The sequence below is a fragment of the Micromonospora sp. SD12 genome, from assembly GCF_052068495.1.
GTDB classification, from domain to species: domain Bacteria; phylum Actinomycetota; class Actinomycetes; order Mycobacteriales; family Micromonosporaceae; genus Micromonospora; species Micromonospora echinofusca.
In genome coordinates this window covers 1-56,711 of sequence record NZ_JBQHDF010000021.1, presented here as the reverse complement: position 1 = coordinate 56,711, position 56,711 = coordinate 1, and the positions used below count along the sequence as shown (strand labels likewise).

General features: G+C 73.6%; 50 protein-coding genes and 1 rRNA gene (1 of these 51 running past the window's edge). 12 read left to right on the top strand and 39 right to left on the bottom strand.

What is annotated here, in order from left to right:
- From ACTMS2_RS26420 to ACTMS2_RS26390, 7 genes are all read right to left on the bottom strand, one after another.
- A protein-coding gene (locus tag ACTMS2_RS26420; protein ID WP_101412369.1) for a carbohydrate ABC transporter permease crosses the window boundary here: on the bottom strand, window positions 1-839 show its 5' portion. 19 nt of this gene lie to the left of the window's left edge; only the first 839 of its 858 coding nucleotides appear in the window; its start codon is at window positions 837-839; its stop codon lies beyond the left edge, outside the window.
- Entirely contained in the window at window positions 836-1,822 is a 987-nt protein-coding gene (locus tag ACTMS2_RS26415) for a carbohydrate ABC transporter permease (protein ID WP_441177828.1), read from the bottom strand. The genes ACTMS2_RS26420 and ACTMS2_RS26415 overlap by 4 nt, the downstream gene beginning before the upstream one ends.
- A complete protein-coding gene (locus ACTMS2_RS26410; RefSeq protein WP_357724322.1) occupies window positions 1,819-3,108 on the bottom strand; it encodes a sugar ABC transporter substrate-binding protein in 1,290 nt (429 codons plus the stop codon). The genes ACTMS2_RS26415 and ACTMS2_RS26410 overlap by 4 nt, the downstream gene beginning before the upstream one ends.
- Window positions 3,109-3,336: 228 nt before the next feature.
- On the bottom strand, window positions 3,337-3,624 hold the full coding sequence (locus ACTMS2_RS26405; RefSeq protein WP_088998878.1) for a GlsB/YeaQ/YmgE family stress response membrane protein: 288 nt from the start codon (window positions 3,622-3,624) through the stop codon (window positions 3,337-3,339).
- A 271-nt stretch (window positions 3,625-3,895) separates the two neighbouring features.
- Window positions 3,896-4,183 (bottom strand): GlsB/YeaQ/YmgE family stress response membrane protein, encoded by a 288-nt coding sequence (locus tag ACTMS2_RS26400; protein ID WP_088998878.1) that lies wholly within the window; start codon window positions 4,181-4,183, stop codon window positions 3,896-3,898.
- A gap of 336 nt (window positions 4,184-4,519) precedes the next feature.
- On the bottom strand, window positions 4,520-6,397 hold the full coding sequence (gene lepA / locus ACTMS2_RS26395; RefSeq protein WP_441177827.1) for a translation elongation factor 4: 1,878 nt from the start codon (window positions 6,395-6,397) through the stop codon (window positions 4,520-4,522).
- A gap of 169 nt (window positions 6,398-6,566) precedes the next feature.
- Window positions 6,567-7,103 (bottom strand): DUF4240 domain-containing protein, encoded by a 537-nt coding sequence (locus ACTMS2_RS26390; protein WP_441177826.1) that lies wholly within the window; start codon window positions 7,101-7,103, stop codon window positions 6,567-6,569.
- A 195-nt stretch (window positions 7,104-7,298) separates the two neighbouring features.
- On the opposite strand from ACTMS2_RS26390, the gene ACTMS2_RS26385 reads away from it, so the two are divergent.
- Both ACTMS2_RS26385 and rpsT read left to right on the top strand, forming a co-directional pair.
- The gene (locus ACTMS2_RS26385; protein ID WP_441177825.1) at window positions 7,299-8,285 is read left to right on the top strand and encodes a phosphotransferase; all 987 of its coding nucleotides are present in this window, start codon (window positions 7,299-7,301) and stop codon (window positions 8,283-8,285) included.
- A gap of 144 nt (window positions 8,286-8,429) precedes the next feature.
- Window positions 8,430-8,696 (top strand): 30S ribosomal protein S20, encoded by a 267-nt coding sequence (gene rpsT / locus ACTMS2_RS26380; protein ID WP_101412375.1) that lies wholly within the window; start codon window positions 8,430-8,432, stop codon window positions 8,694-8,696.
- 475 nt (window positions 8,697-9,171) lie between these two features.
- Here the strand turns inward: rpsT and ACTMS2_RS26375 are convergent, their stop codons facing one another.
- The 10 genes from ACTMS2_RS26375 to pepN form a co-directional block, all read right to left on the bottom strand.
- On the bottom strand, window positions 9,172-9,687 hold the full coding sequence (locus ACTMS2_RS26375) for a hypothetical protein (protein WP_441177824.1): 516 nt from the start codon (window positions 9,685-9,687) through the stop codon (window positions 9,172-9,174).
- Window positions 9,684-10,664: a DNA polymerase III subunit delta gene (gene holA, locus ACTMS2_RS26370; protein ID WP_441177823.1), complete on the bottom strand. Its 981-nt coding sequence runs from the start codon at window positions 10,662-10,664 to the stop codon at window positions 9,684-9,686. Before holA ends, ACTMS2_RS26375 begins: the two co-directional genes overlap by 4 nt.
- A gap of 123 nt (window positions 10,665-10,787) precedes the next feature.
- Entirely contained in the window at window positions 10,788-13,220 is a 2,433-nt protein-coding gene (locus tag ACTMS2_RS26365; protein ID WP_441177822.1) for a ComEC/Rec2 family competence protein, read from the bottom strand.
- On the bottom strand, window positions 13,217-14,185 hold the full coding sequence (locus ACTMS2_RS26360) for a helix-hairpin-helix domain-containing protein (RefSeq protein ID WP_441177821.1): 969 nt from the start codon (window positions 14,183-14,185) through the stop codon (window positions 13,217-13,219). Before ACTMS2_RS26360 ends, ACTMS2_RS26365 begins: the two co-directional genes overlap by 4 nt.
- A gap of 307 nt (window positions 14,186-14,492) precedes the next feature.
- Window positions 14,493-15,068, bottom strand: coding sequence for a DinB family protein (locus ACTMS2_RS26355; RefSeq protein WP_441177820.1), 576 nt, complete (start codon window positions 15,066-15,068; stop codon window positions 14,493-14,495).
- A 76-nt stretch (window positions 15,069-15,144) separates the two neighbouring features.
- Entirely contained in the window at window positions 15,145-16,005 is an 861-nt protein-coding gene (locus tag ACTMS2_RS26350; protein ID WP_441177819.1) for a DegV family protein, read from the bottom strand.
- 39 nt (window positions 16,006-16,044) lie between these two features.
- Window positions 16,045-16,671 (bottom strand): histidine phosphatase family protein, encoded by a 627-nt coding sequence (locus ACTMS2_RS26345; RefSeq protein ID WP_441177818.1) that lies wholly within the window; start codon window positions 16,669-16,671, stop codon window positions 16,045-16,047.
- Window positions 16,668-17,078, bottom strand: a complete 411-nt coding sequence (gene rsfS / locus ACTMS2_RS26340) for a ribosome silencing factor (RefSeq protein ID WP_441177817.1) — start codon at window positions 17,076-17,078, stop codon at window positions 16,668-16,670. Before rsfS ends, ACTMS2_RS26345 begins: the two co-directional genes overlap by 4 nt.
- Before the next feature lie 110 nt (window positions 17,079-17,188).
- Window positions 17,189-17,785, bottom strand: a complete 597-nt coding sequence (nadD, locus tag ACTMS2_RS26335) for a nicotinate-nucleotide adenylyltransferase (RefSeq protein ID WP_363903589.1) — start codon at window positions 17,783-17,785, stop codon at window positions 17,189-17,191.
- Between the two features lie 71 nt (window positions 17,786-17,856).
- Window positions 17,857-20,373 carry an aminopeptidase N gene (pepN, locus tag ACTMS2_RS26330; RefSeq protein WP_441177816.1) on the bottom strand — a complete coding sequence of 839 codons (2,517 nt, stop codon included), beginning with the start codon at window positions 20,371-20,373 and terminating at the stop codon, window positions 17,857-17,859.
- Between the two features lie 69 nt (window positions 20,374-20,442).
- On the opposite strand from pepN, the gene ACTMS2_RS26325 reads away from it, so the two are divergent.
- Window positions 20,443-20,661 (top strand): DUF397 domain-containing protein, encoded by a 219-nt coding sequence (locus tag ACTMS2_RS26325; RefSeq protein ID WP_088992395.1) that lies wholly within the window; start codon window positions 20,443-20,445, stop codon window positions 20,659-20,661.
- 70 nt (window positions 20,662-20,731) lie between these two features.
- On the opposite strand, the gene ACTMS2_RS26320 is transcribed toward ACTMS2_RS26325, so the two are convergent.
- Complete coding sequence (locus ACTMS2_RS26320; protein WP_441177815.1) at window positions 20,732-22,483, bottom strand: hypothetical protein; 1,752 nt, start codon at window positions 22,481-22,483, stop codon at window positions 20,732-20,734.
- A 489-nt stretch (window positions 22,484-22,972) separates the two neighbouring features.
- Window positions 22,973-23,365, bottom strand: a complete 393-nt coding sequence (locus ACTMS2_RS26315; RefSeq protein WP_441177814.1) for a hypothetical protein — start codon at window positions 23,363-23,365, stop codon at window positions 22,973-22,975.
- Between the two features lie 408 nt (window positions 23,366-23,773).
- Between ACTMS2_RS26315 and ACTMS2_RS26310 the strand changes: the two genes are divergently transcribed.
- Window positions 23,774-25,021, top strand: a complete 1,248-nt coding sequence (locus ACTMS2_RS26310; RefSeq protein WP_441177813.1) for a cytochrome P450 — start codon at window positions 23,774-23,776, stop codon at window positions 25,019-25,021.
- A 114-nt stretch (window positions 25,022-25,135) separates the two neighbouring features.
- On the opposite strand, the gene ACTMS2_RS26305 is transcribed toward ACTMS2_RS26310, so the two are convergent.
- Window positions 25,136-26,308, bottom strand: coding sequence for a zinc-dependent alcohol dehydrogenase (locus tag ACTMS2_RS26305; RefSeq protein ID WP_441177812.1), 1,173 nt, complete (start codon window positions 26,306-26,308; stop codon window positions 25,136-25,138).
- Entirely contained in the window at window positions 26,305-26,940 is a 636-nt protein-coding gene (locus tag ACTMS2_RS26300) for an SRPBCC family protein (protein WP_441177811.1), read from the bottom strand. Before ACTMS2_RS26300 ends, ACTMS2_RS26305 begins: the two co-directional genes overlap by 4 nt.
- Window positions 26,941-27,084: 144 nt before the next feature.
- On the opposite strand from ACTMS2_RS26300, the gene ACTMS2_RS26295 reads away from it, so the two are divergent.
- Together ACTMS2_RS26295 and ACTMS2_RS26290 are read left to right on the top strand one after the other, a co-directional pair.
- Window positions 27,085-27,822, top strand: coding sequence for a class I SAM-dependent DNA methyltransferase (locus ACTMS2_RS26295; RefSeq protein ID WP_441177810.1), 738 nt, complete (start codon window positions 27,085-27,087; stop codon window positions 27,820-27,822).
- Window positions 27,819-28,916, top strand: a complete 1,098-nt coding sequence (locus ACTMS2_RS26290; protein ID WP_441177809.1) for a glycosyltransferase — start codon at window positions 27,819-27,821, stop codon at window positions 28,914-28,916. The genes ACTMS2_RS26295 and ACTMS2_RS26290 overlap by 4 nt, the downstream gene beginning before the upstream one ends.
- A 112-nt stretch (window positions 28,917-29,028) precedes the next feature.
- On the opposite strand, the gene ACTMS2_RS26285 is transcribed toward ACTMS2_RS26290, so the two are convergent.
- From ACTMS2_RS26285 to ACTMS2_RS26275, 3 genes are read right to left on the bottom strand one after another with little or no spacing between them, the layout of a single operon-like run.
- Window positions 29,029-29,712, bottom strand: a complete 684-nt coding sequence (locus ACTMS2_RS26285; RefSeq protein ID WP_441177808.1) for a DUF3618 domain-containing protein — start codon at window positions 29,710-29,712, stop codon at window positions 29,029-29,031.
- Entirely contained in the window at window positions 29,709-30,161 is a 453-nt protein-coding gene (locus ACTMS2_RS26280; RefSeq protein WP_088998863.1) for a phage holin family protein, read from the bottom strand. The genes ACTMS2_RS26285 and ACTMS2_RS26280 overlap by 4 nt, the downstream gene beginning before the upstream one ends.
- A gap of 31 nt (window positions 30,162-30,192) precedes the next feature.
- Window positions 30,193-30,972, bottom strand: a complete 780-nt coding sequence (locus tag ACTMS2_RS26275; RefSeq protein ID WP_441177807.1) for a hypothetical protein — start codon at window positions 30,970-30,972, stop codon at window positions 30,193-30,195.
- 260 nt (window positions 30,973-31,232) lie between these two features.
- Here ACTMS2_RS26275 and ACTMS2_RS26270 point away from each other — a divergent pair, with 260 nt between their 5' ends.
- Together ACTMS2_RS26270 and ACTMS2_RS26265 are read left to right on the top strand one after the other, a co-directional pair.
- The gene (locus ACTMS2_RS26270) at window positions 31,233-31,712 is read left to right on the top strand and encodes a DUF4383 domain-containing protein (protein ID WP_441177806.1); all 480 of its coding nucleotides are present in this window, start codon (window positions 31,233-31,235) and stop codon (window positions 31,710-31,712) included.
- Between the two features lie 77 nt (window positions 31,713-31,789).
- Window positions 31,790-32,449 carry a DUF6766 family protein gene (locus ACTMS2_RS26265; RefSeq protein WP_441177805.1) on the top strand — a complete coding sequence of 220 codons (660 nt, stop codon included), beginning with the start codon at window positions 31,790-31,792 and terminating at the stop codon, window positions 32,447-32,449.
- Between the two features lie 12 nt (window positions 32,450-32,461).
- On the opposite strand, the gene ACTMS2_RS26260 is transcribed toward ACTMS2_RS26265, so the two are convergent.
- The 8 genes from ACTMS2_RS26260 to ACTMS2_RS26225 form a co-directional block, all read right to left on the bottom strand.
- The gene (locus tag ACTMS2_RS26260; RefSeq protein ID WP_088998859.1) at window positions 32,462-32,911 is read right to left on the bottom strand and encodes a GNAT family N-acetyltransferase; all 450 of its coding nucleotides are present in this window, start codon (window positions 32,909-32,911) and stop codon (window positions 32,462-32,464) included.
- Between the two features lie 123 nt (window positions 32,912-33,034).
- Window positions 33,035-34,603 carry a GTPase ObgE gene (gene obgE, locus ACTMS2_RS26255; protein ID WP_441177804.1) on the bottom strand — a complete coding sequence of 523 codons (1,569 nt, stop codon included), beginning with the start codon at window positions 34,601-34,603 and terminating at the stop codon, window positions 33,035-33,037.
- Window positions 34,604-34,694: 91 nt separating this feature from the next.
- Window positions 34,695-34,949: a 50S ribosomal protein L27 gene (gene rpmA / locus ACTMS2_RS26250; RefSeq protein ID WP_013288010.1), complete on the bottom strand. Its 255-nt coding sequence runs from the start codon at window positions 34,947-34,949 to the stop codon at window positions 34,695-34,697.
- An 11-nt stretch (window positions 34,950-34,960) separates the two neighbouring features.
- On the bottom strand, window positions 34,961-35,275 hold the full coding sequence (gene rplU / locus ACTMS2_RS26245; RefSeq protein WP_088975625.1) for a 50S ribosomal protein L21: 315 nt from the start codon (window positions 35,273-35,275) through the stop codon (window positions 34,961-34,963).
- 165 nt (window positions 35,276-35,440) lie between these two features.
- A complete protein-coding gene (locus ACTMS2_RS26240) occupies window positions 35,441-35,953 on the bottom strand; it encodes a hypothetical protein (protein WP_441177803.1) in 513 nt (170 codons plus the stop codon).
- 118 nt (window positions 35,954-36,071) lie between these two features.
- On the bottom strand, window positions 36,072-39,245 hold the full coding sequence (locus tag ACTMS2_RS26235; protein WP_441177802.1) for an Rne/Rng family ribonuclease: 3,174 nt from the start codon (window positions 39,243-39,245) through the stop codon (window positions 36,072-36,074).
- Between the two features lie 131 nt (window positions 39,246-39,376).
- Window positions 39,377-40,111, bottom strand: a complete 735-nt coding sequence (locus ACTMS2_RS26230) for a TIGR03936 family radical SAM-associated protein (protein ID WP_441177801.1) — start codon at window positions 40,109-40,111, stop codon at window positions 39,377-39,379.
- Between the two features lie 164 nt (window positions 40,112-40,275).
- Window positions 40,276-42,261, bottom strand: a complete 1,986-nt coding sequence (locus ACTMS2_RS26225; RefSeq protein WP_441177800.1) for a TIGR03960 family B12-binding radical SAM protein — start codon at window positions 42,259-42,261, stop codon at window positions 40,276-40,278.
- A 187-nt stretch (window positions 42,262-42,448) separates the two neighbouring features.
- On the opposite strand from ACTMS2_RS26225, the gene ACTMS2_RS26220 reads away from it, so the two are divergent.
- Entirely contained in the window at window positions 42,449-43,948 is a 1,500-nt protein-coding gene (locus ACTMS2_RS26220; protein WP_441177799.1) for a hypothetical protein, read from the top strand.
- Between the two features lie 82 nt (window positions 43,949-44,030).
- On the opposite strand, the gene ACTMS2_RS26215 is transcribed toward ACTMS2_RS26220, so the two are convergent.
- On the bottom strand, window positions 44,031-44,726 hold the full coding sequence (locus ACTMS2_RS26215) for a lysophospholipid acyltransferase family protein (RefSeq protein WP_441177798.1): 696 nt from the start codon (window positions 44,724-44,726) through the stop codon (window positions 44,031-44,033).
- Between the two features lie 161 nt (window positions 44,727-44,887).
- The gene (gene ileS, locus ACTMS2_RS26210; RefSeq protein WP_441177797.1) at window positions 44,888-48,079 is read right to left on the bottom strand and encodes an isoleucine--tRNA ligase; all 3,192 of its coding nucleotides are present in this window, start codon (window positions 48,077-48,079) and stop codon (window positions 44,888-44,890) included.
- Window positions 48,080-48,618: 539 nt separating this feature from the next.
- Here ileS and ACTMS2_RS26205 point away from each other — a divergent pair.
- Window positions 48,619-49,059: a carboxymuconolactone decarboxylase family protein gene (locus tag ACTMS2_RS26205; RefSeq protein WP_363903642.1), complete on the top strand. Its 441-nt coding sequence runs from the start codon at window positions 48,619-48,621 to the stop codon at window positions 49,057-49,059.
- Window positions 49,060-49,130: 71 nt separating this feature from the next.
- On the opposite strand, the gene ndk is transcribed toward ACTMS2_RS26205, so the two are convergent.
- Window positions 49,131-49,556 (bottom strand): nucleoside-diphosphate kinase, encoded by a 426-nt coding sequence (gene ndk / locus ACTMS2_RS26200; protein WP_088998851.1) that lies wholly within the window; start codon window positions 49,554-49,556, stop codon window positions 49,131-49,133.
- 143 nt (window positions 49,557-49,699) lie between these two features.
- Between ndk and ACTMS2_RS26195 the strand changes: the two genes are divergently transcribed.
- Window positions 49,700-51,094, top strand: coding sequence for a VOC family protein (locus tag ACTMS2_RS26195; RefSeq protein ID WP_441177796.1), 1,395 nt, complete (start codon window positions 49,700-49,702; stop codon window positions 51,092-51,094).
- Between the two features lie 4 nt (window positions 51,095-51,098).
- Here ACTMS2_RS26195 and ACTMS2_RS26190 read toward each other — a convergent pair whose 3' ends face one another.
- From ACTMS2_RS26190 to ACTMS2_RS26180, 3 genes are read right to left on the bottom strand one after another with little or no spacing between them, the layout of a single operon-like run.
- Complete coding sequence (locus ACTMS2_RS26190) at window positions 51,099-51,590, bottom strand: DUF4233 domain-containing protein (protein WP_441177795.1); 492 nt, start codon at window positions 51,588-51,590, stop codon at window positions 51,099-51,101.
- Window positions 51,587-52,921, bottom strand: coding sequence for a bifunctional folylpolyglutamate synthase/dihydrofolate synthase (locus ACTMS2_RS26185; protein WP_441177794.1), 1,335 nt, complete (start codon window positions 52,919-52,921; stop codon window positions 51,587-51,589). Before ACTMS2_RS26185 ends, ACTMS2_RS26190 begins: the two co-directional genes overlap by 4 nt.
- On the bottom strand, window positions 52,918-55,536 hold the full coding sequence (locus tag ACTMS2_RS26180) for a valine--tRNA ligase (RefSeq protein ID WP_441177793.1): 2,619 nt from the start codon (window positions 55,534-55,536) through the stop codon (window positions 52,918-52,920). Before ACTMS2_RS26180 ends, ACTMS2_RS26185 begins: the two co-directional genes overlap by 4 nt.
- 69 nt (window positions 55,537-55,605) lie before the next feature.
- Between ACTMS2_RS26180 and ACTMS2_RS26175 the strand changes: the two genes are divergently transcribed.
- Complete coding sequence (locus tag ACTMS2_RS26175) at window positions 55,606-56,289, top strand: hypothetical protein (RefSeq protein WP_441177792.1); 684 nt, start codon at window positions 55,606-55,608, stop codon at window positions 56,287-56,289.
- A gap of 347 nt (window positions 56,290-56,636) precedes the next feature.
- On the opposite strand, the gene rrf is transcribed toward ACTMS2_RS26175, so the two are convergent.
- Window positions 56,637-56,711, bottom strand: a 5S ribosomal RNA gene (gene rrf / locus ACTMS2_RS26170); the annotation flags it as partial.

Here is a 56,711-nt window from a genome sequence, read left to right as displayed (position 1 = left end):
GCCACCAGCCCGGAGACCATCCGCCGCTGCACCAGCAGGAAGAAGACGATCACCGGCAGGGTGAACAGCGTGGAGGCGGCCATCACCGGGCCCCAGGCGGTGTCGTCGCGGCCGAAGAAGAACGTCATCGCGACCGGCAGCGTGTAGCTCTCCTGGTCGTTGATGAAGGTCAGCGCGAAGATCAGCTCGTTCCAGGCGGTGATGAACGAGAAGATGCTCGTGGCCACCAGCCCGGGCGCCACCAGCGGGAAGAGCACCTTGCGGAAGGTCTGCGCCCGGCTGGCCCCGTCGATGGCGGCGGCCTCCTCCAGTTCCTTGGGCACGGCGGCGACGAAGCCGCGCAGCATCCAGACCGCGAACGGCAGCGAGAAGCCGAGGTAGGTGAGGATCAGGCTGGGCAGGGTGTTGTAGAGCCCGAGCCGCTGGATCATCAGGAACAGCGGGATGACCAGCGCCTCCAGCGGGATCATCTGCACCACCAGCAGCATGATCAGGAACGTGGTCCGCAGCTTGAACCGGAACCGGGCCACCGCGGTGGCGGCCAGCAGCGCAACGAGGCCGCTGAGCACCACCGTGGAGACCGCCACCAGCGCGCTGTTGAGGAAGAAGTCGGCGAACGTGACGCCCGGGATCAGGTTGCCGGTGAGGATCTGCCGGTAGTGCTCCAGGGTCGGCTCGCTGGGCACCGGCCGGGGGGTGGACGAGAAGATCTCCGAACTCGGCTTCAGCGAGGTCGCGATCATCCAGTAGACCGGGAACGCCGCGAAGAGCGCCACCAGCAGCCCCGCGCCGTTGAGGGCGAGCCGCTTCGCACCCCCGCCGCCTCCGCGTCGCGTCACGCGTCCTCCTCCTGCTTGAGCACCATGCGGACGTAGAGGCCGGTCACCACCAGCAGGATCAGGGTGAGGATCACCGCGATCGCGGCACCGAGGCCGTACTTCGGCGGGGGCGAGAACGCCTCCGCGTACGAGTAGATGGAGAGCATGAACGTCGGCCGGTCCTGCGTACCGCCGGCCAGCACGAACTGCTGGGTGAAGACCTTGAAGTCCCAGATCGTGGAGAGCACGACCAGGATCCCGAAGACCGGCCGCAGCAGCGGGAAGGTGATCTTCCAGAACACCTTCCACGGCCCGGCCCCGTCGACCCGGGCCGCCTCGTGCAGCTCGCTCGGCACGCTCTTGAGCCCGGCCAGCACGCTGACCGCGATGAACGGGAACGAGTGCCAGACCACCACCAGGGTCAGGATCGAGAAGAACAGCAGGGGCGAGTTGAACCAGCCGTAGCCGGTCCAGTCACTACGCCCGAAGAGGCTCTGCGACAGCCCGTCGGGCAGCGCGTTGAACAACCAGGTGACCAGGCCGCTCGTGTCGTCGAAGATCCACTTCCAGACGATCGTGCCGGTCAGCGCCGGGGTGGCCCAGGCGAGCATCACGCAACTGGCCACGAAGGCGGCCATCCGCCTGCCGAGCCGGTTGAGCAGCAGCCCGACCAGGGTGCCCAGCACCATCGTGAGCGCGACGTTGGCCACGGCGAAGAGCACCGTGTTGCGCAGCACCGTCAGGAAGAACGGGTCGCTGAGGATCTCGGCGTAGTTGCCGAGGCCCACCCACGGCCACTCGCGGTCGCCGCGCAACTGTCGGACGTTGTTGAGCTGGTGGAAGGACATCACCACCACCTGGCCGAGCGGCCAGAGCAGTAGCACGCCGATGATCACCAGACAGGGCAGGAGCAGCAGGTAGGGCAGGCGGTCCACCCGGCGACGCCGCCGCGCGGGGGTCTCCCGCGCGGCGGCCGTCTCCGGCGCCTCGGTCAGCGTGGTCACTTGGCGTTGAGGATGCTTTCCATCTCCGCGGCCGCGTCGGCGGTAGCCTTCTCGACCGTCTTCTGACCCTTCATGACCGAGCTGTTCATCGCCTGGGTCACCGTCTTGGTCCGGCTGACCTCGACCCACTTGGGGGTGAGCGGCGTGAGCTTGGTGTTCTGCATCGTGGTGGCGAACGCCGCCATGATCTTGTCGCTGGCGTACTTGTCGCCACCGACGAGGTCCTTGTAGACCGGGAAGAAGCCGAGGCTGTCGGCGAACGCCTGGTCGTTCTTCTTGTTCAGCAGCACGGTCAGGTAGTCCCAGGCGAGATCCTGCCGCTCGCTGTCCTTCCAGATCGCGACGTCGGAGCCGCCGGCGAAGCCGGGCGCCGCCTTGCCGTCGGGGCCGGGGATCGGGAACGTGCCCCAGACCTTCTCGATCTCCGGGTTGTCCTTCTTGATGGCGCCCTGCTGCCAGCTACCGCCGAAGGCCATCGCCGCCTTGCCGGTGGCGAACTGCGTCCGGGCGTCGATCTCGTTCCAGCCCGCGGCGGCCGGCGGGGCCACCTTGTGCACGGTCACCAGGTCGGTCCAGAACTTGACGGCCTTCTGCGCCTCCGGCGTGTTGTAGCCGGACTTCCAGGAGTCGCCCTGCTGCGTCGCGATCTCCGCGCCGGCGCCCCAGAGGAACGAGTAGAAGGGCAGCTCGGAGTTGCCGGGCAGCGCGATGCCGTACGTGCCGGGCTTCTTGGCCTGCACGGTCTTGGCGGCGGAGACCAGTTCCTCCCAGTTCGTCGGCGGCTTCACGCCCGCCTCGGCGAACCAGTCGGTGCGGTAGTACATCCCCCGCACGCCGGCGTACCACGGCACGCCGTACTGCTTGCCGTCGAGCTGGGCGTTCTTGACCAGGTCGGGGAGGATGTCCTTGCCCTCGGTCCAACCGTTCATCCGGTCGGTCACGTCGGCCAGCGCCTCCTGCGCCGCCCAGCCCTGGGTCTCGGTGTTGCCCAGCTCCGTGATGTCCGGCCCTTCGCCGCCGGCGAGGGCGGCCTGGAACTTCTTCGGCGCCTCGAGCCAGGGGATGTACTGGACCACCACGTCCGTGTCCGGGTGCTTCTGCCGGAACTCGGTCTCGACGCCGTCGAGGAACTTGGTCTGCGCCTCGCTGCCCTCGCCCATCATCCAGACCGTGAGCTTGCTGTTGTCGGCAGCCTTGTCGTCATCGGAGCCACCGCAACCGGCCAGGACCATCGCGGCCGAGGCCACGACGGCGGTGACCGGGGCCAGCCGCTTCCACCTGTTCACGCCACATCTCCCTCGCGCCGCTTGGCACTAACCTTCTCCGCCGCACCTTAGTAGGAAAAATTCCTTTACGACAGTGGGCGGTCGGCGGAAGAGAGGCGACGGTACCGCAGCGGACCGATCACGCGCGGCCCGGCGCGGGGGCGAAACCGGACGCACCGAGACCATCCGGGCGCACGCGAAACGGGCGCCCGACCTGTGCGGTCGGACGCCCGTCGAGCGGTACGGGGATTACCGGTGGGTGACGCTGCGGCGACGACCCACGCCGGCCACCAGGGCCACCGCGATCGCGGCCAGCACGACCTGGACCAGCAGCTCGCCCCAGTCGATGCCGGCGGTCGACGTGGCGATACCCATCGCCCGAGCCAGCACGGTGCCCAGCAGCGCGGCGCCCACACCGATCAGCATGTGCAGCCACATCGGCATGTTCTGGCGGCCCGGCACGAGCAGGCGACCCAGAGCGCCGACAATGAGACCAACGATGAGCGCGGTGACGATGCCCCAAACGGTGAGCTCCATGTCGCCCTCCTCCTTGAAAGAATCAGTTCCACTGTCCGTGGTGTTCCTGTCGTGACCGCTAAGTTCCCGACCGCCCGAAAATCCAAACCGACTTTCCGGGGCACCGTTCCGACGGGCGCCCGGACCGGACTTCCGGCACGGCCGCGACGCCGCCCCGGTCGACCGGAGGCCGGGTGCACGCGCGCGCGGGAATCCCTGCGACGGGACCCCGGGCGTACGCGAAACGGGCGCCCGACCTGTGCGGTCGGACGCCCGTCGAGCGGTACGGGGATTACCGGTGGGTGACGCTGCGGCGACGACCCACGCCGGCCACCAGGGCCACCGCGATCGCGGCCAGCACGACCTGGACCAGCAGCTCGCCCCAGTCGATGCCGGCGGTCGACGTGGCGATACCCATCGCCCGAGCCAGCACGGTGCCCAGCAGCGCGGCGCCCACACCGATCAGCATGTGCAGCCACATCGGCATGTTCTGGCGGCCCGGCACGAGCAGGCGACCCAGAGCGCCGACGATAAGACCAACGATGAGCGCGGTGACGATGCCCCAAACGGTGAGCTCCACGTCGCCCTCCTCCTTCTAAAAGAATCAGTTCCACTGTCCGTGGTGTTCCTGTCGTGACCGCTAAGTTCCCGACCCGCCAAAAACCCAAACCGGTTCGATCGAGGAGGACGACGTCGTACGTCAATGGCGCACCGCGCGGCGAATGGCCCCGGGCGATCGTCCGCGCAGGTCGCGCCCTTGCCCGCGGTGGGTTTCGGCGGGGCCGCCGGGGCCGGAAAAAACCTTCGACGCGAACGGCCGGTGCCCCGGCCGGGCGGGACCACCGAGGGGTCCGCAGCCCCGGCCGGGGCACCGGCCGTCGTACGTCGTCTCGCGCCGGCCGACACCGGCGGGGGGTCACTTCTTGCCGGACCCCTTGGCGTCGCCGGAGTCGGAGGAGAGCGCGGCGATGAAGGCCTCCTGCGGGACCTCCACCCGGCCCACCATCTTCATCCGCTTCTTGCCCTCCTTCTGCTTCTCCAGCAGCTTGCGCTTACGGCTGATGTCACCGCCGTAGCACTTGGCGAGCACGTCCTTGCGGATCGCCCGGATGGTCTCCCGGGCGATCACCCGGCTGCCGATGGCCGCCTGGATCGGCACCTCGAACTGCTGGCGCGGGATCAGGTTGCGCAGCTTCGCCGCGATGGTGACGCCGTAGTTGTAGGCCTTGTCCTTGTGCACGATCGCGCTGAACGCGTCCACCGGCTCGCCGTGCAGCAGGATGTCGACCTTCACCAGGTCGGACGCCTGCTCCCCGGAGGGCTCGTAGTCCAGCGAGGCGTAGCCCTTGGTACGGCTCTTCAACTGGTCGAAGAAGTCGAAGATGATCTCCGCGAGGGGCAGCGTGTAGCGCAGCTCCACCCGGTCGGCGGAGAGGTAGTCCATGCCGAGCAGGCTGCCCCGGCGGCCCTGGCAGAGCTCCATCACGGCGCCGACGTAGTCGTTCGGGGTGAGCACCGTGGCGCGCACGACCGGCTCGTACACCTCGGCGATCTTGCCCGTGGGGTACTCGCTCGGGTTGGTCACGACGATCTCCTCGCCGTCCTCGGTGATGGCCCGGTAGACCACGTTCGGGGCGGTGGAGATGAGGTCGAGGTTGTACTCCCGCTCCAGCCGCTCCCGGATGATCTCCAGGTGCAGCAGGCCGAGGAAGCCGCAGCGGAAGCCGAAGCCGAGCGCGCCCGACGTCTCGGGCTCGTAGTCGAGCGCGGCGTCGTTGAGCTTGAGCTTGTCCAGCGCCTCGCGCAGGTTGGGGTAGTCGGAGCCGTCGATCGGGTAGAGGCCCGAGTAGACCATCGGCTTCGGGTCCTTGTAGCCGCCGAGTGCCTCCTTCGCCGGCCGGGTGTTGATGGTGATCGTGTCACCCACCCGGGACTGGCGGACGTCCTTCACGCCGGTGATCAGGTAGCCCACCTCGCCGACGCCGAGCGCGTCGGCCTTCACCATCTCCGGCGAGATGACGCCGATCTCCAACAGCTCGTGCACGGCGGCGGTGGACATCATCTTGATCCGGTCGCGGGCGCTGATCCGCCCGTCGATGACCCGGACGTAGGTGACCACGCCCCGGTAGACGTCGTAGACCGAGTCGAAGATCATGGCGCGGGCGGGCGCCTCCGCGTCGCCGATCGGGGGCTTGAACTGCCGGACGATCTCGTCGAGCAGGTACGGCACACCCTCGCCGGTCTTACCGGAGACCCGGATGCAGTCGGCCGGGTCGCCACCGATGAGGTGGGCCAGTTCCTCGGCGTACTTCTCCGGCTGGGCGGCCGGCAGGTCGATCTTGTTGAGCACCGGGATGATGTGCAGGTCGTTCTCGAGCGCCAGGTAGAGGTTCGCCAGGGTCTGCGCCTCGATGCCCTGGGCGGCGTCGACCAGCAGGATCGCGCCCTCGCAGGCGGCCAGCGACCGGGACACCTCGTAGGTGAAGTCGACGTGGCCCGGAGTGTCGATCATGTTGAGCACGGCGGCCTCGCCGGCCCGGTCGCCCTCCCGGATGGTCCAGGGCATCCGGACGGCCTGGCTCTTGATCGTGATGCCGCGCTCGCGCTCGATGTCCATCCGGTCGAGGTACTGCGCACGCATCTGCCGGGGGTCGACCACGCCGGTGAGCTGCAACATCCGGTCGGCCAGGGTCGACTTCCCGTGGTCGATGTGGGCGATGATGCAGAAGTTCCGGATGCGCGCCGGGTCGGTGGCACCAGGAGCGTTCGCGCCGGAATCGAGCGTCGGTGGCACAGCGGTCCGTTCTGGTCGGCTGACGTGAGCGGGCCGGCACGACGCCGGCCCCCTCTATGCTCCCACGTCGCCGCCGCGCGTCCGCTGTGCGGGCGATCCCCGCCGCCGGGAGCACCCCGGGAACGCCGCCCCGCGCGGGATCACGCCGACCGGTGCGGGCCCGGCCGGGTCACTCGGCGGGCGGCTCGACGAAGAGGGCGGCGAGCTTCGGCAGCCGCCGCTTCGCCTCCTCCTCGTCGTCGAAGTCCCAGAAGTCGTTCAGGTCCGGCACCGGCACCGGCGCCGGGTCCGCCGGCAGTTCGGCGGCGGTGGCCCGCCGGTACGCGTCCCACGGCACCGCGAGCATCTGCGCGGCCGAGAACTCCTCACCGCTGAGCGAGGCAGCCCTGACCTGCGGCAACACGGCCAGCGAGTCCGGGTCGGCGACGGCGCGCGCGAAGACCTCCCGGCCCTGGGTCATCAGCCAGCCCCGGAAGTGGTGGAAGCCCTCGTCGGACACGCCACCGTTGACCAGGTAGGCGGCGCCCCAGAGATCGACCCGGTGCGAGGCCGACAGCACCCGCGCCTGGTGGCGGGCGTACCCGACGATGTCCTCCGGGTCGCGCTCGGCGAGCAGGGCGACGGCCCGCGCGGCGACCGCGTGCGGCTCTCCCCCGCCGTCGGCCCGGGCCCGGTCGATCAACTGCCAGAAGTCGTCGGTCCTCATGGCCTGGCAGTCTGGCAGACCGCGCCGCCGCCCCCGCCCCGCCACGGCACCACCCGGCGGGTCGCGGGCTCCGGGCGCCGTGGCGGTGCGACGGCCGGCGGGCGGCCCGGCGGCGTGACCTGACGCGCGCGGGCATCCGGACGCCGTGGCGGTGCGGTGGGTGCGGCGCGGCGGGCGGCCCGGCAGCATGGTGGCGTGACGTCGACGTCCCCGCCTCCCGTGCCGTACCACGCGACCGCCCACCGGCCGCCGTGGGCGACGCTGCCGGCGGCGCTGCGTACCGCCATCGGCGACCGCCTCGGCGCGCCCGTGGTCGCCGCGCGGGTCGCCGGGGCCGGCTTCACCCGCGGCTTCGCCGCCGTGCTCCGCACCGCCGCCGGCGACCGGGCCTTCGTGAAGGCCGCGGCCACCGCCGAGCATCCGCGACTGGTCGACTGGTACGCCCGGGAGGCCGCGATCCTCGACCGGCTCCCGGCCGGGCTGCCATCGCCCCGCCCCCGGTGGACGCTGTACGAGGCCGGCTGGTTCGCGCTCTGCCTCGACGCCGTCGACGGGCACACGCCCCGGCTGCCCTGGGACGCGGCCGAACTGGCCGCGACCCTGACCGGGTACGCCGACGTCGCCGCCGCGCTGGCCACCGCCCCGGCCGAACTGCTCGGGCTCGGGCCGCCCCACCTCGCCGACCTGGCCCGCGACGACATCCTCTGGTGGGGCGAGGTTGCCGCCGGCCGGGAGCCGGCCCCGCCGCTCCCCGCGCCCATGCGGGGCCGCCTGCCCGACCTGGTCACGCTGGAGTCCCGCCTCCCGGCGTACGCCGCCGGCGCGACCGGCCTGATCCACGGGGACCTGCGGCTGGACAACGTGCTCATCGACGGGGCGGGGCGGGCCTGGTTCTGCGACTGGACGTGGCTCTGCCGGGGGCCGGCCTGGTTCGACCTGGTCACCCTGCTGCTCACCGCGTACGCCGACGGCCTCGACGCCGACGCGCTCTTCGCCCGGCACCCGGCGGCTGCGGGCGCGCCCCCCGACGCGCTGGACGCCACCCTCGCCGCCCTGTCCGGCTACTTCCTCACCACCGCCGCGGCGACGCCGCGGACCGCGTCGCCGCACCTGCCGGCGCACCAGCGGTGGAGCGGCGAACAGTCGCTCGGCTGGCTCGCCCGGCGGCAGGGCTGGACCTGAGCGGAAGCCCGCCGGCCAGGGCGGAGACCGAGCCGTTTTGGCTCGTCCCGGGCGACCTGGTAACCTGGCTCTTCGCGCAGCGATGACGCATGCTCGTCGCGCGCGGAAGCAGACCAACCCGAGCTATCAAGACGAGGCTGTCGCGTGGCGAACATCAAGTCCCAGATCAAGCGCAACCGGCAGAACGAGAAGCGCCGGCTGCGTAACAAGTCGGTCAAGTCGTCGCTGAAGACCGCCGTCCGGAAGTTCAACGAGGCCGCTGAGGCCGGTGACGTCGAGAAGGCCACCATCCTCATGCGGGACGCGTCGCGCAAGCTGGACAAGGCGGTCAGCAAGGGCGTGATCCACTCGAACCAGGCCGCGAACCGCAAGTCCGCGATCGCCAAGCGCGTGGTGGCGCTCTCCGCCTGACGAGGCGACCTGAAGACCTGACCGGAAGCCCCGGGCACGACCCGGGGCTTCCGGCTGTCTGCGTTTCACGCCGCTCCCGCCGGCCCTAACGGTGCGCCGCGCTGCGGATGTGCCGTCGGTCGCTGCGGCCCCCATGGCTCGCCGCCGTTCGCTGCGGCTCCCGTGGCCGGCCGTCAGTCGCTACGGCTCCCGTGGCTCGCTGTCGTTCGCTGCGACCACCCGCCGTTCGCTGCGGCTCGCCGTCGTTCGCACGCCAGATCTTGGCGGAAACGGGCCCCATCAGGGCCATTTCCTTCCAGGATCCAAGCGGGGTGACCCCAGGTGCTCCTTCCAGAGCCTCAAGCGGGGCAACCCCGGGTGCTCCTTGCAAGGTCTCAAGCGGGTCCCCGGGTGGGCCATCGGACTGCCGGGCACCCAGGGGTCGTCGGGTCGGTCGTCGCGTCGCCGTGCCCGGCCTTCGACCGGCGGCCGGGCGTCAGCCCAGCGGATCGGGGTGGGCGCGCTGCGGGCCGAACTCGGCGTCCGCGCGGCCACCGTCCCGCTCCCCCGTGCCGTGCCGCGGGTGCACCTGCCGGTCGCCCACGACCCGGGCGGCGCGCGGCGCCGACGACACGGTGACGACGACGCCCGGCACGCTGTGCCTGACCCAGTCGACCCTGGCCCGCCCGACCACGGGCTCCATCTGCTGACGGAAGCGGTCCCGTTCCTGCTCGGGTACGAGGGCGGCGGACCGGACCACCGCCGCGGCCACCATGTCGTTGAGCTTCACCATCGCGGCCACCGTGGCGGGCAGGATGAGCACCGCCCACCAGGTGACCAGCTCGGCGAGGGCGAGCAGCGCGGCGAGCGCGACGGCGCCCTCGAAGAAGAGGAAGCAGAGCACCCCGCCCGGGTTGACGAAACGCAGCCCGAGTACGCGCGCGTAGAGGGGACGGTAACGCTCCTCGTCGGCGGGGATCGTGGCCCACGAGCCGCGGGGCGATCCGCTCACCGGGCGCCACCCTGCCGGGCGGCGGCGACCGAGAAGACGGCCCGCTCCAGCGCGTACGCGCGGTCGTCGGAGCCGCCCTTGACGGCCGCGTTGCACTCGGCGGCGGCCCGCATCGCCTGGACCAGGCCCTCGGGCGTCCAGCCACGGGCCCGCTGCTGGGCGGACCTGATCTTCCACGCCGGCATGCCGAGGGTGCTCGCCAGCTGGAAGGGGTCGCCCCGCCCGGCGGACGCGACCCGGGCAACGGTGCGGACGCCGTCGGCGATCGCGTCGGCGATCGGCACCGGGTCGACCCCCACGTGCAGCGCCCAGCGCAGCGCCTCCAGCGCCGCCGGCACGTCGCCCACCATGGCGGCGTCGGCGACGGTGAAGCCGGTCACCTCGACCCGGCCCCGGTAGTAGCGGGAGACCGTGTCGGCGCCGATCCGGCCGTCGGTGTCGGCCATCAGCTGGGAACAGGCGGCGGCCAGCTCGCGCAGGTCGTTGCCGACCGCCGCGATCAGCGCCTCGGCGGCGTCGTCGGTGCACTTACCGCCGGCCCGGCGGATCTCGTCCCGGACGAAGGCCACCCGCTCACGGTGCCCCTTCAGCTTGGCCGCCGGCACCACCGTCGCGCCGGCCGCCTTCAGCCCGTCGGCGAACGCCTTGCCCTTGGCCGCGCCGAGGTGCAGCACGACCAGCTGCACGTCCGGGTCGGGGTTCTTCGCGTACGCCAGCAGGGCCGTCACCAGATCCTTGCGGGCGTCCTGGCCGGCGCGCAGCACCAGCACCCGACGCCCGCCGAAGAGGGAGGGGCTGAGCGCCTCGGCGATCTCGCCGACGAGGAGCGCGCCGGCCTGGTATTCGCGGACGTCCACGTCGGGGTCGACGGCGCGCGCCTTGGCGACGGCTTCGGTGACCGCGCGCGTGGCGAGCAGCTCCTCGTCGCCGAGGACGAGCAGAATAGGAGCGAGGCTGGCGGCGGTCACGCCGCCCATATTCGCACGGCCGGCGGCCTGATCCAGTCTGCTCGTCGGCACTCCGGCGGCAGAGCCCGCACTCAGTGCAAATCCAGACATTCACCTCAGTCCACCGCTAAAGCCGATAATCGGCATTGATTTCTACGGCTGCCTGCCGGGTGGCGTGCCGCGCGTCACCACTCCGAGGCCGACCCCGCCGAGCACCGCCGCCACGTCCCCCTCCGTGTCGGTGCGCAGCACCCGCGCCCCGCTCCGGGCAAGCCGCCCGAGCACCGCCGGATTGGGGTGCCCGTAGGTGTTGCCCGTCCCCACCGGCACGAGGGCGATCCGGGGCCGGACCGCGTCCAGGAAGGCCGGATCCTGGTAGGCCGACCCGTGGTGTGCGACCTTCAGCACCTCGGCCCGCAGCCCGCCCGGCGCCGTGTCGTCCAGCAGCGCCCGCTGTTCCTCGGTCTCGGCGTCCCCCGCGAGCAGGATCCGTACGCCGGAGACGGTGGCGAGCAGCATCAGCGAGTTGTTGTTGGGATCCGACCGGGTGCCGCGCAACGGACGGGGCGGGCCGATGACGGTGAACTCGACGCCACCCTCCCGGTACCGCCAGCCGGCCGCGCCCGCCACCACGTCGACGGAGTGCGCCGCGGCCTCGGCCAGGACCAGTCCCCGCCCGGCGGCGGGCTCCGGCCACTGCGGTGTGAGTACCGCGCCCACGGGCCGGTTCCGGAACACGCCCGCGACGCCGCCGGTGTGGTCGACGTGGAAGTGGCTGATGACCAGCAGCGCGACCTCCCGTACGCCCAGCCGCCGCAGGCAGCCGTCGGCCGCCCCCGGGTCCGGCCCGGCGTCGATGACCACCGCCCGGCCGGCCGCCACCGGCAGCACCACGGTGTCGCCCTGGCCGACCGCGCAGGCGGCGACCACCCACCCGGCCGGGGGCCAGCCGGGGGCGGCCAGTCGTACGGGCAGCGTGCCGGCCACCACGGCGACGACGACCACCGCCACCAACCGGCGGACCACCGGGTGCCGGGTGGCGACGAGCAGCGCGACGGTCAGCCCGGCGAGCAGCAGGGCGCCCGTCGCTCCGCCCGGCCACGGCAGCGTGCCCGCCGGCAGCCGCGCCCCGTGCCGTGCCACCGTGACCAGCCACCAGGCCGGCCAGCTGGCCAGCCAGGCGAGGAACTCCGCCCCGGCCGGCCAGAGGGGCGACACCGCCGCCGCCAGCACGCCGAGCACCGTGGCGGGCGCGATGGCCGGCACCGCGAGCAGGTTCGCCGGCACCGCGACCAGGCTCACCGTGCCCGAGATCCCGGCCACCACCGGGGCGCAGGCGAGCTGCGCGGCGGCCGGCACGGCCAGCGCCTCGGCGAGCCCGGCCGGCACCCCCCGACGCCGCAGCCCGTCGCGCCACCTCGGGGCGAGCAGCAGCAGGCCGCCGGTGGCGAGCACGGAGAGCGCGAAACCGGCGTCGCCGGCCAGCTCCGGGTCGACCAGCACCAGCACGGCCACCCCGGCGGAGAGGGCGGGCAGCGCCGCCCGGGGACGCCCGGCCGCCAAGGCGGCCAGCCCGATGGCGCCCATCGTGGCGGCCCGCACCACGCTCGGCGAGGGCCGGACCAGGATGACGAAGCCCACCAGGGCCAGCCCGCAGAGCCCAGCGGCCAGCCAGGGCCCGGCCCGTGCCCAGCGGGCCAGCAGCAGCACCGCCCCGACGACGATGGCCACGTTGGAGCCGGAGACCGCGTTCAGGTGGGTCATGCCGGTGGCGAGGAAGTCCTCCTCGACGGTGGGCGGCAGCCGGCTCGTGTCGCCGACCACCAGGCCCGGCAGCAGCCCGCCCTGCTCGTCGGGGAGCGGGACGCAGGCGCGTTGCAGACCGGCGCGCAACGACCCGGCGGCCCGCTGCGGCGACGGGGCGGCCCCGTGCGGCGACGGCGGGCCGGCCGCGCTCAGCACGGCCGCCGTAAGGTCGCCGCCTCGTGGGGCGGCGAGACGTCCTTCGGCGGTCAGCCGCTGACCGGGCAACAGCCCTCGCCAGCCGGGGTCGGTGGCGAGGACCAGCACGCGGGCGGGGGTGGCGACCCGCCGCCCGTCCGGGCCGGTGAAGCCGGTCAGCTCGGCCGGCACGAGCAGGGTGGCCGGGCGCCCGGCGACGCCGCGTACGGGGCGGGGGTCGTCGCGGACGACCAGGTCGGCGGTGACGACGGCGCGCTCCTCGACCAGGGCGCGGACCGGTCCGGCGTCGCGGACGGAAAGCCGGGCGGCGGTCGCCGTCGCACCGCAGACCACGCCGAGCAGGACGGCGACGGCGATCCAGCCGTACCGCCGGACGGGGCCGGCCGGCCGCCCGAAGACGCCCGACAGATGCAGCCCGCCCAGCCCTGCCGCCCCGGCAGCCACCGCGGCCAGCAGCAGGGTCCCGCCGACGGTCAGGTGCAGCCCGGCCAACGCCGCGAGCCAGGTGGCCACCGCCAGGCCGGCCAGCCGCAGGTCGATGGCCGCCGCGGCCCGCTCGCCGCCGGCGTCGCCGCCGCCGACGGCTCCGGGGCAGGACGGGCCGTGCACGCCGCGCGCCGTCACACCGTCACCAGGTCCTTGAGCTGCTCGTAGCGGGCGTCGCCGATGCCGTCGACCTGGCGCAGGTCGCCGACCGAGCGGAAGCCGCCCTGCTGGTCGCGGTGGGTGAGGATGCGCTGGGCGAGCACCGGCCCGACCCCCGGCAGCGCGTCGAGCTGCGCCAGCGTCGCGGTGTTGAGGTTGAGCCGTCCCCCGACGCCGGGGGCCCCGGGTGCGCCGCCGGGTGCCGCCCCGGGCGGGGAGGCCGCGCCCGGCGGTGCGGCCACGCCGACCAGGATGAGCTCCCCGTCGGCGACCTTGCGGGCCGGATTGAGCAGAGCGACGTCCACCCCAGGCAGCGCCCCGCCGGCCGCCTCCACGGCGTCGGCGACCCGGGCGCCGGCCGGTACGCGGACCAGCCCGGGGCGGCGTACCTTGCCGGCGACCGCAACGACCAGCTCGCCGGCGGCGGTGGCGGCCGGCTCCGCGAGGCCGGTCACCGCCGCCCCGGACGCCTCCGCCGTGACCACCGGACGGACCGGCTCGGTCTGCGGCCGGGACCGCCAGGCCCAGAAGCCGGCCCCGAGCACCACCAGCACCGCGACGGCGGCCAGCGCCCGCACCCCCCGCCGGCCCGGGTCGAACGCCCCCGGTCCCGGCAACCGGGACGCCGTCCCCGGGGCGCGGGCCGGCGGGTCAGGCTCCGGCAGCGCCGCCGCGTCGGCCGGCGACGCCGGTGTGCGGGACGGCAGCGCCACGACCGGCTCCGCGACCGAGCGCGGCCGGTCGACGGACGGCCCGACGGGCCTCCGATGATCGCCGGACAGCCCGGCCGGCCCCCGACGTTCGTCGGACGGCCCGGCGGGTTCGCCGGGCCATTCCAGGGGATCGGCGGGCCCGCCGGGGTGCGCCCGTGCGGCGCTCGACGGCCGGCCCGCCACCAGCCGGCGCAGTCGTTCCCGGACCACCGTCTCCTCGTCTTCTGACACGACGCGAAGCTAGGTCCGCGAGCCCGGGTTGCGCGGCCGGCGGGGGTACGGCTGTGGATGACGGCGCCGCTTGTGGACAACCGCCTGATCATGCGGGCGATGTGCTAGAACGGCGAAGAACCGCAGCTCAGCGAGGGTACAGAGCCCGAAGCCCAAGCCCACCGCCGGCGCGGCGAAGAGGATGCGCATCGGACCGGGACCTCTCACCTGCCCGGTCCGCGGCATCCGCCGCGTCGACGCGCTTTCTGCCGCGCGCCGGCCCGGTCCGCATCGCCGCCATCGTGCGGCGTCCAGGAGCGACAGGAACCTAGGTGCCGCAGTTGCCGGCATCGAGGGCAGCCTGCTCCACCCGCTCGCGGTGCTCCCGCCACCACGGCTCGTCAGCGGGTGGCAGGTTGTCGTTCCTGGGCAGCAGCCCGGCCGCGCCGTCGATCAGCTCGCGCACGATGTCCGCGTGGCCGGCGTGCCGTTGTGTCTCCGCGACGACGTGGACCAGGACCTGGTGCAGTGTGACCGCCGCATCGCCCCACCACGGCACCCGGCCGACGTCGTCGAGCGCGAGGGCTTCGATGGTGGTGTCGGCGTGGGAGCTGGCGCGACGGTACAAGGCAACGATCTCTTCGCGGGTCTCATCCGCGGTCGCCCACATGTCGGCATTGGTCTCGGCGGCGTCGCCGACGTACGGCAGCTCCTGCTCGAACGGCCGGCCGAACACGACGCCGAAGTAGAGGATCTCCATGGCCGCCGCGTGCTTCACCAGACCGAGCAGGTTGGTTGCGGTCCGGGTCAGCGGGCGCCGGGCATCGTATTCGCTGAGCCCGTCGAGCTTCCACAGCAGCGCGTCACGGCCGCCCCTCAGGTAACTGTGCAGGTCGTCCTTCATCGGGTCACGATGGCATCCGGTCGGGTGCCGGCGCTGCCCCGCGTCATCAACGGAGATCGTGAACGACCGGACACCCCTAGCCGCTGACCGGGGGGCGGCGGTGCACGACAACGCAGGCCAGGCCGGGCCCGGCGTGCGCGGCGACCACCGCGCCGGCCTCCGAGACGTACGAGTCGTGCAGCCGGTCGCCCAGCCGGGTCCGCAGCGCCTCCAGCAGCGCCTCGGCCCGCTGCGGCGCGGCGAGGTGGTGCACGGCCAGGTCGACCTCGGCGTCGCCGGCGGCCTCCACGGCCAGGTCGACCAGCCGCGCCACGCCCCGGCTGGCCGTACGCACCTTGTCCCTGAGGACGATCGCGCCGTCCGGCATGTGCATGATCGGCTTGACCGACAGGGCGGTGCCGAGCAGCGCCTCGGCGGCACCGATGCGGCCGCCCCGGCGGAGGAACTCCAGCGTGTCGACGTAGAACCAGATGCTGGTGCGGGCGATGGCGTCGACGGCGGCGGCGCGTACGCCCGCCAGGTCCTCACCCCGCTCGGCGGCCGTGGCGGCGGCGACGGCGGGGAAGCCGAGGCCCATGCCGGTCGAGCGGCTGTCGACCACGGCGACCCGGTCGTCGAAGCCGGCGGCGGCCAGCCGGGCGGCCTCGACGGTGCCGGAGAGCTCGGCCGACAGGTGCACCGAGACGATCCCGTCGGCGCCGGCGTCGAACAGCTCCCGGTACGTGCGGGCGAACTGCTCGGGCGCCGGGCGGGAGGTGCTCACCGAGACGCGCCGGCCGCCGAGCGCCCGGGTGGCGTCCTCCGGGGTGGTCTCCACCCCCTCCAGCCCCTCGGCGCCGTTGAGCACGACGGTCAGCGGCACCACCGTCAGCCGGTGGGCGCGCAGCAACTCGGGCGGAAGGTAGGCGGTGGAGTCGGTGACGACCGCGACGGGCATGCCCGGCACGCTAGCCGATGTGGCCGGGGAACGCCGGGGTCAGACGGCCTCGGTGGCCGGCACGGTGATCAGGCCGACGTTGTGGGCGCGCAGGTGCCACCCCCGGACGTCGTCGCGGCGCAGCTCCGTCCAGTGGCAGTTCTGCAACGAGCCGACGGTGCGCAGCACGGCGTGCGCCCAGCCGAGCAGGTGGCCGCAGCCCTGGCGGGCCGCGCCGCCGTGGGTCGCCACCACCACGGTGCCGCCGGGCACGGCGTCGGCGGCGTCGGACAGGGCCGCGCCGACCCGCTTGCCGAGGTCGTCGAGGGTCTCGAGGCCGGCGCCCGGGTCCGGATCGCCGGCCCGCCAGCGGGCGAACTCGTCGGGGTGGCGTTCGGCGGCCTCGGTGAGGGCGAGCCCCTGCCAGGAGCCGAAGTGCCGCTCCCGCAGCCGCGGGTCGGTGCGCACCGGCAGCCCGGTCAGCGCGGCCAGCGCGCCGGCGGTGTCCGCCGCGCGGCTCAGGTCGCTGGACACGATGGCGTCCGGCCGCAGGCCGGCGAGCAGGGGCGCGGCGCTGCGGGCCTGCTCGCGGCCGAGATCGTTCAGCGGCACGTCGGTCTGCCCCTGGACCCGGCTGGCGGCGTTCCAGTCGGTGTTGCCGTGCCGCCAGATGATCAGGCGGGTCATTCCGCGGTGGTGGCGCCGGTGCCGGACTCGGCGTCGACGAGGTCGCGGTCGACGAACGGGATCGTCGGGCAGTCCTTCCAGAGCCGGTCGAGGGCGTAGAACTCGCGCTCCTCGGTGTGCTGGACGTGCACCACGATGTCGACGTAGTCGAGCAGCACCCACCGACCGCCCCGCTCGCCCTCGCGCCGGACCGGCTTGGCCTTCTCCGGCAGCTCGAGCAGCCGCTCCTCGATGGCATCGACGATGGCGAGCACCTGACGCTCGTTGGGAGCCGCGGCGAGCAGGAACGCGTCGGTGATGGCGAGCTGGTCGCCCACGTCGATGATGACGATGTCCTGCGCCTTCTTGTCGGCCGCGGCCTGGGCGGCGGCGAGAGCCAACTCGTGGGCGCGTTCGGAAATTGTCACCGTTCTCCTTCGATCAACCGTGCGATCCTCCAAGCGTCTCATACCCGGTGGAATCCCGACTCGTCAGTTCTGGCGCGTTACCCGCCCGAACCGCCCCACACCGGGGCGAATCACTGCTGGTAGAGGCGCCGCTTGGCGATGTACTGCACCACACCGTCCGGCACCAGATACCAGACCGGCTCCCCCCTGGCGACCCGGGCCCGGCAGTCCGTGGACGAGATGGCCATGGCCGGGACCTGCACCAGGCTCACCGTGTCGGCCGGCAGGTGCGCGTCGGTCAGCTCGAAGCCCGGTCGGGTCACCCCGATGAAGTGGGCCAGCTCGAAGATCTCGTCCAGGTCCTTCCAGGAGAGGATCCGCTCCAGCGCGTCCGCCCCGGTGATGAAGTACAGCTGCACCTTCGGGCCGTACTCGGCGTGCAGGTCGCGCAGGGTGTCGACGGTGTAGGTGGGCCCGCCCCGGTCGATGTCGACCCGGCTGACCTGGAAGCGTGGGTTGGAGGCGGTCGCGATGACCGTCATCAGGTAGCGGTCCTCCGCCGGGCTGACCGGCTCGTCCGCCTTCTGCCACGGCTGGCCGGTGGGGACGAAGACCACCTCGTCCAGCCCGAACCGGTCCGCCACCTCGCTGGCCGCGACGAGGTGCCCGTGGTGGATCGGGTCGAAGGTGCCGCCCATGATCCCGACCCGCCGGATGTCTTCCTCCACCCCGCGATCCTAGGCCGGACGGAACCGGCGACCGCCCGGGGTCGCCGGACCGTCCCGTCCGGCGGACGACGTCAGGCCGCCGCCGCGGCGACCGCCGTCCGGGCGACGAGGGCGCGCCGCAGGTCGTCGTCGGCGTCGGTCACGACCCGGCGCAGGCCGGGGGTGACGTCGTCGCGGGCCAGCAGCGCCGCGGCCGCCTCCCGGGTGGGCTGCGCCACGGCGTAGTGGGGGAAGGCCAGCTTCGCGACCTGATCGGCCACCCAGGGCGTACGCGACCGCGCGGCGGCCGGCATCTCGGCGAAGTAGCGCGCCACGTAGCCGGCGGTCAGCTCGGCCTGCTCGGGCTGCCAGAACCCCTCCGCGGTCGCCTCGACGAGCCGGTTGGACAGCTCGGTGTTCGACACGACGATCTCCCACGCGGCCCGCTTGGCGGCCGGGTCGGGCAGTGCCGCGCGGCAGCGGGCCGCCCGCTCGGCGCCGGCGGCGCTCGGGTCGGCCGTAGCCTCGGCGGCGATCTCCGCCGCGCCGGCCGCGCCGAGCACCACCAGCCGGAGCAGCAGCGCCCAGCGCAGTTCGGCGTCGACCGCCAGCCCCGGTGGGACGTCCCGGCCGGCGAGCCAGCCGGCCAGGCCCTCCGCGTCGGTGCTGGCGGCGATCCAGCCCCTGGCCGCCGCGAGTTGGAGCGAGCCGCCGGCCGGGGCCCCGTCCAGCAGTCTCCGGCAGGCGGCGGCGATCTGTGCCAGCGCGGCCTCGCGGGCGGGCGCGTCGAGGTAGCGGTCGACCAGCGAGCGGCTGAGCGCGAGCACGTCCTCGGCGATGATCACCTCGGTCTCGGCGGGGAGGGCGGCGGCGACCAGGGCGGCCAGGCCGGCGACCGGGCGTTCCCCGTCGATGGCGGCGTCCAGTGCCTCGCCCCAGAGCAGCGCCCGGGCCAGCGGATCGGCCAGGCCGGGCAGCACCAGCGGCACGGCGTCCGCCGAGGCGGGGTCCAGCCGGATCTTGGCGAACGTCAGGTCGCCGTCGTTGGGCAGCAGCAGCCGGGCCGCCGGCTCGCCGGTCAGCCCGGTCAGCACCGTCCGGCCGCCGTCGGCCTCCGGGTCGAGGTCGACCTCGACCCGGGCGACGGACCCGTCGGCGGCGTACCGGCCGACCCCGATGCGGTGCGGGCGCAGCACCGGGTGCGAGTCGGGGGCGCTCTGCCCGATCGCCACCTCGGTGTAGCAGCCCTCCGCGTCGACGGTGACCTCGGCGCGCAGCGTGTTGACCTGCGCCGAGCGCAGCCAGCGCTCCGCCCAGCCGGACAGGTCGCGCCCGGCCGCGGTGGCGAGGCTGCCGAGCAGGTCGGCCAGGGTGGCGTTGCCGAAGCGGTGCTTCGCGAAGTGGGCGTTGAGGCCGGCGAGGAAGGCGTCGTCGCCGAGCCAGGCGACGAGCTGGCGCAGGACGCTGGCGCCCTTGGCGTACGAGATGCCGTCGAAGTTGAGCAGGCCCTCGGCGGCGTCGGCGACCTCCTCGGGTGCCACCGGGTGGGTCGAGGGGCGCTGGTCGGCCGCGTAGCCCCAGGCCTTGCGCCGCAGGGCGAAGGTCGTCCAGGCCTGCCCGAAGCGGGTCGCCTCGGCGGTCACCCGGGTGCCGAGGTACTCCGCGAAGGACTCGTTCAGCCACAGGTCGTCCCACCAGCGCATGGTGACCAGGTCGCCGAACCACATGTGCGCCATCTCGTGGGCGATGGTCGTGGCGCGCTGCTCCCGCTCGGTGTCCGTGACGGCCGAGCGGAAGACGTAGTCGTCGCGGAAGGTGACCAGCCCCGGGTTCTCCATGGCGCCGGCGTTGAACTCCGGCACGAACGCCTGGTCGTACTTGTCGAACGGGTAGCGCTCGGCGAAGAGCTGGTGGAACCGGTCGAGGCACTGCCCGGTGACGGTCAGGATCTCCTCGGCGTCGGCGTCCAGGTGCTCCGCCAGCGAGCGCCGGCAGTAGACGCCGAGCGGGATGCCGTCGTGCTCGCCGCGCCGGACGTGCCAGGGGCCGGCGATCAGCGAGACGAAGTACGTGGCCAGCGGCGCCGTCGGGGCGAACTCCCAGCGCCCGGGCCTCGGGGTGGCGGCAAGCTGGCCGTTGGCCGCGACGACCCAGTGCGGTGGGGCGGTGACCGACAGGGTGACCGGGGCCTTGAGGTCGGGCTGGTCGAAGGCGGCGAAGATGCGCTGCGCATTGTCCAGGAAGGACATCGCGTAGAGGTAGGTCTCGCCGTCGGCCGGGTCGACGAAGCGGTGCATCCCCTCACCGGTGTTCGAGTACGCCATCTCGGCGGAGACGGTGAGCGTGTTGGTCGCGGCGAGCCCGGTCAGCGGCAGCCGGTTGTCGACCAGCGTGGCCGGGTCGACGTCGCGGTCGTCGAGGCGTACGGCCAGCAGTTTCGCGGGCTGGACCTCGACGAAGGTCTGCGCGCCGGGGACCGCCCGGAAGCGGATGGTGACGTCGGAACGGAAGCGCTCGCCGCCGCCGGTCAGGTCGAGGTCCACCTGATAGGACTCGACGGTGATCGCCGCGCCACGCGCGGTCGCCTCTACACGGGTCAGGCTCGGCATCCGCTTATCCTGCCCGATGGGGAACCGTACGTGTCTCCCCCCTCACCCGTGGCACTGGAGGACTGAACGATGGCTTCGCACCCCAAGGGCGACTTCGACCTTTCGCGGGCGGTCTGGCAGCGGGCCGAGGGCGACACCTCCGAGAGCGCGGTGGAGGTCGCCTTCGTCGACGACCTGATCGGCATGCGCAACTCCGCCGAGCCGGACGGGCCGGTCCTGGTCTTCACCCAGGCCGAGTGGGACGCCTTCGTCGCCGGCGCCCAGGACGGCGAGTTCGACCTGGACTGACTGCCGACCGCCCCGCCCGGTCGGCCCGGCCGGGCGGGGCGCGGGGCGGGGTCGGGCGGGGTGCGTCCGCTCACTCGGCCGGTGGCCGGGGCCGCACCCGCCGGGCCACGGCCGACCAGAGGCGGCCACCGAGCCGGGTGCGTTTGATCCAGCGCAGCCGGGCGACCGCGCCGCCGGCCGGCTGGCGCTGCTGCGGAGGCGCGGTGATCCGGGCGTACGCGGCACCGGTGGCGGGCCGGGTGGTGCCCGGTTCGAGCCGCTCGGAGGCGAGCGCCAGCCAGGTGAACTGTTGCAGCGTCCGCTGGTCGGGCCGGCCGCCCCGGGCGGCGGTGCGGAGCGCCTTCTCCACGGCGGGCCGGCGGACGAGGTGGGTCAGCGGGCCGTGTGCGGTGTCCAGCAGTTCGGCCATGGCCTGGAGGCCGTCGCCCTCCCACACCCGGGTGGCGGTGGACGGGCCGGTGGAGACGCTGACGAACGGAACCTGCGCCCACTCGGGCACCAGCCGCGCGATCAGCCCGGTGTGCATGAGCCGCTCGCGCTTCTGCCCGGGCGTCAACGCGAACGTGGCGGCGACGAAGCCGGGCGAGAGGAACGGGGTGACCATGCCGATCGCGTACGCCGAGGTGTACCAGCGGCGGACCCGTTCCACCAGGTAGATGTAGTCGACCAGGCGCAGGTCGTGCAGGCCGAGCCCGCTGCCGTGGTCGAGCAGGACGCCGATGCGCTCCCGCTCGGCGGTGACCACGGCCGGGTCGGCGACGCCCGCCGGCACGGCGTTCAGCAGCCGGGCCAGGGCGGTCTCCCCCGGGGACGGCTCGCCGTCGTCGGTCGGGGGATACCAGTATTCGGTGGCGAGCTCGCCGGCGGCGCCGGTGAACGTGGCGGGGCCGGCCTGGTCGACCAGGCGTCCGGGGCCGGCGGGGCGCACCAGGTAGCTGGAGGGGAACTGGTGGTCGGTCAGCCGTTGCAGGCGCCGGGCCCGCTCGTGCAGGCCGGTGCCGAGCACGTTGGCGCGCGCCCCGGCGAGCCGCAGCGTGTGCTCGGGGTGCAGCCCCCGCTTGTCGCGCAGGATCCGCACCAGCTCGCGGGCGACCTCGCCCTCGGCCCGGGTGTCCTCGTTGGTGAGGAACCGGGGGGTCCGGCCGGCCGCGATCAGCGCAGCGGCGATGAGCCGGGAGTCCTTCCCGCCGGACAGCCCAAGGGTGATGTCGTCGTCGTAGAGGCCGTGGATGCCGGCGGCGGTGGTCGTGATGGCCTCGGCGGCCCGGTCCAGCAGCTCGCCCACCGGCCGGTCCTGCGCCGCCAGCCCGTCGCGCACGACGTCGTCGGTGGCGTATCGCGTGGTGGTGACGAGTTCCCACCCGCCGCCGTCGCGCCGACGACCGGTCACCCGCTCGCCGGGGCGCAGCAGCCGGGCCCCCGCCACCGGGGAGCTGTCGCCGCCGAAGTGTCCGCAGAGGGTGTACGACGCCCAGCCGTCCAGGTCGGGCCGCGGGTCGCCGTGCAGGAACGCGGCCAGCAGGCCGGGGCGGGTGCAGAAGGCCGTCAGGCCGCCCGCTCCGCCCGTGAAGACCCGGCACATGCCGATCCAGTCCTGTTGCAGCGCGAAGCGCCCGGCCGCGTCGAGGGCCAGCAGGCCGAACGGCGGCACCACCTCGCGGTGCACCTCCTCGCCCGCCAGCAGGCGCCCGGCCAGCGCCGCCGGGCCGCCCGTGACGTCCACCCCCACGGGCAGCCCGAGGGAGACGGCGGTGACCTGCCCGACGGTGTCGACGGTCGGCCACCGGTAGGCGCCCTGGTCGCTGCGGTGCAGGACGGTCACGCCCCAATCGTCGGCGCCGAATTCGTGTCGTACGAAACTGTCGGGCACCAGGTCGGCGACGGCCGTTTCAAAGCGTTGCCTGGCGGCGCTCCGGGCGCTGTCCGACAGATTGTCGTCAGCGAACCAGGCCAGCATCACGTGCATGTGCGATTCCCCCGAACTCGCCGGATCGGATGTGTCCGTCCAGAGGGGAGTTAACCTCCCCGTTACCTGGCGCGGATGCCTCGCTGAACAAACGAGGTACTTCCGGCATTGGTGATTGGGGACGACCTTTCGGCACCGACAGCGGTGCGGATTGGACCGATAAACAGCCACAAAACGGGCGCAGCCGAAGAGGTTGCTCCGAAACGAGATTTGAGATCAGTTCCTCAGGAAGCGGTTCCCGTCCGGAAGAACCATCCGCGCGATTCCCACAGAAGCTATTTCCGTGCGTCGCGCGAATCGCACCGCAGTGGCGCGACCGGGCCGAGCCGGGGGTCGATCGACGCGTTAATCGCCGTCGCCCCAGCCGAGCCCGCCCGGCCCCGGGGCGTGGTGAAAACCGGGGTGGTTGGCGACGTCGGCGCAGCGCTCGCCGTCCGGGCCGGAAGCGCCGCAGAACAACCGCTCGGCCTGCTGCCACGCCTCGGCCGGGGACAGCGCCGACGCGCCCAGGGCCACCTCCGGTCGGAGCACGCTCAACGCCTCCGCGTAGCCGACGGCCAGCTCCCGGGCCGACGCCAGATCGGGGGCGGTGAAGCCGAGGTGCACCGTGAAGAACCGCCCGGGCCGGGCCGGCCGGCGCGCGGCCGTGATCAACGACGTGCCGGCGACATCCCGGGCAGTGCCCAGCGCCTCCCGCACCTGCCGCTGTCCCCAGTACGCGGGCCTGTTGTCGCGCATGCGTCCTCCCCGTGACGATCGTGGGCGGCCCCGCCCTCGGTGGACCGCCGGTGGTCCGTCCCGACGGGTCGCCGCCGACCTGCCGCCAGCGGCCCGGCCGGACCGCTCCCCCGAGGAAACCAGCTCTCCGCGTCCCTGGGAGGGGCCAGCAGACGTGGCATCCGCTGGCCCCTCCCACCCGGCTCCGCCGTCCGACACGGACGGCCAGCCGGGCGACGCGGGTCCCGCCGAGGGCGGCGACCGGGCGGCAGGTTCAGCGGGCGGCGACCCGGCGGCCCAGGCCCGGCGGGCGGCGACCCGGGCGGCCCCGAGCCACGTCGTGGTGGTCGACCGGGCGGCGGGGTTCAGGCACGCCGGCCTGGGTAGACGCAGAGGTAAGGACACCCGGCACCCCGGTCAGGAGGCCCGATGGCCACCATCCCGACAGAGCGCAGCCCGGACAGCTCGTTGGCGTTCCTGCGCGACGGCTACCGCTTCGTCGGCCGGCGCTGCGACCGCCACGGCACCGACATCTTCCAGGCCCGGCTGCTGCTGGAACCCACCATCTGCCTGCGCGGCCGGCCGGCGGCGGAGCTGTTCTACGACCCCGAACGCTTCGTCCGGGCGGGCGCGATGCCGAAGCGGGCACAGCGCACCCTGACCGGCCGAGGCGGCGTGCAGGGCCTCGACGGTGCGGAACACGCCGACCGCAAGGCCATGTTCATGTCGATCATGACGCCGGCCGCGATCCGGCACCTCGGGCAACTCTTCGACGACGAGTGGCGGGCCCGCGTCCCGGCGTGGGAGGCGGGCGGGCCGGTGGTGCTCTACGACGAGATCGGCCGGATGCTGACCCGTACGGTCTGCGCCTGGGCGGGCGTGCCGCTGGCCGGCTCCGAGGTGCACCGGCGTACCGCCGAGCTGCACGCGATGATCGAGGGGCCTGCGGCGCTCGGCCCCTCGCACTGGCGCGGCCTGTGGGGCCGCCGCCAGGGCGAACGTTGGATCGGCCAGGTCGTCGAACGCGAGCGCGCCGGCACGCTGCCGGCCCCCGAGGGCAGCGCGCTGCGGGTGATCGCCGAGCACCGGGACACCCGGGGACGGCTGCTCCCCCGCCGGATCGCGGCCGTCGAACTGCTCAACGTGCTGCGGCCCACGGTCGCCGTCGACCGTTTCGTCGTCTTCGCCGCGCTGGCCCTGCACGACCACCCGGCCTGGCGGCAGCGGGCCCGCGAGAGCGACGAGGCCACCGGGAGCTTCGTGCAGGAGGTACGGCGCTACTACCCCTTCTTCCCGGTGGCCGCCGCCCGGGTGCGCCGCTCGTTCGACTGGCAGGGCTACCACTTCCCGCGGGGCCGGCGGGTGCTGCTCGACCTGTACGGCACCAACCACCACCCGGCGATCTGGCCGGAACCGGAGCGCTTCCTGCCGGAGCGCTTCACGGGCTGGCGGGGCGACCCGTTCGCCCTCGTCCCGCAGGGCGGCGGCGAGCACCTGACCGGGCACCGCTGCGCCGGCGAGTGGATCGCGATCGAGCTGATGAAGCGGGCGGTGACCAACCTGACCACGACGATGCGGTACGACGTACCACCGCAGAACCTGGCGCTGAGCCTGCGCTCGATGCCGGCGCTCCCGCCGAGCGGGTTCCTGATCACCAACGTCCGCCGCACGGCCTGAACGACACCGCCGACGTCCGCCGGGACGAGATCGGCGACGTCCGCCGCAGGGTCCGGACGCGGCACCGCCCCGGGTGGCCTGGCCGGCCTCCCGGGGCGGTGCGGTCGCGGCCGCTCAGGCCGGGTGCAGGACGGTACGCAGGCAGCCGTCCTCCTTCTTCTCGAACATCTCGTAGCCCCGCGCGCCCTGCTCCAGCGGCATCGGGTGGGTGGCCAGGTAGCCGGGATCGATCTCGCCGGCCGCGATCCGGTCCAGCAGCATCGGGATGTAACGCTGGGCGTGCATCTGCCCCATCCGCAGCACCAGCGCCTTGTTCATCGCCGCGCCGAGCGGGAACTTGTCCACCAGGCCGGCGTAGACGCCGACGATGCTCACCGTCCCGCCCTTGCGGCAGGCCATGATCGCCTGTCGTACGGAGGTGGGGCGGTCGGTCTGCAACCGGGCGGTCTGCTTCGCCTTGTCGTACGCGTACGCCGGGCCGACGTCGTGCGACTCCATGCCGACGGCCTCGATGCACGCGTCCGGCCCCCGGCCGGCGGTCATCTCCCGCAGCGCCTCCAGCACGTCGGTCTCGGCGTAGTTGACCGTCTCGACGCCGAGCCGGTCGGCGGCCGTGGCGAGCCGCTCCGGCAGCCGGTCGATCATGATCACCCGCTCGGCGCCGAGGAGTTGCGCCGAGCGGGCGGCCATCTGTCCGACCCCGCCCGCTCCCCAGACCGCGACCACCTCGCCGCCCTTCAGCGCGCAGAAGTCGGCGGCCATCCAGCCGGTGGGCATCGCGTCGGAGGCGAACACGACCGAGTCGTCGGGCACCCCGTCGGGCACCTGGAACGCCCCGACGTCGCCGAAGGGCACGCGGACGTACTCGGCGTGGCTGCCGGAGTAGCCACCGGCGGCGTGCGAGTAGCCGAGGATGCCGGCCGGCGAGTGGCCCCAGAGCTTCTCGGTGAAGACCGGCTGCGGGTTGGAGTTGTCGCACAGCGAGTACTGCTCGGTGCGGCAGTACCAGCAGCCCCCGCAGGCCACCACCGAGCCGACCACCACGCGGTCGCCGACGCGCAGCCGTCGTACGCCCGGGCCGGTCTCCACGACCTCGCCCATGAACTCGTGGCCCAGGACGTCGCCCTCCCGCATCGCCGGCAGGAAACCGTTGATCAGGTGCAGGTCGGAGCCGCAGACGCTGCTCGCCCCGACCTTGACGATGACGTCGCCCTCGGCACGGATGCGCGGCTCCGGCACGTCGCGTACGGCCAGCTTGCCGACGCCTTCCCAGCAGAGCGCCCTCACGCCCGTCCTCCCGTCGTCAGCCTGTCGCGGAGCTTGTCGGTCGCCTTCTCCTGGGCCGGTCCACGCCCCGACGGGTCGCGCCGGGTGTCGATCACCTGGCCGCACTCCACCAGCGCCTTCACCCGGCGCAGCGTGTCGCGCAGCCCCTGGTCCGGGTCGTCGCCGCCGAACAGCCCGAACGCCCGGCGCAGCGGCCCCGAGCGCCACCGCAGCTCGGCGCGGACCTCCGTGCCCCGGTCCCGGGGCGCGGGCGTCAGCCACACCGTGCCCTCCTGCTCGGGTCCGTCGGTGACCCGCCAGCGCAGCCGCCCGGGTCCCTCGACGGTGAGCTCCGCCCGCCACTCGGTCCCCCCGCCCGCGGGGTCCCGCGCCACGCAGCGCCACCGGTCGTCGTCGAGCTGCTCCAGGGTCGCCCACCCGGCCAGAGCCCGGTCCATCCGCTCCCGGTCGGTCCAGAAGCCGATCACCGCCGCCGCCGGCCGGTCGATCGTCACGCCGCGCCGCACCACGTACCAGCCGTCGCGGCGCTCGGGCTGGTGCCGGTGCCGTCGACGGGCCACCGCCCGGCCGACGCCGGCCACGGCCACGGTGGTGGCGCCGAGCAGCACCCACCTCGTTCCGTTGCTGGTCATCACGTCTCCTCCACCCGGGCGCCCGGGAATGGAACACCCGCACCGGTTGCGCTACCCGGGAGCAACCGGCCGAAACGACACATCGGTTTGGCCGCCCGATAACCGGGCACCTGCTGCGGGCACCCACCGTCACCGGGAGGCACCGTGTCCTTCGACGCCAGCGAGTACGGCCGGCACGCCGCGGACGTCTACGACGAGACGTACGCGCACCTGACGCCGGACGCGGCGGTGGAGCGGCTCGCCGAGCTGGCCGACGGCGGCCCGGTGTGCGAGTTCGGCATCGGCACCGGCCGGCTGGCCCTGCCGCTGGCCGCCCGGGGGCTGACCGTCGCCGGTGTCGAGGGTTCCCCGGAGATGGCCGCCGGGCTGCGCGCCAAACCAGGCGGGGACGCGGTCGAGGTGGCCGTCGGCGACTTCGCCGGGACCCGCGTGCCCGGCGAGTACGCCCTGGTGGTGCTCGCGTTCAACACGATCTTCGCGCTGCCGGACCAGGCCGCCCAGGTGGCCTGCTTCCGCAACGCCGCCGCCCATCTTCGTCCCGGCGGCCGGTTCGTCGTCGAGGCGTGGGTGCCCGACCCGGGCGCCTTCCGCGCCGGCGGGGCGCTGCGCCCGGTGCGGGTGACGGAGGACGTGGTGCTGCTGGAGGCGGCCCTGCTGCACCCCGTCGAGCAGCGGATGACCACCACGAAGGTCCGGCTCACCAACGGCGGGGTGCACCTGCTGCCGGCGAACCACCGCTACGCCTGGCCGGCGGAGCTGGACCTGATGGCCGAGCTGGCCGGGCTGCGCCGCGAGCACCGCTGGGAGGACTGGTCCGGCCGCCCGTTCACCGACCACAGCCGCGAGCACGTCTCCGTGTACCGCCGACCGGAACCGGCGTGAGCGCGCCGGCCCGCCCGCCCGGCGCCGCGCCGGGGGACGGCGGCGACACGGCCGAGGACCGCGGCGTCGCACCTGACCACGGCGGCACGACCGCCTTCGGCGGCGGCACGGCCCCGCCGGGCGCCGAGCGGTGCCGGCTCCCCATGGCGTACGTGCTGCCGCTGCGCTGGACCGACGACGCCGGGCTGGCCGAACTGACCGGCTACCTGCGGCGGCTGAACGACCTGGTCGACGTGACCGTGGTCGACGGGTCGCCGCCGGAGGTGTTCGACCGGCACGCACGGGCCTGGCGGGGGCTGGTCCGGCACCTGCGGCCGGATCCCGCCCTGCGCGGCGTCAACGGCAAGGTCACCGGGGTGCTCACCGGCGTCGGCGCGGCCCGCCACGAGCACGTGGTGATCGCCGACGACGACGTCCGGTACGACGAGGCGGGGCTGCGCGTCGTGCACCGGCTGCTCGACCGGGTGGACCTGGTCCGGCCGCAGAACTACTTCGACCCGCTGCCCTGGCACGCGTGGTGGGACACCGGGCGCACGCTGCTCAACCGGGCGCTCGGCGCCGACTACCCCGGCACCCTGGCGGTACGCCGGAGCACCTTTCTCGCCATGGGCGGGTACGACCCGGACGTGCTCTTCGAGAACCTGGAGCTGATCCGCACGGTGCGCGCGTACGGGGGCACCGAGGCCGCGCCCGCCTGGCTGCACGTACGCCGGCTGCCGCCCGACACCACCCACTTCCTGGGCCAGCGGGTCCGCCAGGCGTACGACGACCTGGCCCAGCCGGCCCGCCTGGTCACCTCGCTCGCGGTCCTGCCGGCGCTGGCGGCGGCGGTCGCGAACCGGCGGCCGGGGCTGCTGCTCGGTGCGGCCGCGACCACGGTGGCGCTCGCCGAGGCGGGCCGGCGCCGGGGCGGGGGCACCGCCGTCTTCCCGCCGGCGACCGCCCTGGCGGCGCCGCTCTGGGTGCTGGAGCGCGGCGTGTGCGGCTGGCTCGCCGTCGGCCGGCGCCTGCTCCTCGGCGGGGTCCGCTACGCCGGTGGCCGGGTGCGCCGCGCCGCCCACTTCGAACGCACCCTCCGCCGCCACCTGCGCTGAGTCCCCGTGCTCGCGCCGGTACGCGCCCGGGACGCACACGACAGCTCGCGGCCACTCTCCGGACGGTGCTCCGGGAGTGGCCGCGAGCTGCGGCGTACGGTGACCGGGCTGGTCAGTACCGCACCTGTTCGCGGGACTGCTGCGCATGGTCCTTCACGTCGTGCGCGGCGGAACGGGTGTCGTCCTTGACGGCGTGCACCGCGTCCTGGGCGGTGGACCGGACCGACTCGGTGGCGTGCTGCGCCGGCTCGCGCAGCTCCTCCTTCAGTTCGGTGGCGACCTCGCCCAGCTTCTCCTTCACGACCCCGGCGTGCTCGCCGGCCTTCTCCTTGACCTGCGACGCCATCTGCTGCTCGCGGCTGGTGGCCGGGATCAGCGAGGAGGCGAGCCAGCCGACGCCGAAGGCGATCAGGCCGGCGGCCAGCGGGTTGCCCTCGGACTTCTGCCGGATGACGTGCGGGGCGCGCTGCGCGGCGTCGCTCACCGTCGAGGCCGCCGAGTGGGCCTTGTCGCTCACCGTCGAGGCCGCCGAGTGGGCCTTGTCGCTGACCGTGGAGGCGGTCGAGGAGGCGTGGTCGCCCACCGCGTGGGCGCCGTGCTTGGTGCTGTGACCCAGGTCGGAAGCGGTTCCCATCACCTTGTCCCTCACATTCTGCAGTGCGTTGCGGGCCCGCTGCTTGCGGTCGTCGACGATGCGGGCGGGGCTGACCTTGTACGCCAGCGCGTCCACGTCGGAGCTCAGGTTGTTCCGGGTGGCTTCGATCTCCCGGCGGATCTGGTCCGGGTCGGTGCTCATCGGGTGACCTCCTGCGGGTGGGGCTTGAGCGCGTCGGGGATGCGCTGCACGCTGTCGTTGGTCTGCTTGAGGCCGCGGATGTGCTCGGCGCTCTTCTTGGCCTTGGAGTAGAGGACCGCGGCGATCGCACCCCAGATGACGGCCACGATCAGCGCCGCCCAGCCGGCGTCCATCACGTTGGACAGCCCGGCCCAGAGGGCCAGCGAGAGGAAGAGGGCCACCATGTAGCCGCCGAAGCCGGCGCCGCCGAAGAAGCCGGCGGTCTTGCCCGCCTTCTTGCCCTCCTGGCGGATCTCGGCCTTGGCCAGCTCGACCTCCTGCCGCATCAGGGTGGACAGGTCGCTGGTGACCTGGCGCATCAGCTCACCGATCGAGCTGCCCCTGACCTCGTCCGCGTCGTGGGGGTGGTAGCCGGAGTCCAGCCCCGCCCCCTGCGTCGGCATGCTCATGCCGCCGCCTCCCTTCGGGTGATTCGTAGGCTCACGGACGCGGGGTCCCGGTCGAGGGCACGCCCGGCAGCGGGTCGGTCTGGGTCACCGGCGGCAGCGGCTGACCCACGCCACCGGCGGGGTCGGCGTAGCTGGTGGTGGTCTGCGGGTCGGCGTACGCGCCCGGGGTCGGGTCGAGGTAGCCGCCCGGCGGCACGGCGTCCGGCACCGCGCGCGGGGCCGGCGGGGTCGGGATGACCGCGGTCCGCTCCGGGTCGTAGCCGGCACCCGAGTTGTACGCGGAGTAGCCGTTGCCGCCCTGGTCGTCACCGGCAGCGGAGATGTTCTTGGTCAGTCGGCCGGCGAGCACACCCAGCACGGCGGCGCCGACCAGGAAGGTGCCCGGGTTGCGGCGCGCGTAGGAACGCACCTCGGCGATGATGTCGCCGGGCTCACGCTGCTCCAGCCAGCCGGCCACGCCGTGCACCCGGTCGGCGGCCTGCCGGGCGATCTCGCTCACCGGGCCGGCCTGGCCACCCTGGTCGGCCATCGAGCGCATCTCGTCGGCCAGCGAGCGGAGCCCGCCGGCGGCCCGTCGCTGCTGCTCACCGGTCTGGCTGGCGAGCTGGCTGCGAGCCTCGCCGTAGAGGTTGCGCGCCTGGCGCTTCGCCTCGCCGACGACCTCCTTGCCCTGCTCCTTGGCGGTCTCGGCGACGGCGCCACCGGCCTGCTTGGCCTCCGAGCCGACCTGACGGGCCTGCTCGCGGACGCCGCTGCCGTTGGTCGACTCCTGCCCGTACGTGGAAGTCGTGGGTGACAGATCGTAGGTCATGATTTCCCTTCCGCTCGGAAAGTCTTCGCGGGTCTGTGCTGGGGGGATTGCGCCGGCCGTTTCTGCCATCGCATCTCTTGACCTACCCTGCGTCGCCGGTTCCATACCTCGTTCGTGACTTTCCCTGCGCGCCCGCACCGGGCCGCTACAAAATGGAGGATCGCCGGATCGGGTGGCGACTCCGTCGCACACAGTGGCGATCACCCCTCCCCAGCCGGCGCCGCGGGCAGGGCGTTCCGCGGGTCCACGGAGGTGAATCGATGGCACGGTACGCACGCGGCGCAGCGCGGGCCCCGAAGCAGCGGGTGCAGCTCGCCGCCGTGGCCGCGGCCGGGATCTTCGCCCTGATCGGAGTGCTCGGATTCATCCCCGGCATCACCACCGGCTACGGCGACATGACGTTCGCCGGCCACCACTCCGAGGCCCGGCTGCTCGACCTGTTCCAGGTGTCGATCCTGCACAACGCCCTGCACCTCGGCTTCGGGCTGGCCGGCCTGCTGATGGCGCGCAGCGTCGCCGGGGCCCGGGTCTTCCTCGCCGGCGGCGGCGCCCTCTACCTCGGCCTGTGGCTGTACGGCTTCGCAATCGACCGGGAGAGCGCGGCGAACTTTATCCCGGTCAACGACGCCGACAACTGGCTGCACCTGGTCCTCGGTTTCGGCATGCTCGCCCTCGGGCTGCTGCTCTCCAACCAGGTCGGCACGGGCACCCGGCCGGACGCCCCCTTCGACCGCCCCTGACGACCCGCCGGGCGCGGCGTTTGCCTGCCGTGACCTGCGGGCACGGATGTCGGAGGTCCGTCGATGAGGAGGCCCTCATGCCGAAGTGGCTGCGTGACAACGCCCTGACGGTGGCGATGTTCGGCGCGTTCCTCGTCTTCCTGGTGCTGCAGAGCGTGTTCGGGTGGCAGACGCACAACGAGGAGCTGGCCGAGTTCGGGGCCGCCCCGACCAGTTGGGCGGCGTACCTGGGCAGCGGGCACTTCATGGAGTCGGTCTTCGAGAACTGGGAGTCGGAGTTCCTCCAGATGGGCGGCTACGTCCTGCTCACCGCCTACCTGGTGCAGCGCGGCTCGGCGGAGTCGAAGCCGGTGGGGCAGACCGACCGCCCCGAGGACGACGAGCGGCGGGCCACCGCGGGCTCCCCCTGGCCCGTACGCTCCGGCGGGCTGCCGCTGGTCGTCTACCGCAACAGCCTCTCCCTCGCGCTGCTGCTGATCTTCGCCGGCTCGTTCGTCGGCCACCTGTTCGGCGGCACCGCCGAGTACAACGAGCAGCAGGCGTTGCAGAGCGGGGCGCCGCCCATCGGCGCGTGGGACTTCCTCGGCACGAGCGAGTTCTGGTTCCAGTCGATGCAGAACTGGCAGAGCGAGTTCCTCGCGGTCGGCACGCTGATCGTGCTGAGCATCTTCCTGCGTCAGCACGCGTCGCCGGAGTCGAAGCCGGTCACCGCCGCACACGCACACACCGGCGACTGACGGCCGGCACCGTCAGGCCGGCACGCGCAGCCGCTTGGCGAAGCAGACGCTGTACGGGTTGCCGACGTACTCGCCGTAGACCGGGATCGGCTCGTACCCGCTGGAGGTGTAGAGCGCGATGGCGGCCGGCAGGTACGTGCCCGTCTCCAGGCGCACCACCCCGTACCCCTGTTGAAAGGCCAGTTCCTCCAACGCGGTCAGCAACTGCCGGGCGATGCCCCGCCCCCGGTACGCCGGGCGGACGTACATCCGTTTCACCTCGCCGGTGCCGGCGTCGATCCCCTGGATCCCGCCGCAGGCGACCGCCCGCCCGTCGGCGACCACCGCCAGGTAGCGGATGTCGTCGTGGGTGACGGTCGCCTGGCCGTCCAGCCCGCCGTCGGCCACCCGCAGCTCGCGCTGCTGGGCGGTGACCAGGGCGTCGATCTCCGGGTCGGTGGCGGGACGTGACTCGATCAGCATCAGGCCACGTTAGGTGGCGGGGATTTCCGGCAGGTTTCCGGCAGTCGACCCGCTCACGGAGCGCGACGAGCCATTCGGCATCACCCGCCGGGGCGGGCTATTCGGCATCACCCGCCGGGCGGGCTATTCGGCGTCGCCCGCCGCCGCGCTGCGGGACGGGTCGAGCGTGGGGGAAGGACCGGGCCCGTCGGACGGACCGGCCTCCCGGGCCGGCCCGGCCTCGTCGAAGCCGTCCGACGGATCGACGTCGTCCGAGAGGTCGGCGTCGGTGCCCTCGACCTCGTCCTCCGGGCGCTGCCGGCGGGCCTTGCGGGCCGCCAGCCGCTCGGCGGCCGAGGCCCGGGTGGACTTCTCCTCCAGCCGGACGTCGGTGCCCCGGTTGCCGGGGATGAAGTCGGCGCCCGCGTAGAGGGTGGGCTGCCAGTCGAACTCGCGCTCGCCGATGCGGACCAGGTCGCCCGGCTCCGCGCCGGCCTTGCCGAGCTTCTCCTCGACGCCCAGCCGGGCCAGCCGGTCGGCCAGGTAGCCGACGGCCTCGTCGTTGTCGAAGTTCGTCTGCCGCACCCACCGCTCGGGACGGACACCGCGCACGACCCAGGCGCCGTCCGGCGCGGCCTCGATGGTGAAGCCGGCGTCGTCGACGGCCCGGGGCCGGATCACGATCCGGGTCGCCTCGGCCGGCGGCGCGGCACGGCGGCCCTGCTCCACCAGCTCCGCCATGGCGTACATGAGTTCCTTGAGCCCCTCGCGCGTCGCCGCGGAGACCTCGAACACCTGGAAGCCGCGCGCCTCCAGGTCGGGGCGGACGATCTCGGCCAGGTCCCGGCCGTCCGGCACGTCGATCTTGTTGAGCGCCACGAGGCGGGGGCGGTCGGCCAGGCCCCCGTACTCGGTCAGCTCGGCCTCGATGGTGTCGATGTCGGCGACGGGGTCCCGGCCGGGCTCCATCGTGGCGGTGTCGATGACGTGCACCAGCACCGCGCAGCGCTCGATGTGCCGCAGGAACTCCAGGCCGAGGCCCTTTCCGGTGGCCGCGCCGGGGATCAGGCCGGGCACGTCGGCGACGGTGAAGGTGTGGTTGTCCAGCCGGACCACGCCCAGGTTGGGCACCAGGGTGGTGAAGGGGTAGTCGGCGATCTTCGGCTTGGCGGCGGAGATCACCGAGATCAGCGACGACTTGCCGGCCGACGGGAAGCCCACCAGCCCGACGTCGGCGACGCTCTTGAGCTCCAGCACCACGTCGAGCTGCTCGCCGGGCTCGCCCAGCTCGGCGAAGCCGGGGGCCTTGCGCCGGGCGTTGGCCAGCGACGCGTTGCCCCGGCCGCCGCGCCCGCCCCGGGCCACCTCGAACGTCGTGCCCGCGCCGACCATGTCGGCCAGGACCGTGCCGTCGGGGGCCTGCACCACGGTGCCGTTCGGCACCTTGAGCACGAGGTTGCGGCCGTTCGCGCCGTCCCGGTTCGACCCGGCGCCACCCTTGCCGTTCTCGGCCTTCACGTGCGGGCGGAAGTGGAAGTCCAGCAGCGTCGTCACCTGCGGGTCGACCACCAGGGACACGCTGCCGCCGTGCCCGCCGTTGCCGCCGTCGGGGCCGCCGAACGGCTTGAACTTCTCCCGGTGGATCGAGGCACAACCGTGCCCCCCATCGCCGGCCTGCAGGTGCAGGACGACCCGGTCAACGAACGTCGCCACGGACGTCAATCCTTCCAGCGGGGGTCACGCCCCGCACGAAAAAAGCAAAGCGGGCCGGGACACGAGGTCCGCGGCCCGCAACGCCTTCGAACTACTGCTGCGGCACGATGCTGACGGTCTTGCGACCGCGCTTGGTGCCGAACTGGACCGAACCGGCGGCCAGCGCGAAGAGCGTGTCGTCTCCGCCGCGGCCGACCAGGTCACCGGGGTGGAACTTGGTGCCACGCTGCCGGATGAGGATCTCACCCGCGCTGACGACCTGACCACCGAAGCGCTTCACGCCGAGCCGCTGGGCCGCGGAGTCACGGCCGTTGCGCGAGCTGGACGCACCCTTTTTGTGAGCCATGTGAGGACGACCTACTTCCCGCTGGAGATGCCGGTCACCTTGACCTGGGTCAACGGCTGGCGGTGACCCTGGCGCTTGTGGTAGCCGGTCTTGTTCTTGAACTTGTGGATCCGGATCTTCGGGCCCTTGGTGTGCGCGGCGATCTCGCCGGACACCGCGACCTTGGCAAGCTTCGCCGCGTCGGTCACCAGGTCGTCACCGTCGACGAGGAGCACCGCGGTGAGCTTCACCGCGTCGCCGGGGGCACCGACGAGCTTCTCGACCTCGATCACGTCGCCCTCGGCGACCTTGTACTGCTTGCCGCCGGTCTTGACGATCGCGTACATCGGAGGCGGACTCCCTGTCGTTGAGGCTGCTGGCGGGTGTTCCCGCGGCGGCTCGCCGGGTAGCAGAGGCACGGCGGCGCGGGCACGCGAGAACTCGGCACACCAAAGTGCGCCGCAGGTCAGCGTACGCCATCGGAGGGCCGACGCCCAAACCGGGCCCGCCGGTCAGCGGGCGCAGAGCTGGTCGAGGCGCTGCCGGAGCCGGTCGAGCTCGGTCTCGTCGATCGAGTCGACGTCGGTGCCCAGCGTGCCGACCTCTGCCGCCATGTCCGCGAGCAGCGTCTTGAGCTGCGGATCCTCGGCCCGGGTCGACTCGCGCCGCAGCGTGCCCCGCCAGTCGGTCAGCGCGGTGGAGATGCGGTCCCGGGCGGTCCGGGCCGCCGCCGCGTCGTCCGCCCCGACCGCCGCGACCATCTTGCCGAGTTCCTCGACGTACGTCCGCACGGCCGTCTCGCCGGCCCGCTGTGCCGCGGCACACACCTCGGGCGCGTTGCCGCCCGCCGCCCCGCTGCCGGCGCCGGGGCGGGCGCCCGTCGTCGCGCCGCCGGCGGGCCCGCCCGTCGCCGGGCCCGTCGGGGTGCCGCCGGGCGGGGCGGCCCGCTCCGGCCGCTCGGCCGCGCACCCGGGGCCGGCGAGCAGGACAGCGGTGAGCGCGGTGACGGCGAGCAGACGGCGCATCGTTCTTCTCCTGACCGCAGGCGGCCGTTCGTGGCCGGGGATCGACCATACGACAGGGCCCCGCCCGCCGGACATCGCCGGGGACGGGGCCCTGTCACACGTCGGACCGCTCAGCCGGTCACGGCCGGGTACGCCGCCGCGCGCCGCTGCGGCGGGACCGGCGCCGGCCGGCACCGCCCTCCGACTCGTCGCCGTCGGCGTCGGAGAGCGCGTCCGGGTCGTCCGGGGCGGCGAGCCGGGCCGACTCGCCCGTCTGGCTGTCGACGGCCTCGCCGGCGGCGGTGGTGTCCGCCTCGTAGCGGGACAGGTCGTAGCCCATGGTGTCGTGGTACTCGGTGTCCGGGGCGGCGTCGGCGACGGTCTCGGTGACCTCCGCCACGGTGCGCTCGGCCGGCGCGCCCTTGCGCGCCCGGCGCCGGGAGGTTCCGGCGGCCGGCTCCGCCGCCGGGGCGGTCACGGCGGAGGCGACCGCCTTGACCTTCTCCCCCGCGCCGCCACCGCCGGAGCGCGGCTTCTCCGGCACCGGCTCGGTGTGGATGATCAGGCCCCGGCCCTTGCAGCACTCGCAGGTCTCGCTGAACGCCTCCAGCAGGCCCGCGCCGATCCGCTTGCGGGTCATCTGCACCAGCCCGAGCGAGGTGATCTCGGTGACCTGGTGCTTGGTGCGGTCCCGGCCCAGGCACTCGGTCAGCCGGCGCAGCACCAGCTCACGGTTGGACTCCAGCACCATGTCGATGAAGTCGATCACCACGATGCCGCCGAGGTCGCGCAGCCGGAGCTGGCGGACGATCTCCTCGGCCGCCTCCAGGTTGTTGCGGGTGACCGTCTCCTCCAGGTTGCCCCCGGAGCCGGTGTACTTGCCGGTGTTGACGTCGATGACCGTCATCGCCTCGGTCCGGTCGATCACCAGCGAACCGCCCGAGGGGAGGAAGACCTTGCGGTCCAGCCCCTTGATGATCTGCTCGTCGATGCGGTACTCGGCGAAGACGTCGGCGGTGCCGACGTGCCGGCGCAGCCGGGCGACCAGGTCGGGCGAGACGTGCGACAGGTACGACTCGACGATGTCGTACGACTGCTCGCCCTCGATCACCAGCTCGCGGAAGTCCTCGTTGAACAGGTCCCGGACGACCCGGATGACCAGGTCCGGCTCCTCGTAGAGCAGCACCGGGGCGCCGCCCTCGGTCGCCTTGGCCTGGATGTCCTCCCACTGCGCCTGGAGCCGCTTGACGTCGCGCGCCAGCTCGTCCTCGCTGGCGCCCTCGGCGGCCGTCCGGACGATCACGCCCGCGCCGTCCGGCACCAGCTTCTTCAGCACGTCGCGCAGCCGCTTGCGCTCGGTGTCGGGCAGCTTGCGGCTGATGCCGGAGGCGTTGCCGTGGGGCACGTAGACCAGGTGCCGGCCGGAGAGCGCGATGTGGCTGGTCAGCCGCGCGCCCTTGTGACCGATCGGGTCCTTGGTGACCTGCACCAGCACCGAGTCGCCGGAGCGCAGCGCCTGCTCGATCGAGCGGGCCCGCCCCTCCAGGCCGGTGGTGTCCCAGTTGACCTCGCCGGCGTACAGGACGGCGTTGCGGCCGCGCCCGATGTCGACGAAGGCCGCCTCCATGCTGGGCAGGACGTTCTGCACCTTGCCGAGGTAGACGTTGCCGGCCATGGTGCCGGAGGAGTTGCGGGTGACGTAGTGCTCGACGAGCACCCCGTCCTCCAGGACGGCGATCTGGGTACGGTCGCCGCGCTGGCGTACCGCCATCACCCGGTCGACGGCCTCCCGCCGGGCCAGGAACTCCGACTCGCTGAGGATCGGCGGCCGGGTACGGCGCTGCTCGCGGCCGTCGCGGCGGCGCTGGCGCTTGGCCTCCAGGCGGGTGGAGCCGGAGACGCCCTGCACCTCGTCGACGGTTTTGCGCGGCTCGCGGATCTTGACGACGGTCGGCACGCCGTCGTCGGCGCCCGCCTCGACGTCGCCGGCACCCCGGCGGCGGCGACGGCGCCGGCGGCGGGTCAGCGCGTCGCCGCCCTCGGCGTCCTCGTCCTCGTCGCCCTCGGTCTCCTCCGCCTCGGCCTGCGCGGCCTCCTCGGACTCCTCGTCCTCGGCGTCGTCCGCGCCGCCCTTGCCCCGGCCACGGCCACGGCGGCCACGCCGGCGCCGGCGGCGGGCCGCGGCGCTCTCGTCGTCCTCGTCCTCGTCCTCGGCGGCCTCCTCGGCCTCCTCCACCGGCTCCTCGAGCTCGACGGCCTCGACCACCTCGGCGTCGCGGCGGCCACGTCGGCGGCGGCGCGCCGGCTCGACCGGCTCCTCGGCGACGGGCTGCTCCTCCGGCTCCGGCTCCGGCGCCGGCGCGACGACCCGGGCGACCGGGACGTCCTCCGGCTGCGGGGCCATGAAGAGCACGGTGGGCGCGGAGAGCGCGGCCCGCCGGCGGCGGGTGCGCGGCTCGGGCTCCGGCTCCGGCTCGATGACCGGCTCGACCTCCTCGGTCGGCTCCTCCTCCTCGGCGGGCGCGGTGACCGCGACGCCCGGCGGAACCTCGCCGGAACGGCTCTCGGCGCCGCTGACCGCGACGGGCGGGGCGGCGGCGCCGAATCCGGTGCCGGCCTCCGGCTCGACCCCGACGGGCGGCTGCTCCACGGCCCCGGCGGGGGCGGCGCCGGCGACCTCGGTCGGGGTCTCGGCGGCCGGCTCGGCCGCGGCGGGGGCGGCCTTCTTCCGACGGGTACGCGTCGCCTTGACCGGCGGCGTGACCGGCTCGGCGGGCGCCTGGTCGGCTGCGACCGGCGCCTCCCCGGTGGCCTCGGCGGGCTGGGTGGCGGCCTCGGGTGCCTGCGCGGCGGCCTCCGGGGCCTGCGCGGCGGGGTCCTCGGCGGCCTTCGCGGTGGTGGCCTTGCGGCGGCGGCGCGTCGCCTTCGGGGCGGCGTCGAGGTCGCCGGAGACGGGGGCGAACACCTCGGCCTGCGGCGCCTCGCCGCTGCCCGACACGGACGCCGTGGACGCCTCGACGGGCGCCTCGGTCTGCTCCGGCTGGTTCAGCGGCGCGGCCCGCCGCCGGGTGGTACGCCGTCGTACCGGCGCGGCCGGGGCCTGCTCGCCCTCGCCGGTGCCGCCCTGGACGGTGCCGGCGTTCTCCGCCGCGGGGGCGTTCCCGCCGTCAGCGGCGCTCGCCGCTCCGGCAGCGTGCTCCGCCGCGGGGGCGTTCCCCGCCCCGGTGGCGGTCTCGACGGTGCTGGCGTCAGCGGTCTCGCCGGCCGGCTGTGAACCGGTCCGTTCGCCGCCCTCGGGCTCGTTCTCGAGCATGGACGTTCTCCAGTTCTGGCTGCCCCGGGCGCGGGTGAGCGCTGCCACGCAGGGTCGCCGCAAAAGTGTTTCCGCCGGGCGCGCACGGTGCGCGACCGCCGAAGTCTGCCTACCTGAACGCTGACCGACGGTCAGCGTTCACCGATGGTTGCCCCGTCGCGGTCCGCGTCCAACGGATCCGCGATCGCATCCTGCGCGGTCAGCGTGCCCTGTGCCAGCCGGATCACCCTCGGCGAGACCGGCGGCTCCAGGTCGGCCACCACGCGGAGGCCGGAAAGGACGTCATCGGGCCGCACGGAGGGGGTGACCTGCCGCACGACCAGTTCGAGTATCGCACACGGTACGGCCGGGGCCCCGGAAGGCGTCTCCGGCGACGTCACGACATCGATGCGGATCACCGCCGCGCGGGCGTCGAAGGTGCGTCGGCCCTGCTTGGTCATCCGCTCGACCAGCACCTCTTCGGCGGCCGTGAAGGCGGCAACCGCCCGTTGCAGGACGGCCGGGTCGACCTCGGGCAACTCGATGCGCCAGTGCGACGCCTCGATCCGGTCGGCAAGACTTCCCCCCGTGGCCACGACCGCGTCGAGCACGTCGAGCCCCGGCGAGAGGGCGGCGTCCAGCGCGGCGCGCAGCTCCGCCGGGTCGACCTGCTCACGCAGGCCGATCTCCAGGTACTCGGCCTCGCTCGCCACGCCCGTCGGGGCCGCGCTGGCGTACGAGATCTTGGGGTGCGGGGTGAAGCCCTGGGAGAAGGCGATCGGCACGCCCGCCCGGCGCAGCGCCCGCTCGAACGCGCGGGCGAAGTCCCGGTGCGAGGTGAAGCGCAGCGGGCCGCGCTTGGCGTACCGGATGCGGACCCGCTGCACGACGGGTGCCTGACCGCCCTCTGGCTGTGGTTTCCTGCTGATCGTCGTGCTCCTCGTCCGGTCAGTGCTCGTTGATCATGAAGTTGTCGCCGGCGACACGCCGTCGCGTGGCGACAACCTCATGATCGACGCAATGGGGGCCCGGGGGTGGGTGGGGGTCCGGGTCAGGGCTGGGCGGGGGTGGGCAGCTTCAGGCCGTTGACCGGGGTCAGCGGGAGCAGCTTCTTCCCCGTCGGGCCGATCTGGATCTCGGTGTCCATCGACGGGCAGACGCCGCAGTCGAAGCACGGCGTCCACCGGCAGTCGTCCTGCTCGTACTCGCTGAGCGAGTCCTGCCAGTCCTGCCAGAGCCAGTCCTTGTCCAGGCCCGAGTCCAGGTGGTCCCAGGGCAGGACCTCCAGCTCGTCGCGCTGCCGGGTGGTGTACCAGTCGAGGTCGACCCCGAAGGCGGGCAGCACCTCGGTCGCCGCGGTCACCCAGCGCTGGTAGGAGAAGTGCTCGCTCCAGCCGTCGAACCGGCCGCCGTCCTCCCAGACCCGGCGGATCACCGCGCCGACGCGGCGGTCACCCCGGCTGAGCAGGCCCTCGATCAGCGACGGCTCGCCGTCGTGGTAACGGAAGCCGATCGCCCGGCCGAGCGAACGGTCCGCGTTGATCGCCTGCTTGAGCATCCTGAGCCGGCCGTCGATGACCTCCGGCCGCTCCATCGGCGCCCACTGGAACGGGGTGTGCGGCTTCGGCACGAACCCGCCGATGGAGACCGTGCAGCGGATGTCCTTCGAGCCGGTGGCGGCCCGGCCGGCCCGGATCACCTCGTGGGCCATGTCCGCGATCTCGAGGACGTCTTCGTCGGTCTCGGTGGGCAGGCCGCACATGAAGTACAGCTTCACCTGCCGCCAGCCGTTCGTGTACGCGGTGACGACGGTGCGGATCAGGTCTTCCTTCGACACCATCTTGTTGATGACCTTGCGGATCCGCTCCGACCCGCCCTCGGGGGCGAAGGTCAGGCCGGTACGCCGGCCGTTGCGGGACAGCTCCTGCGCGAGGTCGATGTTGAACGCGTCCACCCGGGTCGACGGCAGCGAGAGCGAGACGTTGGTGCCCTCGTACTGCTGGGCCAGGCCCGAGCACATGTCGCCGATCTCGGAGTGGTCGGCCGACGACAGCGACAGCAGGCCCACCTCGTGGAAGCCGGAGAACTCCAGCCCCTCGCGCACCATCTGCCCGACGGTGGTGATCGAGCGCTCCCGCACCGGCCGGGTGATCATGCCGGCCTGGCAGAACCGGCAGCCCCGCGTGCAGCCCCGGAAGATCTCTACCGCGTACCGCTCGTGCACGGTCTCCGCGAGCGGCACCAGGGGCTTCTTCGGGTACGGCCAGGCGTCCAGGTCCATCGTCGTGCGCTTGTGCACCCGGAACGGCACGTCCGCCCGGTTCGGCACGACCCGCTGGATGCGGCCGTCGGGGAGGTAGTCCACGTCGTAGAAGCGCGGCACGTAGACGCTCTCGGTGCGGGCCAGGCGCAGCAGCAGCTCGTCGCGCCCGCCGGGGGAGCCCTCGGCCTTCCACTCCCGCACGATCCCGGTGATCTCCAGGACCGCCTCCTCGCCGTCGCCGAGCACGGCGGCGTCGACGAAGTCGGCGATCGGCTCCGGGTTGAACGCGGCGTGGCCGCCGGCCACGATCACCGGGTCGGCGTCGGTGCGGTCGGCGGCGAGCAGCGGGATGCCGGCCAGGTCGATCGCGGTGAGCAGGTTCGTGTAGCCCAGCTCGGTGGAGAAGGAGACACCGAAGACGTCGAAGTCGCGTACCGAGCGGTGCGCGTCGACGGTGAACTGCGGCACGCCGTGCGCGCGCATCAGCTTCTCCAGGTCCGGCCAGACCGCGTACGTCCGCTCGGCGAGCACGTCGGGCAGCTCGTTGAGCACCTCGTAGAGGATCTGCACGCCCTGGTTGGGCAGGCCGACCTCGTAGGCGTCGGGGTACATCAACGCCCAGCGCACGGCCGCCGCGTCCCAGTCCTTGACCACCGCACCCAACTCGCCACCGACGTACTGGATGGGCTTGGTCACCTGGGGCAGCAGCGGCTCCAGCCGGGGCCAGATCGAATTGGCCGCGGCGGGGCGCGGCGTGGTGGACGGGACGCTCATGATGCCCAAGGGTACGCGGCCCGGTGGCGGCGACCGCGCGCACGCCGGGCGTCGCGCGCCGCGACGGCGCGGCGGCCCCGCGACACGTCCGCCCGGCCCCGTGCGGTGCCGGCGACGGCGGTGGCCGGGATCGCCCCGCTGGCGCGTCGGTACTAACCTCGGACCGGCGCGAGAGGAGATTGCCGCGATGCCGCAGCCGCAGCCGGGCACGGACCGGCCGGCCGACGGGAGCCCCCCGGGTCAGGACCAGGTTCAGGATCCGGCGGTCACCGAGGAGCCCCCGACCTCCCCCGCAGCACCCGCCCCCACCGGCGGCACGGGCCCGGAGGGCACCCGTGAGCTGCCCACCGACGACCCCACGTCGACCGCGACCGCCGACGTCCCGCACGACGCGGGCGCCGGGTCGCCGGGCTCCGCCGTCGCCGGGCGGGACACGGACGGCAGCGGGCCGAGGGACGGCGCCGGGTCGGACGACACCCGCGCCGCCGCACCCGAGCGCCCGGCCGGTGTCGGGCCGGAGGGCACCCGGCTCCTGCCCGACGACGGTCCGCCGGCCGTCGGCCCGCAGGGCACCCGGATGTTCCCCGCCGACGAGCAGCCAGCCGAGCCGCCCGCGCCCCGGTGGAGCGGTTCGGCTGCGGTCCCCCCGCCGAAGCCACGCAAGCGGGCCTGGGGCGAGTCGGCCGAGATCCCCCCGGTGCCGGCGCCGGCACCGGCGCCCCCGCCGGAGCAGCCCGAGCACCTCACCCCGGTCGACCCGTGGGCGGGCGCGGACACCGGCGGGTGGGACCTGCCGCCACCCCCGCCGCCGACACCGACGCTGCCCTACCCCGTGCCGCCGTCGCCCCGGCCCCACTCCGGGCCGCCGGCTGCACCCGTGCACTCCCCCGCCCCGCCGGAGCCACCGCGGCCCGCGCCGCCCCGGGTCGCCTACCCGGCCGCCCCGCCGGCGTACCCCGTCTCGCCGCCGCCCGTGGCCTACCCCGTCTCGCCGCCGCCGGCCTCCCGGCCGCCGGCCCCCGCCCGTCCGGCGCCGCCCCCACCGGCGCCGCCCGCGCCGCCCCGGCAGCGTCGGGCGTCCGCGCCGCCGGCCGGACCGCAGGCCCCCCAGGGGTACGCCCCGAGGCCCACCCGCAGGCGGCGCCGGTGGCCGTGGATCCTGCTGCTCATGCTGGCCTGCTGCTGCGGTTGCCCGGCCTACTACGGCGTGCCGATGTCGTCGCAGTACCCGGCCGACGCCGCCCTGCCCGCCGAGGTGGCCGACCTGCGGCTGCGCGACGACAACACCAGCAAGGCGACCGCCAAGCAGTTGGAGGCGGAGGTGCGCAAGGCACACTGGCTGGCCGAGGACACCTTCGCCGGCGTCTACACCACGACCGCCGGCAAGCGGGTGACGGTCTTCGGCGGCACCGGCTTCCGGTTCACCCCTGAGTCCGACGCGGAGGACGAGATGACCCGCCTCACCGGGCAGTACTCCCTCGGCGAGGCGCAGGTCGTCGACACCGGCGTACGCGGACGCCACCAGCGCTGCGCGGTGGGCCGGGCCGACGGCCAGGACGTGGTGGTGTGCACCTCGGTCGACCACGGCAGCATCGCCACCGCGGTCTTCACCCGGCTCTCGCTCGACGACAGCGCCTCCCTGCTCGGCACCCTGCGCGAACAGGTGGTCACGACCAAGCAGAAGTAGGTCTTCGCGGCTCGACCGGCTCGACCGGCTCCACGCCGTCGACACCGGAGCAGCGGCGCGGCTCGGCCGCCCCGTGACCGGCTCAGGCCGGGGTGTCGCCGGCGGTGTCGGAGTGCGCGCGCGGCGGGGCGTAGCGGGGCACGTACTCCTGGCCGGTGAGCTTCTGGATCTCGGCCATGACCTCGTCGGTCATCTCGCGCAGCGACGTGCGGTCGTCCGGCCGGCCGGTGAAGTCGAGCGGCTTGCCGAACCGGATGGTGATCTTGGCGCGGCCGGGGCGGGGCACCCGGGTCCCGATGGGCTGGGCCTTGTCGGTGCCGGTCATGCCGACCGGGATGATCGGCACGCCGGCCGCCACCGCCAGCCGGGCCGCCCCGGTGCGCCCCCGGTAGAGCCGGCCGTCCGGCGACCGGGTCCCCTCCGGATAGACCGCGACCAGGTCGCCGGCCTTGAGCACCGGGATGGCGGCGTCGAACGCGGACAGCGCCGCGCGCCCGCCGGCCCGCTCGACCGGGATGGCGCCCAGGCCGGTGAGCACGTGCTTGGAGAGGGCGCCCTTCGGGCCGGTGCCCTTGAAGTACTCCGACTTCGCCCAGAACGCCAGGTGCCGGGGGACCACGGTGCCGAGGAACAGCTCGTCGGCGACCGAGAGGTGGTTGCCCGCGAAGATCGCACCCCCCGTGTCTGGAATGTGCTCCAACCCCTCCACGGTCGGACGGAAGGCCAGCCGGAGCGCGGGCGCCACGGTGAGCTTGCCGATGGTGTAGAGCAGCGGCACTGGTCCTCCGGCGGAGTGTGTGCGAACAGGCGGTGTCACGGTAACCGACGGGTCCACGGGGCGTCGTCGGGGTGGCGGGTCGACCGCCAGGTGAGCGGGCGTGTCGGGGCTGGTGGGGGCGGTCCGCCAGCGCGCCGCCGGACCGCCCCCACCGCACGGACTCATACCCTGCGGACGGCCACCGTCACCCGTTCGCCCTCGCCGACCTCGCCGGTGAAGCCGTCCACCCCGTCGGCGAAGTCGACGGAGTCGGCCAGCACCTCCCGGGCCACGAAGTCGGTGTACGCGGCCACCGCCGCGCGCACCTCCTCGCCGGCCGACAGCGCCACCACGACCCGGTCCGAGACGTCCAGGTCGGCGTCCCGGCGGGCCTGCTGCACCACCCGGACGACGTCGCGGGCCAGCCCCTCGGCGGCCAGCTCGGGGGTGACCTCGGTGTCCAGCACGACCACGCCCTCGCCGCCGGGCAGCGGCGCGGAGTGCTCGGCGTCGGCGGCGACCAGGCGCAGCTCGTACTCGCCCTCGGCGAGGGTGACGCCGGCGGCGAGCGGGGCGCCGTCGACCAGCTCCCACTGCCCCGCCTTGACCGCCTTGATGACCTGCTGCACCTGCTTGCCGACCCGGGGGCCGAGCGCGCGCGGCACCACGGTCAGCACCTGCTGGCAGTACGCGGACACCTCGTCGGTGAACTCCACCGCCTTCACGTTGACCTCGTCGGCGACCAGGTCGGCGAAGGGCCGCAGCTGCGCCGCCGCCGGCGAGGCGACGGTGAGCTTCGACAGCGGCAGCCGGACCCGCAGCCCCTTGGCCTTGCGCAGCGACAGCGCCGCCGAGCAGACCTCGCGGGTGGCGTCCATCGCGGCGACCAGGTCGTGATCGGCCGGGAAGTCCTCCGCCGACGGCCAGTCGGTCAGGTGCACCGACCGCTCGCCGGTCAGGCCGCGCCAGATCTCCTCCGCCGTCAGCGGCGCCAGCGGCGCCACCACCCGGCACAGCGTCTCCAGCACCGTCCACAGGGTGTCGAACGCCTCCGCGTCACCGGACCAGAACCGGTCCCGGGACCGCCGGACGTACCAGTTGGTCAGCGCGTCCAGGTAGGACCGGACGGTGGCGCAGGCGCCCGAGATGTCGTACGCGTCCATCTGCTCCTGGACCGTCGACACCAGCTCGTTGGTCTTCGCCAGCACGTACCGGTCGAGCAGGTGCGTGCTGTCCGTGCTCCGCTTCGCCGTGTGCCCGTCGGCGTTGGCGTAGAGCGAGAAGAAGTACCAGACGTTCCACAGCGGCAGCAGCACCTGGCGCACCGAGTCGCGGATGTTCCCCTCGGTCACCGCCATGTCGCCGCCGCGCAGCACCGGCGAGGACATCAGCATCCAGCGCATCGCGTCCGAGCCGTACGAGTCGAACACGTGGTAGACGTCCGGGTAGTTGCGCAGGCTCTTGGACATCTTGCGCCCGTCGGAGCCGAGCAGGATGCCGTGGCTCAGGCAGTTGCGGAACGCCGGCCGGTCGAACAGCGCCGTGGCCAGCACGTGCATGGTGTAGAACCAGCCGCGGGTCTGGCCGATGTACTCCACGATGAAGTCGCCCGGGTAGTGGTGCTCGAACCACTCGCGGTTCTCGAACGGGTAGTGCACCTGGGCGAACGGCATCGAGCCGGACTCGAACCAGCAGTCCAGCACCTCCGGCACCCGGCGCATCATCGACTTCCCCGTCGGGTCGTCCGGGTTGGGGCGGACCAGCGCGTCCACCGCCGGCCGGTGCAGGTCGCTCAGGCGTACGCCGAAGTCCCGCTCGATCTCCGCCAGCGAGCCGTAGACGTCGACCCTCGGGTGGTTCGGGTCGTCGGACTTCCACACCGGGATCGGCGAGCCCCAGAACCGGTTCCGGCTGATCGACCAGTCGCGGGCGTTGGCCAGCCACTTGCCGAACGAGCCGTCCTTGATGTGCCCAGGGGTCCAGTTGATCTGCTGGTTGAGCTCGACCATCCGGTCCTTGAACTGCGTCACCGCGACGAACCACGACGACACCGCCTTGTAGACCAGCGGGGTGTCGCAGCGCCAGCAGTGCGGGTAGGAGTGGGTGTAGGTGTCCTGCTTGAGCACCACCCCCCGCTCCTTCAGCTCCCGGATCACCGGCTTGTTGACGTCGAAGACCTGCTCACCCTCGTAGGGCGGCACCAGCGCGGTGAACCGGGTGTGGTCGTCCACCGTGACGATGGTGGGGATGCCGGCCGCGTTGCAGACGTTCTGGTCGTCCTCGCCGAAGGCCGGTGCGAGGTGGACGATCCCGGTGCCGTCCTCGGTGGTGACGAACTCCGCGCCGAGCACCTGGTAGGCGTTCTCCCCCGCCTGCTCGACGAGGAAGTCGAACAGCGGGGTGTAGCGGCGCCCGACCAGGTCCCGGCCGGAGACGGTGCCGACCTGCTCGTAGCCCTCCAGCTCCTTGGCGTACGCGGCCAGCCGCGCCGCCCCGACGACGTGGCGCTGCCCGTCGCGCTCCAGCACCGCGTACTCGATGTCGGGGCCGACGGCGAGCGCGAGGTTGGACGGCAGGGTCCACGGCGTGGTGGTCCAGACGCCGAGGCGCACCGGCCCGCGTACCAGCTCCGGCGCGTCCTCGTCGGGGGTGAGCGCGAACCACACCGACAGCGTCGGGTCGTGCCGGTCCCGGTAGACGTCGTCCATCCGGGTCTCGGTGTTCGACAGCGGCGTCTCGCAACGCCAGCAGTACGCCAGCACCCGGAAACCCTCGTAGACCAGGCCCTTGTCGTGCAGGGTCTTGAAGGCCCACATGACGCTTTCCATGTAGTCCAGGTCGAGGGTCTTGTAGTCGTTGGCGAAGTCGACCCAGCGGGCCTGCCGGGTGACGTAGCGCTCCCAGTCGTGGGTGAACTCCAGCACGGAGCTGCGGCACGCCTCGTTGAACCGGGCCACGCCGAGGTCGAGGATCTCCGCCTTGCTGGTGATGCCGAGCTGCTTCTCGGCGACCACCTCGGCCGGCAGGCCGTGGCAGTCCCAGCCGAAGCGCCGCTCGACCCGGCGACCGCGCATCGTCTGGTAGCGCGGCACCACGTCCTTGACGTAGCCGGTGAAGAGGTGCCCGTAGTGCGGCAGGCCGTTGGCGAACGGCGGGCCGTCGTAGAAGACGTACTCGTTGTCGGCGTCGCCTGCGACGCCGCCTCCGGCTGCGCCCGTGGTCTCCGGTCGCCGGCCGGAGGCCGGCCTGGCCTCGACCGAGGCCTCGAAGGTCTTGTCGGCCGTCCAGTGCTCCAGGACCCGGCGCTCGACCGCGGGCAGGTCCGGGCTCGCCGGGACGCCGGCGGCGGTCGGGTCGTGCAACGGATAGGCCATCGCGGGTCGTTCTCCTCGCAGCTCACTGGTCATGTGGTCTGCGAGGACGAGCCTTCTCGGGTGCGCCTCGACGGCGCCCCCGGGCAGGCCCGCGGTACCACCCCGCTTGACGGTCAGGATCGACCGCCCGCTCGTTGGCCGGCTGTGACGGGCCGGACCCGTCCGGTTCTACTGGGCCGGGGTGAGCCGGCTGTTCTTCCGGAGGCTCACCGGTGATGGCCGGGTCATCGCCTTACGACCGCCAAGGTTACCCGACCACCCGGGGAGATCGCCGCCGAGTAAACCCGTTCCGGTGTCCGGCGCCTGGGGTGACGCGGTGATCAGGATCAGGTTGGACGAGCCGACGCTCGCGCGCGCCCGGATCGCCCACGAGGTCCGCCGTGCAGCCGGGGCAGGTCCGCCGCTGTGCTCTCCTGGCCGTGCGGCGAGGCCGACCCGACGTCGAACAGCGTGACCGGGCTCACGGCCGCCGGTGTCACGCCGCGCCTGCGCGCGCCGTCGTGTGGGTGTCGAGACAGACCGGATTGAGGAGGGCCGTCATGCAACGGATCAACGTGGCCGAGGTGGCACCGCAGGCGTACCAGGCCGTGCTGGGGCTGGAGAAGTACGTCCGGGCGAACGTCGGGCACACCGTGCTGGAGTTGGTGAAGCTGCGGGCGTCGATGCTGAACGGCTGCGCGTTCTGCGTCGACATGCACAGCCGGGACGCGCTGGCGGCGGGCGAGTCGGACCGGCGGCTCTTCGCCGTCGCCGCCTGGCGGGAGGCGCCCTTCTTCGACGAGCGGGAGCGGACCGCACTGGCGCTCACCGACGCGGTGACCCGGCTCGGCGAGCACGGCGTGCCCGACGACGTCTGGGACGCGGCGGCGAAGGTGTGGTCGGAGAAGGAACTCGCGGACCTGCTGATGGCGATCGCCACCATCAACGTGTGGAACCGCATCGCCGTGACCTGCCGCACCGACCTGCCCGCGGAGGCGTGACGGTCACCGACGCGACGCCGGCGGCCGGTGCGCGGCGCGCGCACCGGCCGGGTGTCGCACTCCCGGGTGGGTCAGCCCAGCTCGGGGAACCAGAGCGCGATCTCGCGCTTGGCGCTGTCGGGCGAGTCGGAGGCGTGCACCAGGTTCTCCCGGTTGGACAGGGAGAGGTCGCCGCGGATGGTGCCGGCGGCGGCCTTGCGGCCGTCGGTCGCGCCGATCATGCCGCGCACGACCTCGATCACCTGGTCGCCGGAGAGCACCAGCGCCACCAGCGGACCGCCGGTCATGAAGTCCTTCAGCGGCGGGTAGAACGGCTTGTCCACGTGCTCGGCGTAGTGCTGGTCGGCGAAGTCGCCGTCCAGCGTGCGCGCCTGCATGGCGTCGATCCGCAGCCCCTTGCGCTCGAAGCGGGAGATCACCTCGCCGACCAGCCCACGACGGACCGCGTCGGGCTTGATCAGTACGAGGGTGCGCTCATCGGGGCTGCTGCTGGACACGCTGGGTTCCTCCTGTGCGCACAAGACGGTCGGGCTGGGTACGGTCAGCCTAGCGACCCGGTCCCGGCGCCGGCGCGGCGGCCGGTCCTTCCTCCGGCGGCCGATCCGGCCTAGCCTGGCCCTTGACCCTCGGGAGGTCCACTGTGGCGAATGGCGGGAACCGACCCATCGCGCCGGTACGCAAGCTGATCGCCGCGGTGCTGGGCACCGTGGCCACCTTCGTCGTCCTCTTCGGCCTCGGCATGACCAGCTGGGCGATCGTGGCGCTGGGGGTCGCCCTGCTGGTGCTGGCCATCGCGCTGGCCACGGTGCGCGGGGGCGGGCGCACCTGGGTGGTCGGCGAGGGACACGTGCACAGCGCCTCCGAGCCGCCCACCCAGTACGCCTTCGGCCGCTGCGAGCTCCAGCTGGTGATCGACGCCCCGGGGCTGCCGCCCCGGTCCAAGAAGATCATCGAGCCGCGGGTGCCGGTGGCGAAGTGGCCGTCGCTGGGCCAGACGCTGCCGATCCGGGTGGCCCTGGACGACCAGCGGCACGTCCGGGTGCTCTGGGACGACGTGCCCACCCACGCGGAGACCGCCGCCGCCGCCGTCGCGGCCGACCTGCCGCCCGAGTACGCGGGCGCCGAGCCGCTGGACGACGTGCTGATCCAGCAGGAGGCCCCGCCGTGGGCGGACCGGGCGCCGGACGACGACCTGCGGGACGACTTCCGCGGCGACTTCCGGGAGGAGTTCCGCGACGACTTCCGGGCCCCGGCCGGCGATCCGCTGGGCGACCCCGTCGGGGACCCGCTGGGCGACCCGCTCGGCGACGACCGGGGCAGGCAGCCCGAAGAGCGCGAGCCCGTCGTGGTGCACCAGCGCCCGGGTGGGCCGGTCGTGCTGGAAGGCACGCTCGTCGAGCAGCCCGCCGCCGGCACCCTGCCGCGCCGGGCCACCCCGACGCCCCGCCCGCCCGCCGAGGAGCGGTTCGACGCACCCGGCGAGCGCCCCGATCCGCCCCCGCCGGCGGACCCGATCGACCTGCCCCTGGACGATCCCGCCCCGCCACGCGACCGGGTCCGCGACCAGCGGATCAGCCCGGAGGAGCTGGACGAGGCGATCTTCGGCCCCGGGCCGGCGACGGACGACGACGGGGAGACCGCCGCCGGCGACGAATTCGGCGCGCCGATCGCCGGGGTGGGCCTGACCCTGCTGGTCACCGACCTGCCCCGCTCGCTCGACTTCTACCGCGACCTGGGCTTCGCCGAGGTCGACCGGGGTTCGGGCAACGCGGTCCTCTCCTCGGGCACGACCCGCCTGGTGCTGCGGGAGGTGACCGAGGCGGCGCCGATCAGCCGCCGCCTGGTGCACGTCAACCTCGAGGTCGACGACATCGGCTCCGCCTACGAGCGGCTGCGCGGGACGGGCGTCCGGTTCACGTACGCCCCCCGGGTGGTCAACCGGGGCACGAAGCTGGAGGTGTGGGCGGCGGCGTTCCGCGACCCGGACGGCCACGGCATCGCCCTGACCCAGTGGCGGGAACGCGCCGAGGCCTGACCCGTCAGCCCAGGATGACCCGGCGCACGTGCAGGGCGTACGCCCACACCAGGGCGAAGACGACGCCCAGCACGAACAGCGACCAGTGCAGCAGGCCGGCCAGCATCAGCAGCCCCTGAAGGGCGGTGCCGGCGTGCCAGGCCCACGGCCGGCGCATCATGCCGGCCAGCAGCACCGCCACCACGGCCAGCGCCACGACCACCCCGATCGCCGCGCCACCCAGGTCGCCGCCGACGACCCGGATGGGCTGGATGGCCAGCACCAGCACCAGCGCCTCCAGGCTCAGCGTGCCGGCGCCGAGGCCACGGACCGCCCGCTCCGGGTTCCGCAGCCCGGAGCGTCGCGGCGGCCGCCCGCCGGGGGTGTCGTCCGCCGTGTCGGCCGGTCGGCGCCCGGGGGTACCGCCGGCCGCACCGGCCCTCGGGTGCCCGGAGCTGCCGTCGGCCGTACCGGCCGGGCGGTCGTCGCCCGCGGGGGCGCGCTGCGGCCCGCTCATCGCTTCAGCAGCCGGCGGGCGTCGGCCACGGTCACCACTGATCCGGTGACCAGCACCCCGACCCCGCTCAGCTCCCCCGGTACGTCCTCCTCGGCCAGTGCCACCGCCGCCTCGATGGCGTCCGGCATCTCCTCGGCCACCTCCACCCGGTCGGGTCCGAAGACCTCGGCCGCCAGCGCGGCCAGCTCACCGGCCGGGAGCGCCCGGGGCGAGCTGTTGCGGGTCACCACGACCTGGTCGACCACCGGCTCCAGCAGTTCCAGCAGGCTGGCCGCGTCCTTGTCCGCGAGGACGCCGACCACGGCGACGAGCTTGCTGAACGCGAACTCCTCCTGGAGGGCCGTCACCGTGGCGGCCATCCCGTGCGGGTTGTGCGCCCCGTCGAGCAGGATGGTGGGCGCGCTGCGTACGCGCTCCAGCCGCCCCGGCGAGCTGGCGGTGGCGAAGCCCTCCCGGACCGCCTCGACGTCGAGCTGCCGCTTCGCCCCGGCGCCGAGGAACGCCTCGACCGCCGCCAACGCCACCGCCGCGTTCTGCGCCTGGTGGGCACCGTGCAGCGGGATGAAGACCTCCTCGTAGACGCCGCCGAGGCCCTGGAGGGTGAGCACCTGCCCGCCGACGGCGACCGCCCGCCGCAGCACCCCGAACTCGGCGCCCTCCCGGGCGATGGTCGCGCCCACCTCGGCGCAGCGCTCCAGGATCGGCCCGGCGGCCTCCTCCTCCTGCGCCGCCGAGATCACCGTCGCGCCCTTGTGGATGATCCCCGCCTTGGCCAGCGCGATGTCCTGGATGGTGTCGCCGAGCCACTCGGTGTGGTCCAGCCCGACCGGGGTGAGCACGCACACCCCGGCCTGGAGCACGTTGGTCGCGTCCTCGGCCCCGCCCAGGCCCACCTCGACCACCGCCACGTCCACCGGGGCGTCGGCGAAGGTGGCGAAGGCCAGCGCGGTGGTCATGTCGAAGTACGTCAGCGGCTCCGCCGAGCGCTCGTCGACCAGCCGGGCCAGCGGCTCGATCTCCCGGTACGTGGCGACGAACCGCCCCTCGTCCACCGGCTCGCCGTCCAGGCTGATCCGCTCCCGGACGCTCTCCAGGTGCGGGCTGGTGTAGCGGCCGGTGTGCAGCCCGAACGCCCGCAGCAGCGAATCGATCATCCGGGCCGTCGAGGTCTTGCCGTTGGTCCCGGTCAGGTGGATCGACGGGTACGCCCGCTGTGGGCTGCCGAGCAGGTCCAGCAGCGACTCGATCTTGTCCAGCTCGAAGGCCATGCGGGTGAAGCCGCGGCCGGCCAGCTCGGCCTCGACGGCGGCGAAATCGGTGCGGTCGGTCACGAGGGCAGCGCCTCCAGAGCGGCGTCGATGCGGACGAGGTCGGCCTCGGCGACGGCGAGCCGGTCGCGGATCTTGGCGACCACCGGCTCCGGCGCCTTGTCGACGAACGCCGGGTTGCCGAGCTTCGCCCGCGCCTGCGCGGCCTCCTTCTCGGCGGCCGCCCGGTCCTTGGTCAGCCGGGCCCGCTCGGCGGCCACGTCGATCGTCCCCCGGGTGTCCAGGGCCACGCTCACCTCGCCGGGCATGGCGAGCGTCGCGCTGGCCTGGAAGTCGTCGCCGGCCGCGTCGAGGCGCACCAGCGACCGGATCAGCGGCTCGTGCGCGGCGATGCCGGCGGCGGCCAGGCCGTCGAGCCGCGCGGCGACCCGCTGCGTCGGGCGCAGCCCCTGGTCCGAGCGGAACCGCCGGATCTCGGTCACGACCCGCTGGAGGGTGCCGACCTCGACCTCCGCGGCGTCGTCGACTCCGGTACGGTCGGCCACCGGCCAGGCGGCGGTCATGACCGTCTCGCCGCCGGTGAGCGCGATCCACAGCTCCTCGGTGACGAACGGGATGACCGGGTGCAGCAGCCGCAGCAGCTGGTCCAGCACGTGCCCGAGCACCCGGCGGGTCGCCTCGGCGGCCGGGCCGCCCTCGGCGAGCACCGGCTTGGTCAGCTCCACGTACCAGTCGCAGACGTCGTCCCAGGCGAAGTGGTAGAGCAGGTCGCAGACCTTCGCGAACTCGTACGCCTCGAACTGCTCGTCGACCTCGGCGGTGACGTGCGCCAGCCGGGACAGGATCCACCGGTCGACCGTCGAGAGCGTGTCGGCCGCCGGCAGCGGCCCCTCGGTGTGCGCGCCGTTGAGCAGCGCGAACCGGGTGGCGTTCCACAGCTTGTTGCAGAAGTTGCGCGAGCCCTGGCACCACTCCTCGCTGACCGGCACGTCCCCGCCGGGGTTGGCGCCCCGGGCGAGGGTGAACCGGGTGGCGTCGGCGCCGTAGCGGTCGATCCAGTCCAGCGGGTCGACCACGTTGCCGAACGACTTCGACATCTTCTTGCCGAACTGGTCGCGGACCATGCCGTGCAGGGCCACCGTGTCGAACGGCTGCCGGCCGTCCATCGCGTACAGGCCGAACATCATCATCCGGGCGACCCAGAAGAAGAGGATGTCGTAGCCGGTCACCAGGACGCTGGTGGGGTAGAACTTCGCCAGGTCGGGGGTCTGCTCCGGCCAACCGAGCGTGGAGAACGGCCACAGGCCGCTGGAGAACCACGTGTCCAGCACGTCCTCGTCCTGGTGCCAGCCCGCGCCGGTCGGCGGCTGCTCGTCCGGGCCGACGCAGACGATCTCGCCGTCCGGGCCGTACCAGACGGGGATGCGGTGGCCCCACCAGAGCTGCCGCGAGATGCACCAGTCGTGCATGTTGTCGACCCAGGCGAAGTACCGCTTGGCCAGCTCCGCCGGCTCGATCTTCACCCGGCCGTCGCGCACCGCGTCGCCCGCCGCCTTGGCCAGCGGGGCGGTGTTGACGAACCACTGGAGCGACAGCCGGGGCTCGACGGTCGTCTTGCACCGGGAGCAGTGCCCCACCGCGTGCACGTACGGCCGCTTCTCGGCGACGATCCGGCCCTGCTCGCGCAGCGCGGCGACGATCGCGGGACGGGCCTCGTACCGGTCCAGGCCCTGGAACGGGCCGTGCGCGGTGATGACGCCCCGCTCGTCCATGATCGTCAGCGACGGCAGGTCGTGCCGCTGGCCGATCTCGAAGTCGTTCGGGTCGTGCGCGGGGGTCACCTTGACCATGCCGGTGCCGAAGCTCGGGTCGACGTGTTCGTCGGCCACGATCGGGATCCGCCGGTCGGTCAGCGGCACGGCCACCTCGGTGCCGATCAGGTGCCGGTAGCGCTCGTCGTCGGGGTGGACGGCGACCGCGGTGTCACCGAGCATCGTCTCGGCCCGCGTGGTGGCGACCACGACGTCGTCGCTGTAGCGGATCGAGATCAGCTCGCCGTCGTCGTCGGTGTGCTCCACCTCGATGTCGGAGAGCGCGGTCAGGCAGCGCGGGCACCAGTTGATGATCCGGTTGGCCCGGTAGATCAGCCCGTCGTCGAAGAGCTTCTTGAACATGGTCTGGACGGCCCGGGACAGGCCCTCGTCCATGGTGAAGCGCTCACGGTCCCAGTCGACGGAATCGCCGAGGCGGCGCATCTGGCCGAGGATCGCGCCGCCGGACTCGGCCTTCCACTGCCACACCCGCTCGACGAACTTCTCGCGGCCCAGGTCGTGGCGGGACAGGCCCTCGCCGGCGAGCTGCCGCTCGACCAGGTTCTGGGTGGCGATGCCGGCGTGGTCCATGCCGGGCAGCCAGAGCGCCTCGTGGCCCTGCATCCGCTTGCGGCGGGTCAGCGCGTCCATCAGCGTGTGCTCGAACGCGTGGCCCATGTGCAGGGAGCCGGTGACGTTGGGCGGCGGGATGACGATGGTGAAGGGGGGCTTGTCGCTGTCCGCCGACGCCCGGAAGTGGCCGGCGGCTACCCACTGCTCGTACCGTCGCTGCTCTACCTCGCCAGGCTGGTACTGGCCGGCAAGGGCGGGGGCGTCGGGGCGTCGGGCATCCAGTCTCTCGGTCACCCTGAAAGTCTACGGAGCGCTTCCCGGGACCCGACGTGCGCCACCTGCTGTTCGCGTACGGTGTCGGCTATGTCCGACGCACATCTCACCGAGCGCCCGGCCGCCGACGGGCCCGAGCCGATCGACCTGACCGACGAGCCCATCCAGCTCAGCAACCGGGACCCGGAGAGCGCCCCGGAGCGGCGGGGGACGTGGTCGAGGCGTCGACGGGTGGCGTGGGCCGTGGCGGCGGTGGTCGGACTCGCGGGAGCCGCCGTGCTCGGTACGGCCGGCATGCGGATCGCCCAGCAGAAGGACGCCGATCTGGCCACCCCCGACCGGGTGGCGGGCCTCGTACGGGACGACAGCGACCGGGCCCGCAGCACGTCCGACTACCTGCGCAGCGGATTCGCCGCCGACATCGACCTGGACAGCAGCTTCGGCACCGTCTACCGCGATCCGGCCGACGAGAAGCGCTCGGTGCTCGTCTTCGGCGGTACGACCCTGCTCTGGCAGCCGGAACGGGACCTGGACAGCCTCTTCAAGCTGCTCACCGACGAGACCGGCAAGGTGACGGGGTTGCGCAAGGTGCCGGCCGGCCGCTTCGGCGGCGTGATGAAGTGCGGCACCACCAGCGGCGACGGCGGCGACTTCGCGGTCTGCGGGTGGGCCGACCACGGCAGCGTGGTGATGGCGATCCTGCCGGGACGCGCCGTCGAGGACGCCGGCCGGCTGTTCCGCTCGATCCGCGAGGAGATCCAGACCCGCGGCTGACGCCTACCGGCGCCTGCTGCACGCCGCTCGGAGTCGAGCGGTCGCCGCCATCGCCGAAAGCACCGGTGCACCGCTGTCACTCCACGAGTGCCGGTCGACGTCCGAGACCGGGGCGCGTTTCCTGCGCGGTGCCCGCGCCCTGCTCCTCGCCGTGCCGGTAGCCCGACGCAGTGGCCCGACGGGAGACCGGATACCCGGGAACCTGGGCGGGTGGCGGCGCCGGGCGTGCACTGCCAGCAGCCAGCAGGCAAACGCCTGCGCGCATGAGCCGTGCACCTCGCCACCCGGAAAAGGGTGCCCAACGCAGTTCAGGGCCACCCCGAAGGGTGACCCTGAACCGAAAGATTGTCCGGCGGTGTCCTACTCTCCCACACCCTCCCGAGTGCAGTACCATCGGCGCTGGAGGGCTTAGCTTCCGGGTT

Excerpts from the sequence above, each read along its gene's own strand:
- ACTMS2_RS26350 (WP_441177819.1), bottom strand. The coding sequence starts at position 16,005 with ATGCCCGTCGCGGTCGTCACCGACTCCACCGCCTACCTTCCGCCCGAG.
- ACTMS2_RS26310 (WP_441177813.1), top strand. The coding sequence starts at position 23,774 with ATGGCCACCATCCCGACAGAGCGCAGCCCGGACAGCTCGTTGGCGTTC.
- ACTMS2_RS26260 (WP_088998859.1), bottom strand. The coding sequence starts at position 32,911 with ATGCTGATCGAGTCACGTCCCGCCACCGACCCGGAGATCGACGCCCTG.
- pepN (WP_441177816.1), bottom strand. The coding sequence starts at position 20,373 with ATGCCGAGCCTGACCCGTGTAGAGGCGACCGCGCGTGGCGCGGCGATC.
- ACTMS2_RS26265 (WP_441177805.1), top strand. The coding sequence starts at position 31,790 with ATGCCGAAGTGGCTGCGTGACAACGCCCTGACGGTGGCGATGTTCGGC.
- ACTMS2_RS26300 (WP_441177811.1), bottom strand. The coding sequence starts at position 26,940 with ATGACCAGCAACGGAACGAGGTGGGTGCTGCTCGGCGCCACCACCGTG.
- ACTMS2_RS26175 (WP_441177792.1), top strand. The coding sequence starts at position 55,606 with ATGTCCGACGCACATCTCACCGAGCGCCCGGCCGCCGACGGGCCCGAG.
- rpmA (WP_013288010.1), bottom strand. The coding sequence starts at position 34,949 with ATGGCTCACAAAAAGGGTGCGTCCAGCTCGCGCAACGGCCGTGACTCC.
- ACTMS2_RS26325 (WP_088992395.1), top strand. The coding sequence starts at position 20,443 with ATGGCTTCGCACCCCAAGGGCGACTTCGACCTTTCGCGGGCGGTCTGG.
- ACTMS2_RS26190 (WP_441177795.1), bottom strand. The coding sequence starts at position 51,590 with ATGAGCGGGCCGCAGCGCGCCCCCGCGGGCGACGACCGCCCGGCCGGT.
- ACTMS2_RS26315 (WP_441177814.1), bottom strand. The coding sequence starts at position 23,365 with ATGCGCGACAACAGGCCCGCGTACTGGGGACAGCGGCAGGTGCGGGAG.
- ACTMS2_RS26345 (WP_441177818.1), bottom strand. The coding sequence starts at position 16,671 with ATGACCCGCCTGATCATCTGGCGGCACGGCAACACCGACTGGAACGCC.
- ACTMS2_RS26240 (WP_441177803.1), bottom strand. The coding sequence starts at position 35,953 with ATGCGCCGTCTGCTCGCCGTCACCGCGCTCACCGCTGTCCTGCTCGCC.
- ACTMS2_RS26280 (WP_088998863.1), bottom strand. The coding sequence starts at position 30,161 with ATGAGCATGCCGACGCAGGGGGCGGGGCTGGACTCCGGCTACCACCCC.
- ACTMS2_RS26275 (WP_441177807.1), bottom strand. The coding sequence starts at position 30,972 with ATGACCTACGATCTGTCACCCACGACTTCCACGTACGGGCAGGAGTCG.
- rplU (WP_088975625.1), bottom strand. The coding sequence starts at position 35,275 with ATGTACGCGATCGTCAAGACCGGCGGCAAGCAGTACAAGGTCGCCGAG.
- ACTMS2_RS26225 (WP_441177800.1), bottom strand. The coding sequence starts at position 42,261 with ATGAGCGTCCCGTCCACCACGCCGCGCCCCGCCGCGGCCAATTCGATC.
- ACTMS2_RS26355 (WP_441177820.1), bottom strand. The coding sequence starts at position 15,068 with ATGAAGGACGACCTGCACAGTTACCTGAGGGGCGGCCGTGACGCGCTG.
- ACTMS2_RS26405 (WP_088998878.1), bottom strand. The coding sequence starts at position 3,624 with ATGGAGCTCACCGTTTGGGGCATCGTCACCGCGCTCATCGTTGGTCTC.
- ACTMS2_RS26285 (WP_441177808.1), bottom strand. The coding sequence starts at position 29,712 with ATGAGCACCGACCCGGACCAGATCCGCCGGGAGATCGAAGCCACCCGG.
- ileS (WP_441177797.1), bottom strand. The coding sequence starts at position 48,079 with ATGGCCTATCCGTTGCACGACCCGACCGCCGCCGGCGTCCCGGCGAGC.
- ACTMS2_RS26235 (WP_441177802.1), bottom strand. The coding sequence starts at position 39,245 with ATGCTCGAGAACGAGCCCGAGGGCGGCGAACGGACCGGTTCACAGCCG.
- ACTMS2_RS26270 (WP_441177806.1), top strand. The coding sequence starts at position 31,233 with ATGGCACGGTACGCACGCGGCGCAGCGCGGGCCCCGAAGCAGCGGGTG.
- ACTMS2_RS26220 (WP_441177799.1), top strand. The coding sequence starts at position 42,449 with ATGCCGCAGCCGCAGCCGGGCACGGACCGGCCGGCCGACGGGAGCCCC.
- ACTMS2_RS26390 (WP_441177826.1), bottom strand. The coding sequence starts at position 7,103 with ATGAGGACCGACGACTTCTGGCAGTTGATCGACCGGGCCCGGGCCGAC.
- ACTMS2_RS26205 (WP_363903642.1), top strand. The coding sequence starts at position 48,619 with ATGCAACGGATCAACGTGGCCGAGGTGGCACCGCAGGCGTACCAGGCC.
- holA (WP_441177823.1), bottom strand. The coding sequence starts at position 10,664 with ATGGGCGGCGTGACCGCCGCCAGCCTCGCTCCTATTCTGCTCGTCCTC.